Origin of the sequence: Bartonella vinsonii subsp. vinsonii (assembly GCF_902825235.1) — a bacterium.
Lineage (GTDB): Bacteria > Pseudomonadota > Alphaproteobacteria > Rhizobiales > Rhizobiaceae > Bartonella > Bartonella vinsonii.
The window spans coordinates 122,767-180,437 of sequence record NZ_CADEAJ010000001.1 but is presented as its reverse complement, the minus strand read 5'-3'; the positions used below and the strand labels follow the sequence as shown (position 1 = coordinate 180,437).

The following is a 57,671-nucleotide window of genomic DNA, read 5'->3' as shown; positions in this document are numbered from 1 at the left end:
CAGATGGCTTCTCATAATATCCACGCATCTTCATTTCCCGAAAAATGCCTTCACGCTGCATCTTTTTCTTTAGCGCACGTAGCGCTTGATCAACATTGTTATCACGAACGAGTACTTGCACGATCTATCCTGCTTTGTTTCAAGTTATCATAAATAATAGGTAAAAACCTCGCCCTCTTTAAACTATATTTGAAAGGGCACACACTATGGAGTGCATATCACATAAATAAGGTATTTGTCTATATTGCTTTTTAAAATTCTATTCTTTCATTATAAGGTGCTTTTTATCATGAATGTTTAAGTTTATGGGCTCTACATTTACGAAAGTCCCTGTATCTGATCATTTCTGTCAAGATGAATTTTTTCAGCAGCGGGATAATGTGGTAAGCCGGGCATGGTCATGATATCTCCGCAAATAACTACAATAAAGCCCGCACCCGCCAAGAGGCGAACTTCTCGTACAGGGATTTCAAAATCAACAGGGGCACCGTATTGGGTAGGGTCAGAAGAAAAAGAATAGGGTGTTTTTGCCATACAAATAGGGTATGTACCAAAACCCTCTTTTTCCCAACATTCAAGTTGCTTGAGAATAGGGACGGGGATGATGGCTCCACGCCCACCATATAAGTTTGTTATAATACAATTAATTTTCTGAATGAGTGGAAGGTCGTCTTGATACAGGACTTTAAAATGAGTATTTTTTTCTTCAATCAAAGTAACAAGTTCCTGTGCAAGTTCTAGGGCGCCTTTTCCACCCTGTTTCCAATGTGTGCAGACAACAGCTTTGTGTCCGGTTGTTGCAACGATCTTTTGTAATGTATGTATTTCAGCATCGCTATCGCTATCAAAATGATTAAGAGCAACAACACAAGGGATGCCGTAATGTTGCATATTTTTGATATGCCGCAAAAGATTATCGACTCCCTTTTGTAAAGCAGGGATATTCTCTTCTGACAGATGATTTTTCTCCACACCACCATTCATTTTTAATGCGCGAATTGTTGCGACAATCACTGTAGCATCGGGAACAATACCTGCTTGTCGACATTTAATGTTGAAGAATTTTTCTGCTCCCAGATCGGCTCCAAATCCTGCTTCGGTGACAACATAATCCGCGAGTTTTAAAGCGGTTTTTGTTGCTATAACTGAATTACAGCCATGAGCAATGTTTGCGAAAGGTCCTCCGTGAACAAGAACAGGATTATTTTCAAGGGTTTGTACGAGATTAGGCTGCATGGCATCTTTGAGAAGAACTGTCATTGCACCTTCCGCATTGAGGTCAGCAACTGTCACAGGTGTTTTGTCATAACGATAAGCAACAATAATTCTTTTGAGTCTTTGTGAAAGATCTTCCAAATTTTCAGCAAGACAAAAAACAGCCATAATTTCGGAGGCAACAGTAATATCAAAACCTGTTTGACGTGGAAAACCATTGGTTATTCCACCCAATGAAATAACAATATCTCGCAATGCACGGTCATTCATATCAAGGACTCGCTTCCAAACAATGCGGCGTGGATCAATATTCAGACTGTTTCCCCAGTAGATATGATTATCTATCATTGCGGAAAGAAGATTATGGGCAGCTGTAATGGCATGAAAATCGCCGGTAAAATGCAAATTAAGGTCATCCATCGGAACGACTTGAGCATAACCACCTCCAGCAGCGCCACCTTTTATACCAAAGCACGGACCTAAAGATGGTTCTCTCAAGGCGGCTATTGTTTTTTTTCCAATGAGATTGAGAGCATCATTGAGGCCAACCGTTGTCGTTGTTTTTCCTTCTCCAGCAGGGGTTGGATTGATAGCTGTGACGAGTATAAGTTTACCATCTGGATTTTTATTGAGCGATTTTATGTATGCAGAAGAAATTTTAGCTTTATCATGTCCATAAGGAATGAGATTTTCATGCGCAATACCAATTTTTTGTGCAATTTCAGTGATGGGCTGCTTTTGAGTAGTGCGAGCAATTTCAATATCTGTTTTAGGCATGGAAAAATTCTTTAAATTTGGCTTTTGTTGACATTGAGAGCGGATGCTACAATCGGACAAGGGAATCGATAGCATAGAGAGATTAAAATAAACATAATAAAGGTCGATGAGATAGATGATATACTGCGCAAGAGAGAAAACTAAAGGGGGACAGAAAGAATTTTTAAAAAATCGCTACGTTTTTAATTTTGATAAGTTTTTAGAAGACATGCGAGATTCAGAAATAGCCCATTAATATCAATCTCTTAAATTTTTCATAAGAACACTTTGTTGCACTTTCCGATTTTCGCAACAGTTCATATTCGTCAGAATTTTTATCTTATTAAAAAAGAATGCTACCGCTTTAAAAATTTTATGGAGAGTTTTATTAAAATGGTGAAGATTCTTTAAACAAGAACAAAACATTTTATTTTGAAGTTTAAGAGATAAAAGAGATTTTCAAAAAATTCCATTTTTGAGTAGCAAAATATGTTAGATGATGGGGGGGGTAAAGACATCTTAGCGAGAAATTTTGCTTCGCACTCAAAAGAGTAGGTGTGTGCGATCTGATAAGGCTATAAATGTCTGATGAAAGGGCATCATAAAGGGATGTTGTTTACTCATCTCAAGTATGCGCCGAAGAGGAATGAAAATCTTATATGATGGCGCACCCGAAGAGATTCGAACTCCTGACCCCCAGATTCGTAGTCTGGTGCTCTATCCAGCTGAGCTACGGGTGCATACGTTTTCAAGTTTACATCATTGAAACAAGCGTTTCCTAATCGTTTCATTGAAGAATTGCAAGTGAAACTTGGTAAAAATGAAAATTTTGTCTTTTCGTTCTTTAATACATTTTAAAAAGACGACAATATTTTCGGTTTAAGTTGGATTTTTGTGTGGTGTCTTCTTTTCTATTGTTTGAAAGCTAAATGTAATATGAACGATAGTTAACTTGACGCTTTAAGCCATGCAAGATAATCAAGTGACAAATGAGATATGTTTTTTTCGGTGGGGGGTAAGATACACTGCCTGCAGTTCGGTTTTTGTGTGAAGCTTGGAAGTTACTGTTGAAAACTGTTTCGAACAAATTTTCATATTAAATAGCGAAGCAAGGATAGATGTATGGGGTTGTTAAAAAAGATCTTTCCACTGGTGTTTTTCATTGTTGTTCTGATGGTTGCTTATTGGGAGGGGAAAAAAAGTTCAGAACGGCTTATTCCTATAACAGGTAAGACAACAACAAATGCATCGGATAAAATGTTAAAGGCGCCCTTGGGAAGCCCTCTGACGCATGTTGTTGTGGATGTTGTCAAAGTTCAAGATTTTTATGAACAGTTGAATGTGCTTGGAAGTGGACGAGCATTTGCTACAGTGGGGTTAACCCCTTGGTCATCAGGTGTTGTTGATAAGTTTTTTGTGTCAGCTGGTGCAAAAGTGCAAGAGGGTGATGCGCTTGCAAAGCTTGATTCTAAAAAGGAAGAAATAGCGGTTTCAAAAGCAAAAGTACAACGTGATAACAGTGCATTAACGCTATCGCGTATTCTGAAATTACGTGCCAGCAATACAGCAACAGAGGTTCAGGAAATTACTGCACGCTTAGAGTTGGATAACGCAAATTTGGTTTTACGTGATGCTGATTTAGCACTTGATCGGCGAACAATTCGTGCGCCTATTAACGGTGTTGTTGGTATTTTCTCCATTGATGTGGGCAATGCTGTTACGCCTAATACTATAATAGGTCGTATTGAGGATAGAGAACGTATTTTAGTCGATATATGGGTTCCTGAGCGGTACACATCGTATATTCATAAAGGAGATGAGGTAACAGCAACATTAACGGCACAGCCGGATAAAGCTTTTGTTGGTCATATTTATGCGATTGATAATGTTGTTGATCCAGAAAGTCACACACTTCATGTTCAGGTTGAAATTAAGAATGAAAAAGATACGCTTATGTCCGGTATGTCTTTTTCTATTGCGTTGCAATTTTATGGTGGCGCTTTTCCTGTCGTTAATCCTCTTGCCGTTCAATGGAACAGTAAGGGATCATTCGTTTGGCGTGTGAGAGAGGGGAAAGTAGAGCCTATTCCAGTATCGATTATGCAGCATAAAGCAGATCAAGTATTTGTGAAAGCTCCCCTCACAAATGGTGATCAAGTTGTTGTTCAAGGAGTACAGACTCTCCATCTAGGAAGCAGGGTTACTCTTGATAATCCAAAGTCCGATCAACTGCAATTATTAATGCTTCATGGGCAGAGTGTACAATGAGACAGGAATTTAGCGCGAAACAGCCCATAGCACAGGCTGAACAAGGCGGTTTGATTGCATTATTTATTCGCAGACCGGTTTTCACCTTTGTTTTGAATGCTCTGATTATCATTGCAGGGATTGCTGCATGGTTAAATGTGGATGTACGTGAACTTCCCGATGTTGATACTCCCGTGACGACGATTATGACAGCTTTTGCTGGGGCATCAGCAGAAACTATTGATCGTGAAGTTACAAGAATTATAGAAGATGCTGTTTCTCGTGTTTCAGGTGTTAAAACAATTTCTTCCAGTTCTTCTTTTGGCCGTTCCCGCGTAGAAATTAATTTTAATGTTGGTGTTGATTTAAATGTTGCAGCATCTGATATTCGCGATGCGCTCTCTCGCATTGCTTATTCTTTACCAAAAAATGCTGATACGCCTTTGATTATTAAGGCAGATTCAAATGCTGCTGCGATGATGTATTTGGTTGTAACTTCACCAACAATGAGTATTGATGATTTAACAGCAGTTGTAAATGATCAAATCGTTGATGCACTTTCTGCTGTTGATGGTGTTGGTGATGTGCAGGTTGATAGTGCACGCACGAAGATTTTTCAGATTGATGTCGATCAAGCAAAGCTTGCAAGCTATGGATTGACCGTAGCAGATATTTCACGTGTTCTTGCTGATATGACAACGGATGTACCGGTGGGGTCATTACGCAATTCTAAGCAAACTTTAATTGTACGTGCTACTGCGCGTTTAACAACACCAGAAGCTTTTGAACAAGTTATCTTAAAACCGCGTGTGCATCTTGGTGATGTTGCACATGTTACTTTGTCACCTGATGTAGAAACGGTTATTCTGCGTGTCAACGGAAAGACAGGAATTGGGTTGGGGATTGTACGTAAAGCACAATCCAATACCCTTAATATTTCTCAAGGGGTTCGAGCGGTTCTCAAGCATCTTAAAAGTGTTGTTCCTTCTTCTGTGCATATGGACGTAATTAGTGATGATGCACTTTTTATTAAAAGTGCACTTCACGAGGTTGAGGTTGCATTGGTCATCGCTGTTCTCAGCGTTATCTTGGTTATTTTTCTCTTTCTTAGAGATATTCGTGTAACGCTTATTCCCGCCTTGTCTATTCCTGTTGCTTTGATTGGTACAATTTCTGCCATTTATCTTGTAGGATTTTCCTTAAATATTCTCACATTTTTAGGACTTGTTTTGGCAACAGGGCTTGTGGTTGATGATGCAATTGTCGTTCTGGAGAATATTGTTCGGTGGCGCAATATGGGGTTTGGTCCTCGAGCAGCAGCGGTACTAGGGACACGGGAAGTATTTTTTGCTGTTTTAGCAACAACGTTGACTTTAGTCGCTGTATTTGTACCTATTTCTTTTCTTCCTGGTCAAGTAGGAGGACTTTTTAGAGAATTTGGTTTTGTGTTGGCAATTTCTATTCTGCTTTCTTCGATTGTTGCTTTAACACTTTGCCCTATGTTGGCTTCACGTCTTCTCAAGGGACAAGTTGAAAGCGAGAGGGATGAGACGCATTATCTGGCTTTTTTGTATAAATTAGGTTCTTTTTTTAGCAAAGGATATGCTTATACTCTGCATAAATGTTTGAGCAGACCTGGGACTGTTATTTTTGCTTCACTTATTTTTGCGGGTCTTTGTGTTGGAGGCTATACGAAATTACAACAGGAATTAACGCCGGCAGAAGATAGGGCTTTGATCTTTTTAGTCATTAATGGACCACAAGGTATTTCAACACAGTATCTCAATGAACAGGTAGAGAAGATTGAAACAAGTTTACAACCCTTACGTGATGCTGGAGAGATTGCTAACAGTTATTCTATCGCTGGCATTGGCGGTTCATCAAATACTGCTTTTTTAATTTTGCTGCTTTCTTCTTGGGACAAACGTTTGCGTTCTCAACAAGAGATCGTAGAAGATGTTAATGCAAAGGTTAGACAGTTTCCCGCAGTTTTTGTGTTTGCTGCACAGGGAAATTCTCTAGGTGTTAGAGGAACGGGGCAAGGGTTACAATTTGCAATTCTTGGCAATGATTATACAAAATTACAGCCAATTGCTGATAAGCTTGTGAGTGCTTTGCAAGCTAATCCACATTTTATTCGTCCAAGGCTTACTGTTGATGCAACACAAGCACAATTTTTTATTGAAATTAATCGAGAAAAAGCCTCTGAATTAGGCATTGATATCACCAATTTGGGGAATACACTACAAGCAATGCTGGATGGGAAAAAAATAGGTTCCGTTTATGTCGATGACCATTCTTATGATGTGAAACTCACTTCGCGTAAGAATCCACTTAATAATCCTCATGATTTGGAAAATATTTTTTTGAAAACCAAAGGCAATAAATATGTTCCTTTATCGGTTGTTGCGCGCTTGCATGAAAAAGCCATAGCACCTCAATTAAAACGAGAGAAACGCATGAGTGCTGTTATTTTAAGCGCAAATCTTGCACCAGGTGTTATTTTAGGGGATGCTTATCAGACAGTACAAAAAATAGCAGCTCCTTTGTTGGTAGAGGGAAATTATATTGTTCCGTTGGGGGAAGCTGCTACACTAGATGAAACATCTTCCAATTTTATGATTGTTTTTGGAATCGCCTTTGTCATTATTTTATTGGTTTTGGCTGCACAGTTTGAAAGTTTTGTTTCAGGATTTATTATTATGGCTACTGTACCATTAGGGATTGGTTGTGCTGTAATTGCCATGCTTTTAAGTGGTGTTAGTCTTAATATTTACAGTCAAATTGGTTTGATTTTGTTAGTTGGGGTTATGGCCAAAAATGGGATTCTGATTGTTGAGTTTGCAGATCAATTGCGTGATCAAGGTAAAAGCGTGCGTGAAGCTGTAGAAGAAGCGGCAAATATTCGTCTTCGTCCAGTTTGTATGACGATGATTTGTGCTATTTTAGGGGGTATTCCTTTGGTTTTAGCCAAAGGTGCTGGTGCAGAAGCACGTGTATCTTTAGGTTGGGTTATTGTTGGTGGTTTGGGTTTAGCAACTGTTTTTACGCTTTATGTTACACCGGTTGTTTATCTTTTTCTCGGACGTTTTGTAAAGCCAAAAGCAGAAGAAGCTTTACGTTTAACAAAAGAACTCAGCCAAGTTGAATGATGTACTTGGTAAGAAAGATTTGGAAGTTTCTTACTTTCGTTTTAAAAATGCCGTTTTCAGATCCTATCTTTCCGCTTTTGTATTCCTTTATTTTGTATGCGAACAGTAAAAATGCCGAACAATAAAAAAGGAAGCTCTCTGTTTTATTATTTTTGTGCGTAAATTTCATTGTCAATAACTATGCGAGATAAGTCTATGGAAGATAGCTTGTTGCTTCGAAATGAAAAAGCTTTTGAGGAAGCTTTAAAAGCTTTAAGAAAGCATGCCACAAAAGAGAGAGTCCATGATATTCGTCGGCATTTCGAAGAGGATGAAAAGCGTTTTTCCCATTTTTCTTTAAAGCTTGATGATCTTCTTTTTGATTTTTCAAAATGTGGCGTAACATTTAAAACGTTGCAACTTCTGGATGATTTGGCTCTTGCTGCAGATGTGTTGGGCAGGCGTGAGGCAATGTTTTTAGGTCAGGCTATTAATACAACTGAAAAACGCTCAGTGCTTCATATTGCATTACGTTTGCCTGCTGATGAAGTTTTTATGGTGGATGGTCATGATATTATTGGAGATATTCAGGCTGTTCTTCAGGATATGGAAAGATTTTCTGAAAGAGTGCGTGATGGTAGCTATAAGGGCAACAATGGCGAGAGGATAACCGATATTGTGAATATTGGTATTGGTGGGTCTGATCTTGGACCTGCAATGGTCACACATGCTTTAAAACCTTATCATGATGGCCCGCATTGTCATTTTGTTTCTAATGCTGACAGTGCACATATTTTTGATACTCTCTCTGTTTTGAATCCTGCAACAACGCTGTTTGTCGTTGCCTCTAAAACTTTTACGACCACAGAAACGATGATGAATGCGCAAGTTGCACGTCAATGGATTTGTTCGCATTTAGGGGAAGAGGCTATTTGTACGCATTTTGTTGCTGTTTCCAGTGCGCTTGATAAAGTAGCAGAATTTGGCATCAATTTTTCAAAAGTTTTTGGATTTTGGAGTTGGGTTGGAGGGCGTTATTCGATTTGGTCTTCTATTGGTCTTGTTGTTATGTTGGCAATCGGGGGGCAGAATTTCTGCCAGTTTCTTAAAGGTGCGCAACAGATGGACCAACATTTTAAGGCGGCACCTTTACATAAAAATATTCCTATTCGATTTGCGCTTTTAGGGTTTTGGCATCGCGTCATTTGTGGTTATTTATCACGTGCTGTTATTCCTTATGAACAGCGTTTGGTGCGTTTTCCAGCTTATCTGCAACAACTTGATATGGAGTCAAATGGTAAGCAGGTTTCTTTGGATGGAAAACCGATGACTTTTTCTAGCGGTCCAGTTGTTTGGGGAGATGCTGGGACGAATGGGCAACATGCTTTTTTCCAGCTCTTGCACCAGGGAACAGATGTTATTCCCGTGGAATTTATTTTATTTGCAAAAGGGCATGAAAATAATTTACGTCATATGCATGATATGTTGGTAGCAAATTGCTTAGCGCAATCAAAGGCCTTAATGAAGGGACGTCGTGTTGAAGATGCTTGGCACATTCTTGTAAAAAATGGAGTGGATGAGCGTGAAGCAGATTATTTAGCACTTCATAAAAGTTTTGAAGGAAACCGCCCCAGTATAATGTTAGTTCAGGATTTATTGACTCCCTTTTCACTTGGTCGCCTTATTGCACTTTATGAACATCGTGTTTTTGTTGAAGGTGTTTTGATGAATATTAATTCATTTGATCAATGGGGCGTTGAGCTTGGCAAAGAATTAGCCAATGAATTGTTACCGATACTTCGTGGAGAAAAGAAAGCGGATAACCGCGATAGTTCGACATTAGGGTTATTAGCACATATGAGAGCCAAGCGTGTAGAATAAACTGTTGTAGTTTGACATAAGGTTTTGTACTTAAGTGAGAAAAGAGAGGATTAGGAAAAAAATACGTGATAATTCATTGTTTTCACAAATAGCATTGAGTGACGAATACTCTGGCGGAGAGAGAGGGATTTGAACCCCCGATAGAGTTGCCCCTATGCCGCATTTCGAGTGCGGTGCTTTCAACCACTCAGCCATCTCTCCATATAAAAGTGTGATGGAGTTTCACACTATTTGAGTGTATGGCGGGTAGATAACCTTCAATTGCTTTTAGTACAACCCTTTTTTGCTTTTTTATGGGACTTTATTGACAAAGAATAGAAATTCCGTCATATACGCGAGATACAAGCGCAGAATAAGTCTGCGTGTATTTTTGTAGAGAAGGATTTTATCCTTCTTGGAAGATCTATTACGACTGATAAAAAGCAGCCTATTTTCCCTTATTAACAAGGCAGAAATCAAATAAGAGCTGGAATGAACGGAAGGATAAAAAATGTTCGCAGTCATTAAAACCGGTGGTAAGCAATACCGCGTTGTTGCTAACCAAGTGGTAAAAGTTGAAAAAATTATTGGCAATGCAGGTGATGTTGTTGAATTCAATGACATATTGATGGTTGAGCAAGAGGGTAATACGGTTGTTGGTGCACCTTCTGTTGCTGGTGCTTTGGTTACTGCTGAGATTGTAGAGCAAGTACGTGGGCGTAAGGTTATTGCATTTAAGAAGCGTCGTCGTCAAAATTCGAAACGTACGCGTGGACATCGTCAAGAACTAACAACACTTCGTATTTTAGAAATTTTAATGGGTGGTTCAAAACCTAAAAAAGCAGTTGCAAAACCAAGTAAAGAGGAAACCACGGCATTAAAAGAGGCAACGAAGGAAACAAAAACACCTGCTTCTGTTAAGAAGGCAGCTAAGAAGCCTGCTGAAAAGAAGACCACACCGCAAAAGAAAGCGGCTGTAGCATCAGAGAGTAAAGAAGATTAAAGGAGAACGTCCATGGCACATAAAAAAGCTGGTGGTTCCTCGCGGAACGGTCGCGATTCAGAATCGAAACGTCTTGGCGTTAAAAAATTTGGTGGTGAAGCCGTCATTCCTGGGAATATTATTGTTCGCCAACGTGGTACGCGTTGGCATCCTGGTGACAATGTTGGTATTGGAAAAGACCATACTCTTTTTGCGCTATCAAATGGAACGGTTTCTTTTCGTAAGAAAGCGAGTAACCGTTCGTATGTTTCGGTTATTCCCGTGACAGAGGCGACAAAGTAGGTTGTAATAAGCTAGAACTTCATTGGAGTTCGGTTTTAAATTTTAGTACAAAAAAAGGAAGGGTAGGATGCTATCTTTCCTTTTTTTGCTCTGTATTATAATGTAAAACGGAGGGGATGCAAAAAACTAAAAAATAGAATCTAGGAAAATGTTTTTCTTAAAGAGCTGAAAGATTGCGGTTATGTTTCGCTTGTATTGAAGGCATTAATATGAGGAGGGAGCTTACCAATAATTAGGGTATGATAATGGAGCAGAAGTTTTTTTTGCGCACGAAAAAGCACCAAATCATTTGTTTTAAAAAGGCAATTTATTTTCTTTATTTTCACGGAATTTTAAGAGAAATTTGAAGGGGTAGTGGGGCTATTCATGTTCTTTAAACAGTTATGGGAAAGCGATCCGTTAAAAAGAGCAGGAATATGTAAGAGAGATTATAAAAGTATTGATGACAGCTACTTGGCAAGTGATAAATGGTGAGAGAGTTCTGATATCGAGAGTAAAATGATTGCTGTTCAGGGGACTTATTTTGAAGAAATAAAAATGACAGATATGCAATCAGCGATATCAAGAGTACTTTTTGATCTCTCTATTTCTCTATTATTGAGGGGTACGAAAATAGATCTTGTCAGGATAAGAGCAAGGCTCATTTAAGGTAAAAACACTTTTCATTTTACAGTTTTATAAATCTTGTTTTTCGGAATAAATATTGAGAAATTAAAGTTATATATGGGGATTTGTTTGATTTTAGTGATACGAGAATAATATTATTTTTAGTTGTATATATTGAGGTGGGTAAGCGGACAGAGAATGTTTTGCGGTTGCGGTGTTTATTTGAGAAAGAAAATTCGATAATGTAGCCAAAGTTGTGTCTTGAGGGTTCTATGTTGTGAGATATTTAATTATATGGAATCTTAAGGGAAGGGCTGCATTTGGCAATTTGCGATTATGTAATGTGTTAGAGAGGGAAGGGCGGGTCGCTCAATTTTTGGGGAATTAAAAATTAGCAGCAGTTGCAGGTGATGGAGGGCTGCTTTCTTATATGAGGAGTTATGACAGGTTATGCCAAATAACTTGGGAAAATGAAAGCGTTTTTTAAAGAGCTTTTCGATTTGTTGAGGGTGCAAGGGTTGGGACATTGATCTTTGTAAAATAAAAAGTGAGAGTTCGATTTATCTATGATAACTTTTTGTAACTTGGTAGAAGATGATATCCAATCGTTTGATGGATTGCATTGGGGGAAATGTCTCAGTTCATTATATTCCATATAATAAAAAGGGAAGTCGCAATGTTATTTATACGTTGTATGTTGGGAAATGCGGCTTTGAAATAAAATTTATCAGAAATATTCATGCTTGAATGTGAGGGAGTTTAAATTCATCATGAGATGTGAAGAAGTAGAAGCAATGAATACAGAGTTTAACGAGAATGAAATCTTGTCTATAAGATCTGTACAACTTGCAGCTGCTTTTGATCATAAAAATGATGTGATTCGTGCTGCTGGTGAATTGCTTGTGCAGGTCGGTGCAGTTGATGAATGTTATCTAGCAAGCATGCTTCAACGTGAAGCAATTACGAATACTTGGCTTGGGAATGGCATAGCCATTCCCCATGGAATGTTTGAAAGCCATAATTTGATTATCAGAGATGCTGTTGCTGTTATACAAATTCCTGCAGGTGTTGAGTGGCGGGATGGAAAGAAAGCGCGTTTGGTTATTGCCATTGCGGCTTGTCCAGATCGTTATAGAGAGATTTGCAGACAATTGGCGCCTCTTTTATATGATAAGGAACTGCTTGAAGCACTTTCAACAACTACAGATAAACAACAGATTGTTACAAATTTATTTGGTCAGGATATGCAGATGGGAAAGACTTCTATTGGCGATCTTTCGGTTTGCCAAGAATGGACTTTAGATTATCCAAGTGGCCTTCATGCGCGACCAGCCTCTCTTTGGGTTGATTTTGCAAAAAAAGCTCAGAGTTCTATCAGAATTCGCCATGGTCGGTATGCTGTTGAAATGAAAAATTTGGTTGGTTTATTGCAATTAGGAGCAAAAAACGGTGATGTTCTTGTTTTTTCGACGGATGCTGTAGAAGGTGTGCAACTTCTTAAAGATGCAATTTCTGTTGCGAAGAAAGTGAGTATAAGTGAAAAGTGTATGATGAGAGAAATGGAGTCTCAAACCAAGACTTTTCATGGTTGGTATCCGTGTTCTGGGCAAAAAGGTATTTCTGGTGTTGGTGCAAGTTCAGGATTAGCTATGGGAAAGATTTTTGTGTTAAAGCAAAATAATATTTCCATAACGGATAAGCCTGTTGATTTTGCAATTGGGACAGCATGTCTTGAAAATGCTCTTACAAAAACAAAGCATAAAATGGCATCAGTTATTTCTGATATCACAGCGCGTATGGGAGCAGATTCTGCTGCGATTTTTTCTGCACAAATGGTTTTGCTTGAAGATGAAAATCTGATAGCTCAAGCTTATCGTTTTATAGCAGAAGGTCATGGTGTCGCTTGGTCTTGGGATAGAGCGATTCAGCAATTTGTAGATATGTTTTCTCAGGTAGATAATCCTTTGTTAGCGGCGCGTGCTGTTAACTTAGTTGATGTTGGTCGTCGTGTTTTAGGCGAAATAAATCCATCATATAGACCATTCTTTTTAAACGATCTCCCGCGCGGTATTATTCTTGTTACAGATGATCTATCTCCTTCTGATATAGCTCAGCTTGATTGTACAAAAGTGCAAGGGTTAGTAACGGCATGGGGAGGTCCACTGTCTCATACGGCAATTTTAGCGCGTACTCTGGGTATCCCAATGGTTGTTGCTACAGGTGATGATGTTTTGGCAGTTGAGGGTGATGTTCAAGCTATTATTGATGGTGATAATGGATTCATTTATTTTGATCCTTCTCCTGAAGATGTTGAAGATGCTGAAAGGCAGATGAGCATTTTTGCGCAAAAGCATGAGAGTGAGATACGCGTATGTAGATTACCGGTGCAAACGACGGATGGTCAAAAGATTCGTATCATGGCTAATGTCAGCTACACAAATCAGGTTTCTGTTGCGTTAGATTTGGGGGCTGAAGGTATTGGCCTTATGCGGACAGAATTTTTGTTTTTAGAAAGTCCCTATGTTCCAGATGAGGAAGCACAATTTAATGTGTACCGAGCGATGATGACAGCGGTGGGGGATAAGCCATTGATTATTCGTGCCCTCGATATTGGTGGCGATAAACAGGTTACACATTTACATTTATCTAAAGAGGACAATCCTTTTTTAGGAATTCGGGGAACGCGGCTTTTATTGCGGCGACGTGATCTTTTAGTTCCTCAGTTACGTGCTTTGTATAGAGTGGCAAAAGAGGGTGGAGATTTATGGCTTCTATTTCCGATGGTTATGTCCGTTTCAGAGGTTTTTGCTATAAAAAAGATCACAGAAGAAATACGTCATAATCTTGGTGCGCCCAAATTAAAGATTGGTATTATGATCGAAGTTCCGGCAGCAGCCATAATGGCAGATGTTTTGAGTGCCTATGTTGATTTTTTCTCCATTGGAACAAACGATTTAATGCAGTATACAATGGCAGTTGATAGACAGAATCCTTACCTTGTATCTGAAGCTGATAGTCTTGATCCAGCGGTTTTGCGTATGATACATCAGACTGTACAAGGTGCAGAAAAACATAATTGTTGGGTTAGTGTGTGTGGTGGTATGGCGGGAGATCCTTTTGCAGCGATGATTTTGACTGGACTGGGAATTAATGAACTTTCTATGATATCCAATGATATTTCTTCAGTAAAAGCATGTTTGCAGACTCATAGTTTTGAAGACATGAAAATTTTAGCAAGAAAGGCATTACAATGTGAAACTGCACGAGATGTACGCGCCCTTAGCAATGATATAAAGTGATACAGGGAAGTTAAGGGAACGGAGAATTCATTAATCTTGCAATTTGGTAAAGCAAAAGCACATGCATCAAGCATTTGTATTAGAATAAATTTTATTATTCTCACGAAGCACGTTTTCGTGTTGGTGATGATTCATGAGGACGCTTATTTTGCTGATTTCTGGGTATAGGTAGTGATAATAGGGGGAGTACTATCTATTCACAGAAAAAAGTTGCTTGTTGAAAAAGAGAAAATGTATTTATCCTTCCATAAGGCTCTCCTCTTATTTTGATAAATAAAGTTATTTTTTGAGTTTTGAGCATGAGTTTAAGCTTGCACGTTATTTCTTTCTGGGTATAGTGCAAACCTCTGGAGAGGTGGCCGAGTGGTTGAAGGCGCACGCCTGGAACGCGTGTATATGGGAAACCATATCGAGGGTTCGAATCCCTCTCTCTCCGCCATTCTCAATAAAATCAAGAGATTATACAAAGGTTCGGAAATTTTGTGTTCTTTGTTTCTTTTAACTTAGTTTTTTGTCTACCCCGAACTTTTTTGAAGTTTTTTTATCGCTTCCATTGCGAGTCGTTTTCTATCTGCCGTTTTTGTATAGAGTGAAGCCATTTTACCTGTGGTCCACCCAAAGTATAAATTGATTGAGGTTTTTGTATCTCTGGCGCATTATTGAGAGCAAAAAACTTCCCCTTTAATTGCGCAAAGTTCATGGACAGCGTCTAATAATTCTTCCGCTTACGTAAATTTTTTCCGTAATAATCCTCAATATTTCCTGTAAGGCGGATCAAGGTAAAATAAGCAGACAATAAAGATCGATGCAACGAGGTATCAGTTTGAAAGCTGAGGGAAAAACTATTCAAATGTTTCTCAAATCCGCATTTTAATATGCGTGAATTTTCCGCACCACGCTTATTTTTGTGGAATGAAAGGCAGAAGAGGCAACCATAGATATGGGATTATCTTACATACATATAGAGTTCACTTCGATATAAAATCTCTAAATTTCCTTGTACTTCATATTGTTTTATCAATGCAACCAATTGCTGCAAATATTCTTCTTTGTGGCTAGCAATAGCGCGTTGTGCTTGCGTTGAGGAGCGGCTCATACCAATAAAGGCTTCGGATGGGATCGTCATTGTCCAATTGTGCGTACGTAAAACAATCTTTTCTGGATTGACTCTAAAGCCATCGCTCATTTCCTGTAAAAAATCAAAATTACGATAATAACGGGAATAGTTAGGACTCATTTCTTCTAGTAATGTCTCATAAGCGGCTAGAAATTTACTCTGTTTAAAATTGCGATTGTTTTGAATGACTGCCATGACACCCTTGGTTCGAAGTTGGTTTGAGACAGTGCAAAGCAATTGAGAGCGATCCATCCATTGAAACGCTTGCGCCACAATGACAAGATCAAGCTTGCCGATTTTGGGCAATAGGCTTTCGGCTTGGCCTTGATACCACTGTACAGTAGGAAATTTTTTCTGCCCTTGTTTAATCATGTCTGACGATATATCGATAGCATGATATTGGTGTTTGTTCCCCAAAAGTTCGACAATTCCCTCTAATGCGATACCGGTTCCAGCTCCTACATCCACGATGGATAAATGTTTTTTGTCCTTCAAAGGCAGTAGCATGGTTTTCAATAAGGTGAGGGGATAGCGCGGACGATAGCGATCATAATCATCAGCCAATCCATCAAATTTTTCACTTTTGGGTTGAATATTTTGTGTCATAGAATGCCCCCTTACAATGGCTGACATATATAATTGAGAAGCCCTCCTTTATTCAATGTGTTAAGCATAAGTTCCTAAGGAGAGCTGAATGGGAATGGCTGTTTGTTACCTTCTTCTTTTTCCTTCTATAAGATCGGTGATTTACACTGAATATGAATATATTGTTTTAAGGGTAGTGAGCGAATGCCAAGGCTGGTATTTGTGAAGAGTGGCAAGCAATAAGACAATCTCACACCATATAAGGAGTGTGTTGCGTTATTTGTGTTCTTCAAAATCCATATGAATAACAGTCTCTTCTTCATTTTCATTGGAAAGAGGCATTCTACGACGGCGCAGGGTTTCTACAATTTCCTTTTTAAAAACCATATCTGCTTCGCTTAAGCGACAAATACTTAATTCTAATTCAAGAGATAAAGCCAAATCCACACATGATTTAAGCTGTTCTCCAATATCAAAACCGCGTTGATAATCGTCATAAAGACCAACAAGCGTATCGGATAATTCTTTATCGCGTAAAGAGGTCATGTTCATGTCTCCACATCATGGTTTTTCAGTGCAGTTTTAATATATTTAAGCGTTATTTCATCATGATCGCCAAAAGCTTTCATGCATATCACTATCATAGTTTTGTCAATTTGGCGCAAAACATCAACTTTTAAGTCACTATCTGTCAGATTTTTTTTGTTCCAAGAATTTTAGTTTCTCAATTGTGCATGCATATTGCAATATCTTTATTATAGGACTTATGGTATTTAAAATACATGACTGGCAAGCGACTTTTGATTTACGTAGAAGATGTATCATTTTGATAAAAATGTTCTGAGATTTCATCATTGTCAACGAAATTCAAACCAGAGTTATTGATATCACTAAAGTGGTATCATTGATAAATTGCTTCATCGGTTAGATTTTGAACCTCATCAATAATGAACAGTTTATCATTTCCGATCTGCTTTCATTTTTTGCAAAACACCAATTTATTCTACCCATTTCGACTTGATTTTTAGATATTGAGAAATCTTTTTCCTTATGTAATTGAAAAACTCTGTCCAAATGTTTTTGACATTGGATAACGGTATTTGGTAAGATTTTGTGAGTTTTGCCACGCTTGTGTTTTGCGGCATAACTCGAAATAATGCTATGGCGCTACCATCTTTGTGTGGTTGTCATAATTTTCGCTCCTACTTAAATGGATGCGGCAACGTCCATTTTGTGGGGTTATGTGTGTAATAACCGCTCATCTTAAGGAGCGGTAATGAGAGATGTAAATCAATATAATTATTTAGTCAACAATTATATTGATTTTGGAGTAGTTTTTTTGGCACGTCCAGAAACAGAACCTAAAACTGATTTGGCAAAACGTTTTCGTGAAGTGCGTCGCACCCTTGGCTTTAAGGAACGTAAACAATTTGCTGAACATCTTGGTATAACTGTTGGCTCCATAGGAACGTATGAAACTGGTATAAGTGAACCTACTGCTTCTGCTCTCTCTAAATATCAAGAAATTTGTGGTGTTTCATTAGATTGGCTTATTACTGGCAATGGTGAAATGTTCACAGATATGGCAAAGGCGAAAGCAGCGGGTTTTAAACCGCAAGCTATTCCCGCTGGATTGATGAAAAAACTTGGGCGTTTGGTTTATACGACTTATCATGATGCAAAGATAACAGTTTCTCCTGAAGATGTGGCGGAATTAGCGGCGGAGCTTTATGGAAAATTGCAAGAGCTTGTTCAAGACATCAATGATAAGGAAGAAGTTGAAGCAACTTTTCCGCTTTTGAAATTGCACTTAACACGTCAAATAGAAGCTGAGAAAACACAACCAGCAATCACACAAGATTAACAAATCTCTGACTGATTTTTTAGAGTTTCTACTATAAAAATCCAATTACAAAAAGATCAATATTTTGCACGTATTTTAGCTTTTGAAAACAATATCACGCATTTTATCTGCTAAAGAAGAATGAACAATACAAATTTCTATGTAGTGTTCACGCGTTTCGTGAAAATATACCGTAGGATTATCTTTATATCACACTATATTATACAATTTATAAAGGTTAATTTTTTCAAAACAATAAAAAATTATTCCCTCTACTCTTGCCATTTTGTTGATGCGCTTTATCTGAAAATGAAAGACTGTTTTATTAAGAAGCAGATTATACTGTTCATGATGGAGGTTATAGCATAGTTTGCAAGTAAATTACCTATTTTTCATTTAAGTCCCTTTATTGATGGGGGGGGCATCTAATGTTTTTTAGAAGTTTTAGGACGATGCTGAGAGAAGTCTGAGCGTTGAAAGGGTACCTTTTGTCTTTTTTAAAATTTTTCTAGTGCGCAAACGTGATTTTGCGAAGTGTTTTTTGTTGCCTGTTGTGGCGAAGCTAAACTGTGTTTTGGCTTTCGCTATGCTCTATATTGAGGGATTTATCATGAAAAAATATTCAACACCAAATTTGGTTAAAGCGGTTTCATTGGGAACTGTTATCGCAACACTCTTATCAAGTGTTTCACCTATTTTAGCTGCGAATCTTGCGATAACAGGTGGAAAAGTTGAAAGCACAAATGAAGCCAATGTATCTTATCAACATGCTAGCCATGGCAGTATTGTCTTCGCTGGCGATGATAATTACTGTGGTGTGGATAATGCTGTTGGTCGTGGTGGCAAACAACAGCAGGGAATGCAGGATGGTAGCCGAATAACTGCCGAGGAGCAATATAACAGATTTGTAAATGATCAAGAATTTGAAGGTTATCAACCTGATGGTGTGTATCCTTTTGTAACCGGTTGTGTGGATTCTGCAACAGCGAACTATTCGGCAGCATTGAGTGCAGGAGCAACCACAAAAGCTGGTACAGCACAAGCCCTTAGGGTTTCCGCACGTTCCAGTAGAGCAGCAGGTATTACTGTGGGCGAGGGATCGGTAGCATCGGGAACATCTGCGATTGCTATTGGTGAAAATGCAAAAGCCTCTGGTAAAAAGAGCATTTCTATAGGTGAGAGTTCTCAAGCTACAATGGACGATGCGATTGCGATTGGTTCAAATACAGATGGGAGTGGTATAAATAGTGTTGCCATTGGTAAGTTCGCATCTGCATCCGGTTACAATAGTGTTGCATTAGGGCTCAGAACCAATGCAAGTGCTGAGTATACAGTTGCTATAGGATCGAAAGCTCAAGCTCAAGCTCTTGGTTCTATTGCAATAGGTGGTGGGGAGCCTGCAGACAATGGACAGGAAAGAGAAGTAATAGCGAAAGGTAAAAATTCGATTGCTATAGGTTCGCATACTTATGCTGAGATGGCTCATTCAGTTGCGATTGGTATAAATGCACAGGTACGTGTTATAGACGGTGTTGCTGTGGGAGGAGGGTCTGTTTCTCGCGTTGGTCGTGATACTTTTGGTTATGATCCTGTAACAAATAATCAGACAACAAAGAGTGATCTTGCATGGAAAAGCACTGGAGGTGATTTTAGTGTTGGTAATACTAATCAGCAGTTAACGCGACAGATTACAAATGTTGCAGCTGGTACTCAAGATACCGATGCCGTCAATGTGGCACAGTTAAAAGCTCTGAGAAATGTCATTGCAGGAGGAGGAGCAGGAGGAAGCTGGAATATTTCTGTTAACGATAGCGATTCTACAGCTGTTAATGAAGGCAATACAGTAGATTTTTCAGTGAAGAATGCTAGCGAAGCTGGAAAAGACAACTTAAAGATAGAGAGGGAAGGGGAAAATAATAATAAGCATAACATCAAATTTGCTTTGAGTGATACCCTTAAGTTGACGAGTGTCACTACAGGAAACAGCTCTATGAGTAAAGATGGTTTTGTTATTACTGGTGGACCAAGTATGGCTGTGGGGGGTATTAAGGCTGGCAGTAAAAAGATTACAGAAGTAGCAGAAGGAACTGTTGACACTGATGCAGTGAATTATAAACAGCTGAAAGATTTTACAACGAAAATTAAAACAGGTTGGAAACTTGCTGTTGAAAATAACGAGGCTACAGATATTGGAGCAGGGAGTACAGTAAAGTTTGTAGCTGCTGCGGATGAGGATAGCCACAAAAATATCAACATTGAAAAAGACGAAAACAATAATGTCACATTTGGTCTAGCTGATGATATTCAGGTAATGACTGTTACAGCAGGAGAAAGCATTATGAGTGCTTCTGGCTTTAGGTTTACTGATGATGATGGGCCGAGCATAACTGTTAAGGGCATTCATGCTGGTAATAAAACGATTAAAGGAGTAGCGGCGGGGGAAGAAGATACCGATGCAGTCAATTTTGGACAGCTAAAAGCTATGAAAGATTTGGTAGCAGGAGGCTGGAAACTTTCTGTTAATGGTGCAAATCCTGCAGATGTTAAGGGAGGTAGTGTTGTAGATTTTTCAGTGAAAAATGATAACGGAGTAGGACAAGACAACTTAAAGATTGAAAAAGACAATGAAAACAAGATCAAATTTGCTTTGAGTGATACCCTTAAGTTGACGAGTGTCACTACAGGAAACAGCTCTATGAGTAGTGATGGTTTCATGATTACTGATGGACCAAGCGTAAAGAGTGAAGGTATTTCTGCTGGCGATAAAAAGATTACAGGAGTGATGGCAGGAACTAACAATACCGATGCAGTAAATTATTCACAGCTGAAAGAAATAGAGAATCAAATAGCAGGAAATAACCTTGTTGAATGGGATGAGGAGAAACAACGTATCACTATTGGTGCCAAAAAAAATGGTACAAAAATTGATATTACAAGCACTGATGGGGTACGGACTATCGCAGGTGTGAAAGCCGCAGTGAACGGTAATGAAGCTGTTAACAAAGACCAACTTGATGAAAGCATAGAAAAGATTTCTAAAGACGCTTTATTGTGGAGCGACGAAGACCAAGCGTTTGTTGCACAACATAAAGAAGGAGAGGCGTTAAAAGATAGCAAAATTATGTTTCTTTTAGATGGTGAAGTTTCTGCTGGTTCAACTGAGGCTATCAATGGTGGCCAGCTTTATTCTATGGGTAGCAACATTGCTAATTATTTTGGTGGTGGCGCTGGATATAATTCTGGGAAATGGAACGGTCCCACTTTCGAAGTTTATCAAATCGACAGCAATGGAACAGGTTCTAGTCATCGCTATCAAAATGTTGCAGATGCTTTTGAAGGTGTGAATACCACTTTCACCAAGATCCACAATCAAATTTCTAATATAGCAGGAAATAACCTTGTTGAATGGGATGAAGACCAGAAGCTTATCACTATTGGTGCTAAAAAAGATGGTACAAAAATTGATATTACAAGCACTGATGGAGCACGGACTATTGCTGGTGTGAAAGCAGCAGAAAAGGGTAATGAAGCTGTTAACAAAGATCAACTTGATGGTCAGATTGCAGAGATTACTAATACTATTAATAATATTAACAAGGGAAGTGATTTTGCAGTTCTCTATGATAAAAATGGTGATAATTCTGTCAATTATAACAGTGTGACTTTAGGGGGAGGGAAAGCCAACGGACAAGTCGCTCTGCGCAATGTTAAAGATGGTGAAATTTCTGAGCAATCTCACGATGCGGTGAATGGTAGCCAGATTGAAAAAATATCCAAAGATGTGGCGAAATTTTTCGGTGGTAATGCTTCATTCGAGAAAGGCACCTTTACAAAACCAAGATATAATTTAACCATTATTGATGAAAATAGTAAGGTAAAACAGAAGGAATATAATGATGTTGGTTCAGCTTTGAGTGGTCTTGATATGAATATCAGGCATGTTAATCAACATTTAGTCCATGCAATAAATGATGTTGCTACTTATTTCGGTGGTGGCGCGGGATATGATGAAAAAGAAGAATGGCATGCTCCTATTTTCAATGTTATCCAATTCAGGGATGATGGAACTTCCTCTAAGCAGCCCTATGATAACGTTGCTGATGCTTTTGAAGGTGTGAATAGTTCTTTCACCAACATTCACAATCAAATCTCTAATATAAAAGAAAATAATCTTGTTAAATGGGACGAAAACCAGAAGCTTATCACCATTGGTAAAGAAAAAGGTGGTGCAAAAATTGATATTAAAGGTAGTGAGGGAGACCGGACTATCGCTGGTGTCAAAGCTGGTACAATTTCTGCCAATTCAACCGAAGCGATCAATGGTAGTCAAATTAATACAATATCCGGAAATATAGCACAATACTTTGGTGGAGGTGCTAAATTTGAAAATGGAGCTTATGTAGGACCAAAATATAGTTTATCTGTTGTTTGTGAAGATGGAACGGTAGGAATAGCTAATTATCGAGATGTTGGTACAGCTTTGACAGGGCTTGATGCAAATGTCAAAAGTGTCAATACACGCATAACAAACGTAGTCAATAACTTTACTGAAGAAATTCAGGGTCTTTCTAAAGATGCTTTACTTTGGAGTGAAGAGGATAAAGCGTTTGTTGCACGTCACGAAAAAGACGGAAAGAAGACAAACAGCAAGCTTACATCCCTTTTAAATGGTGAGATTTCTGAAAATTCAACGGATGCTATCACGGGTAAACAACTCTATTTCACGACTATCCAGTTGGCTAATTATTTTGGTGGTGGCGCTGGATATGATCAAGATGGTAATTGGAACGGTCCTAATTTCATGATTTCTCAGATCAATGCTAATGGTACTGTTGGTGAAAAGAAAAGCTACAATAATGTTGCTGATGCGCTTGATGGTGTTAATAGCGGTATGGTCAACATAAACAATCGTATTGATGATGTCATCAACAAGGTGGATTCCGATGCTTTAAAGTGGAATAAGGAAAAAGGAGCTTATGACGCTAGCCATAATGGTCAGCCAAGTAAAATCATTAATGTAGCTGATGGTACAATTGCAGAAGGTTCAAAAGATGCAGTCAATGGTGGACAGCTTTGGAAGACCAATGAACGTGTCGCAGGTGTTGAAAAAGATATAAAGCATATTGAAAACAAAGTTGATAATATTGAGAATACGGTTGGTGAACTTGCAGATGGAGTTGTTCTCTATGACAAAGATAACAATGGTAAGAAAACCAATAAAATCACTCTAAAAGGTGGTGATGCCAGTGAACCTGTTTTGATTGATAATGTAGCTGATGGTAAGATTGAGAAAGGCTCGAAAGAAGCTGTAAATGGTGGGCAGCTCCGTGATTATACTGAGCAACAAATGAAAATCATTCTTGATGAATCGAAGCATTATACGGATCAACGGGTAAATAATATTGTTGTCGATGCGATTGATAATGCTGTTGAACGCGCGAACCAGTACACCAATATGAAATTTGAGGCTTTAAACTATAGCATTGAGAATGTACGTAAAGAAGCAAAGCAAGCGGCAGCTATTGGGCTAGCAGTGTCTAACTTACGGTACAACGATACACCTGGAAAATTAAGTGTCGCATTTGGTAGCGGTTTATGGCGTAGCCAATCTGCCTTTGCTTTTGGTGCTGGTTATACATCTGAAAAAGGAAATATTCGTTCTAATTTATCAGTTACGAGTTCAGGTGGGCATTGGGGTGTCGGTGCAGGACTTAACATGACACTGAATTGATGCGAAAATAGTTTTCTTAAATACATCTTTTGCCCTTGCTTTGATGAAGCAGGGGCATTTTAGTAAAAAGCGTTACATAAATCTTGTCTGAGAAAAATAACCGCTCTCCTAAAATCAAGAGACGCAAAAATTATACCAATTTCAAAGAGTTTAAAGCGAAAAGCTGAACACTCTTTTTAAGAGAAAAAGCCAACATTATTCTCGTAATAAGATATATTTTTTTTGATGTTCCTCAACTTGACTTTCACAAGCTGCCCTCTAATTGCTCTTTAAAGGTGCTGTAGCAATAACAGCTTATATCTTGTTTTATTTTCAGTGCAAAAGCACGGGGACACAAAAAAGAATAAAGAGACCTTGCAACTGATGGGGCGTCTTTTTTGTGTCTTAAATATGTTATTATAGGGAGGGGAATTATGAAAAAATATTCAACACCAAATTTGATTAAAGCTGTTTCATTGGGAACTGTTATAGCCACACTCTTGTCGAGTGTTTCTCCTGTCGTTGCTTCTAATCTTGCGATAACAGGAGATAAAAATCTGAGCTCGAGTGGTGCTGATGTGCCTTATAAACAAGGCAGTCATGGCAGTATTGTCTTTGCTGGCGATGATAATTACTGTGGGGTGGACAATGTTATTGGCCGTGGTGGCAAAGGTCAAAGTACTAATAATCAAATAACTGCAGAAGAACAATACAACAGAATTGCTATGAATAAAGATTTTTCTGGCCGTTATCCATATGGTGAAACAACTAGTCAGGTTATTTGGGCTGGTGATAGTAATACGAGTAACGGTGGTGCTTATATGGGAAGTACAACCGGTGGTCTTGCGAGTGTTATGCCTGAAGCTTTTGGTGTTTATTCTTTTGCAACTGGGTGTGGATCTTCCGCAATGGGAAATTATTCAACAGCATTTGGAGCGGGGGCAACTACAAAGGGTGGGGGGGCACAAGCTTTTGGTGTTTCTGCACTTGCGGGTGGACGAGCAAGTATTGCTATAGGAGTTGGGTCAGAAACAACAGCAAGAAGTACGATTGCTATTGGTGGGCTTGCAAAAGCAGAAAGCATTGATAGCATTGCATTAGGTACCAAAGCACATACAAGTGATCAAGATGCGATTGCTGTGGGTTATAATGCTCAAGCTCAAACAAGATTTTCAATTGCCATTGGTTCTGATGCAATAGCGTCTAAGGGGGATGGTGTTGCTTTGGGTGCAGCTTCTGTTGCTAGCGTTGACAGAAATATTGCTGGTTATGATCCTGTAAGTAATTCTGTTTCAGAAAACACCAGTGGCGTATGGAAAAGTAAAAAAAGCGCAGTCAGTGTTGGGAAAGCCGATGGGAGTATGACACGCCAGATCACTGGATTGGCGGCTGGTACTGCAGACTCTGATGCAGTAAATATTGCTCAGTTGAAAGCGTTAAGGGAAGTTGCGACAAAAGGGTGGAAGCTTTCTGTTAATGGTGCAAATGCTACCGATGTTTTGGCAGAGAACACTGTCGATTTAGTTGCAGATGGAAATAACAGCAATATTAAGATTGTAAAAAACAATAATAAAGTCACATTTGATCTAGCTGATAATATTCATGTGACGAGTGTCACTGCAGGAAGAAGCGTTTTGAGTGATGATGGTTTAGTACTTGCTGGGGGGCCAACAATAACTCCTGACGGTATAATGGCTGGTAAAAAAACGATTACAGATGTTGCAGCGGGGATTAAAGATACCGATGCAGTGAATGTTGCACAGCTAAACGCAGTGAAAGAGTCATCTAAAACAAGTTGGCAGCTTTCTGTCAATAGTGGAGATGCTACGGCCATTGGTCAAAATGGCATAGTGAATTTACAAGCAGCTGGCAATGAAAATAAACAGAATATCAAGATTGAAAAAGATAATAATCACAATGTAACATTTGATCTAGCTGATGATCTTCATGTGATGAGTGTCACAGCAGGAGAAAGTATTATGGATGCTGTTGGCTTTAGGTTTACTGATGCTGGGCCGAGCATAACCGTTACTGGCATTCATGCTGGTAATAAAACGATTAAAGGAGTGTCGGCAGGGCAAGAAGATACCGATGCAGTGAATGTTGGACAGCTGAAAAAAATAGAAAGCCAAATAGCAGAAAATAGTCTTGTTAAATGGGACGAGCAGCAGAAGCGTATCACTATTGGTGCTGAAAAAGATGGTATTGAAATTAATATTGCAAACAATAAAAATGAAACGCGAATTATCTCTGGTGTTGCGGTTGGGAAAGTTAGTGTTGATTCAACAGAAGCAGTAAATGGTGAACAGCTTTTCAATATTGATAAAAATATATCGGATTTTTTTGGTGGTGAAACAGAAGTGATTAATGGTGTAGCACCAACTTTTACTATTCAGGATAATAAATATAAGAGTGTGGCTGATGCTTTCACGGGTGTGAGTAATTCTATCACGGAGATTACTAATCAAATTACCAATGCAACAAAAAATAGCCTAGTGAAGCAGGAAGAAAATGAGGACACTATCACCATTGGGAAGGCAACAGGTGGGGATCTGATTAATATTGCCAATAAAGATGGTGAAGTTCGTAGAATTTCCGGTGTGAAAGCCGCACAGGAAGATAATGATGCTGTTAATAAAAAACAACTCGATGATACTATAGCAGATATTACTGATAGTATTAAGAATAATATCCTTGTTAAACAAGATAAAGAAGAAGGCGCTCGTATCACCGTTGGTAAGGACACAGGTGGTTCTGAAATCAATATTGCAAATAATGATGGTGACGCTCGTACAATTTCTGGTGTGAAAGCAGCAGTTAATAACGATGAAGCTGTTAATAAAGAACAACTTGAGGGTAGTATAGCAGATGTTGTTGATAGCATCAAAAGTAATAGCCTTGTTAAATGGAATGGGGAGCAAAGTCTTATTACCATTGGGAATGAAAAAGATGGTTCTAAAATCAGTATTGCTAACAAATCTGGTGAAGCTCGTACAATTTCCGGCGTGAAAGCAGCGGAGGCAGATGATGAGGCTGTTAATAAAAAACAACTCGATGGCCGTATTGCAGAGATTAATAATAATATTAAGAATGTGAATGATTTTGCAGTTCTCTATGATAAAGATGAAGATGACAGTGTTAATTATAATAGTATCACTTTAGGGGGTGATAAGACTAGAGCACCGGTTGCTCTCCATAATGTACAAGCTGGTACAATTGCTAAAAATTCGCTTGATGCGATCAATGGCAGTCAGATTAATAAAATATCTGAAGATGTAGCGTACATTTTTGGTGGAGGTGCGGAATTTAAGGATGGTATCTTGTTCGGTCCGCTCTATCATTTATCGCGCATTTCTGAAGATGGAACACCGGAAAATCGTGACTTTAATAATGTGGGAGATGCTTTGGTAGGGCTTGATAAAAATATCAACAATGTGAATGACCATCTCACAAATGTAGCAAATGACTTTACACAACAAATCAATAATATTTCACAAGTGGTAAAAGGTGATGCCTTGTTGTGGAGTGAGGATGAACAGGCATTTGTAGCACAGCATGGACAAAATGGAGAAAAAGACAACAGCAAACTTAAGTTTCTTGCGAATGGAGACATTTCTAGCGATTCAACCGATGCCATCAATGGTTCGCAGCTTTTCCAAATTTCTCAAAAGATATCGGATATTTTTGGTGGTGACGTAGATATAATTAATGGTATTGGACCATCTTATACGATTCAAGGAAAAGAACATAATACTGTTATATCTGCATTTGAGGGTGTTAATAATTCTATCACGGAGATTTCTAATCAGATTGCCAATGCGGCAAAAAATAGCCTTGTCAAGCAAGAAGGAGAGAATTCTCTTATCACCGTTGGTAAGGCAACGGGTGGTACTGAAATCAATATTGCAAATAATGATGGTGAAGCTCGTACAATTTCCGGCGTGAAAGCAGCGGAGGCAGATGATGAGGCTGTTAATAAAAAACAACTCGATGGCCGTATTGCAGAGATTAATAATAATATTAAGAATGTGAATGATTTTGCAGTTCTCTATGATAAAGATGAAGATGACAGTGTTAATTATAATAGTATCACTTTAGGGGGTGATAAGACTAGAGCACCGGTTGCTCTCCATAATGTACAAGCTGGTACAATTGCTAAAAATTCGCTTGATGCGATCAATGGCAGTCAGATTAATAAAATATCTGAAGGTGTAGCATACATTTTTGGTGGAGGTGCGGAATTTAAGGATGGTATCTTGTTCGGTCCGCTCTATCATTTATCGCGCATTTCTGAAGATGGAACACCGGAAAATCGTGACTTTAATAATGTGGGAGATGCTTTGGTAGGGCTTGATAAAAATATCAACAATGTGAATGACCATCTCACAAATGTAGCAAATGACTTTACACAACAAATCAATAATATTTCACAAGTGGTAAAAGGTGATGCCTTGTTGTGGAGTGAGGATGAACAGGCATTTGTAGCACAGCATGGACAAAATGGAGAAAAAGACAACAGCAAACTTAAGTTTCTTGCGAATGGAGACATTGCTAGAGATTCAACCGATGCCATCAATGGTTCGCAGCTCTATCAAACCAATCAAAAGCTTAATGAGTTGGGTGATAGTGTTCATGATATAAGTACAAATATATCGAACTATTTTGGTGGCAGTACAGATGTAGTGAATGGTATTAAACCAACCTTCGTTATTAAGGATCAGACATATCGTAATGTTACGGATGCTTTCACTGGCGTGAATATTTCCATTGCAAATCTTGATGGTAAGATTTCCGAAATGGGAAAGAATAATCTTGTGCAACAACAGGGAGGGGCATCAGGGATTATCACGATTGGTAAGGCAACAGCTGGGACTGAGATCAATATTGCAGGTGTTGGTGGTGTAGGACGCACTATTTCTGGTGTGAAAGAAGCAGAAAAGGGTGATGAAGCTGTTAACAAAGATCAACTTGATAAAAGCATAGAGAAGATTTCTAAAAATATTGAAACAGCAAGTGCGGCAGCAGTTCTCTATGATAAAGAAGATGGTGTTGTTGATTATAATCGTGTGACCTTGGGAGGTAAGAACAGCACTGGACCAGTAGCTCTTCTGAATGTCAAAGATGGTAGAATTGCTGCTAACTCAACCGATGCCATTACAGGTAATCAACTCTATGTCATGAGTAACCAATTGGCTGCGTATTTCGGCGGTGGTGCTGGCTATAAGGATGGAAATTGGACTGCTCCCAATTTCAAAGTTGCACAACTCAATGCTGATGGTACGACTGTTGAGAAAAGCTACAATAATGTTGCTGAAGCGCTTGATGGTGTTAATAGCGGTATGATCAACATGAACAATCGTATTGATCATGTCATCGACAAGGTAGCTTCCGATGCTTTAAAGTGGGATGATTGGAAGGGAGCTTATGATGCTAGCCATAGCGGTCAGCCAAGTAAGATTGTCAATGTAGCTGATGGTAAGATTGTAGAAGGTTCAAAAGATGCGGTCAATGGTGGACAACTTTGGCAGACCAACGAACGTGTCGCAGGTGTTGAAAAAGATATTGAGCATATCGGAAAAAGAGTTGACAATATTTCCGCTACGGTTACCAATATTGGTGAGACAGTTACCAATATTGAAAACAGAGTTGATAATATTGAAAATACGGTTAATAATCTTTCTGATGGGGCTGTTAATTATGACAAAACTGAAGACGGAAAGAAAACCAATAAGATCACTCTAAAAGGTGGAAATGAAAGTGAACCTGTTATGATTGATAATCTTGCTGATGGGCGCATTGAGAAAGGCTCGAAAGAGGCAATTAATGGTGGGCAACTGCATGATTATACTGAGCAGCAGATGAAGATTGTTCTTGATGAATCGAAGCACTACACAGATCAACGGGTGAAAAATATCGTTGTTGATGCGATTGATAATGCCGTTGACCAAGCTAAGCAATATACAGACGTAAAGTTTAATATTTTAAGTTACGACATTAAGAGTGTACGCAAAGAGGCAAGACAAGCGGCAGCCGTTGGTTTAGCAGTATCCAACCTACGTTACTTCGACGAACCAGGATCTTTGAGTGTTTCATTTGGTAGCGGTGCATGGCGTGGACAATCTGCTTTTGCTTTTGGTGCTGGTTATACATCTGAAAATGGAAAAATCCGCTCTAATCTCTCTGCAACAAGTGCTGGCGGTCATTGGGGAGTAGGTGGAGCAATAACTCTGAAAATAAAATAATACGAAAAACAGGAACTTAACAGATTTTCGCCCTTGTCTGATGAGGCAAGGGCGAAAATTTTATAAATGACAATTATACTTAAAGTCAAAATTTCCCAGAAGAAAATTCCATAATTTTACGGATAAAAAGCACACTCTAAGATTTGCTGGAGTGTGCTTTTTATGAGCAGAGCTAAGGAAGTTCATTTTCTGGCTATTTTTCTATTATTCTGTAGCTGGTATATCGCTTGATAAGACTCATTATATTGAAAGCACAAGCAAATTACCTTCCAAGAGAGCACACAATCACTTAAGATCATTTCATTCTTTTAAATGAGCAGCTAAATTAAAGCAATATTAACCATTTTTACAAAAAGATTACAATTAACTTTAAAAAATAAGAAAGCGACTAATACAGGCGTTTTTCGCTTTAAAACTTTCTAGAAAAGAAGTCCTTTTTCAAACTCAGTATCTTTTACCTTTCAAATACACAAAACGAGTCTTCTAAATTTTACAAATTATAAACCTTTTATCGGATAATAACCTTCAAATATATTTTACCAGTCTCATACTCTTTAGGTGCTGATGATATATCTAAAAGAGCATTTTTTTTGGTAGATTTAATTTATGGAGGTCAGGAGATTTTGGGGATTTATGTGCATGGATTTCATATAGCATTGAGATGATGCTAAAAAGCCAAAGGTTTTAATGAAAGTCTTGAACACCATCACTTTTGTTAAACAATATTTAAGTTACACATAAACAAGTACAACACTTAACGAGGATGGAAATTCTGAGGTTTCAGAGAAATAATATGTGATTTTGTTGAAAAAATAACACACTAGAATCCATAATGATAGAATTTATACAACAAACCCATTTTTTTCTTGCTATTTCATTTGAGACCTTGCAACTATACAAATAGTATATTAGTAAGATTCATTTTGTTTAAAATAAACACTTCTTGATGGGGTGAGCGATATCAGAAGGGGGACAAAAGTAATGAATTTAAAGAGAAAAAATAACACCAAGATTCGACGCAGCTTTAATATTCATTTTAGTAGAAAGAAATATAGCTAAAGAAATCAAATTCCACTTAGATTTCAGAGTATTTCACTTTAATATCACAAAGAAATACTCTCTTTTAACAAAAAAGTAATTCATTAACACGTAAAAATCACTTTTTATATTTGTTAAAAGCTTAATCATTCTAAAATGAAAGGCATTCAATCTTTCAACGAAACACAAACAATAAACCACACCACAAACACTCATTAGAATCTAAACGGATCATTTGCATATTTATTAAATTCAATTTTTCTACTTAGATCTTCTTAAATACACACAACACGAGACTCAAAATGACACCTCACCACAAAAACGATAATCTAAAATCTCACACTTCCTTGATAGATAACGTAGAAATGTGTCTTTTTCATGTCTTGATTTCTTTCGTTGGGGAATTTTTCATGAAAAAATTATATGCCATACAAACAGCAATGAGGAATTTAAAGAATTCTCGTTTTTCTTTCGTTAAAGTGATGCTATCGTTGGCTATAATGATTGCATTCTTATCGAATGTTTTTTCTGTAAATGCTGGAGATGTACAACCCAAGAATGTTAAGGCAAATGAGAAAGCCAAATCTTCTGAAGTTTCTTCGTCTGTACCTGTAAATGAGCAAGCAGCAACATCTGGTTCAGCAGATGCTGGTGTGATGAATGTGGATGTGACAGCAAATGCTGAAGGTCTACAGGCAAATAATGTGAGTGAGGACTCTCGATTTAGTGGGAGGGTTACCCCTGTAACTGATCTCTCACGGAGTTTTTCAACTAATGGCATGCAACGTGCTGGAAGCGCCAATAGTATTTGGGGCGATGGGATTTCTGTGGGCACTAGTAGTGGGTCTGTTTTTATTGGTGACAATGTGACTGTTGCGGGTGGGAAAGGCGTAGTCGGTGTTGTTGTTATCGGGAATGGTGCAAAAGTTGGTGACGGTTGGAATGTTGTTATCGGTGTTAAGGCAGAAGCAGCGATAGGATCGTATAATGCTGTTGCTTTAGGGCGGGGGGCAAAAACGGAAGGTGCATATAGCATTGCAATCGGTGGTATTGGAACTACTGGTAATAATGGTCAGGATGTTGATGAAAAAAATAGAGTATTGGCAGTTGGTGATTATGCAATAGCTTTTGGTTACAGCTCGAAGAGTTATGAAGAAAAGGGGATTGCTATTGGTGCTAATGCAATAGTATCAGCTAGCTCTGCTATTGCTATAGGCCCTTCTGCAAAGGCGGAAAAGAATAACGGTATTGTTATAGGTAAAAATTCTTCAGTAAGTGGGGTAGATTCGATTGCTATTGGCAATAGTGCTGAGACATTGCATCAAGATAGCATTTCTATAGGATACATGGCTCACGCTATGGGGCGAAGCAGTGTCGCAATCGGTGGTGAATATAATGATGTGAGCACGCATGGAGAGGGTGATTATACAACCGCGAAGAGTGATTATACAACAGCTGTTGGTGCTGTTTCTAAAGCTCTAGGGTATGGCGCGACTGCTCTTGGTCACCGTGCATATGCATTTGCTGAAAAAGCTATTTCTATAGGCTTCTATTCAAAAGCAAATGAGGTTGGAAGTATCGCTTTAGGTGTCGATTCTAAGGCGACGGTTAAAGATGGTATTGCACTAGGAAGGGATTCTGTAGCTAACAGGGCTGCTGGTGCTTTTGGGTATGCTTCTAGTCTGAAGGGATCTACAACAAACACCAATGCGCAATGGAAAAGTACGTATGGTGTAGTGAGTGTTGGTGATTTTGATAATAATATAACGCGCCAAATTACAGGCGTAGCAGCGGGCTCTGAGCCTTCCGATGCAGTAAATGTTGGACAATTAAAAGATTTAGAAGATGTTGTAAGAAAAAACGGTTGGAAATTATCTGTTGATAATGCAAATGGTACAACTGTGCTTATGAATAGTGGTGTAGATTTTTCCGTTGGAAGTAAAAATCTTACTATTACAAAGGGCGATAAAGACAATAAATTAAAATTCGATCTTGCCAAGAATGTTACACTGAATAGTGCAAAAATGGGGGGTGGTACCACCTTAGATGCAACAGGCTTAGTGATTGTCAATGGTCCCAAAATAACCACGACTGGTATTTCTGCTGGAAATAAAGAGATAAAAGACGTTAAGGCTGGGGACCTCTCTGCAACTTCAAATCAAGCAGTAAATGGTTCACAGCTTTTTGAAACCAATAAGAATGTTACTACTTTTAGCAATGATTTGAAAACAGTTGCTCAGCATGCGGCACAATATTTTGGTGGCGGAGCTGAATATACGAATGGCAAATGGACAGCTCCTACATTCATGGTTAAGTCCTTCACATCTGATGGTAGTGTTTCTGATTCGACCTATAATAATGTAGCCGCTGCCTTTGCTGGTGTTAGTTCTTCTTTCGAGAATATTAAGGATGAGATTACCAATCAGATTAATATTGCACAACACGATGCTTTGTTATGGAGCGATGAAAAAAAAGCCTTTGTAGCAAGACGTAGAGATATCCCTGGCGTGAAGACAGAAGAGGAGGGACTCACTCAAAGGCTTACTTCTCTTACGAATGGAGATATTTCTGCTGGTTCGACGGATGCTATTACAGGTGGTCAGCTTTTTGAAACAAATAATAAGGTTGCGACATATTTAGGCGGTGGCGCTAGCTATGAGAAAGGCTTATGGACTGCTCCTACATTCATGGTTAAGTCCTTCACATCTGATGGTAGTGTTTCTGATTCGACCTATAATAATGTAGCCGCTGCCTTTGCTGGTGTTAGTTCTTCTTTCGAGAATATTAAGAATGAGATTACCAATCAGATTAATATTGCACAACACGATGCTTTGTTATGGAGCGATGAAAAAAAAGCCTTTGTAGCGGAACGTAAAAATATCCCTGGCATGAAGCCAGAAGGGGAGGGGATCACTCAAAGGCTTACTTCTCTTACAAATGGAGGTATTTTTTCTGGTTCGACGGATGCTATTACAGGTGATCAGCTTTATTCCTTGGGTGACAAAGTTGCGCAGTCACTTGGCGGTAATGCGAGCTATGAGAAAGGCAGTTGGACAGCTCCTACATTCAAGGTTAAGTCCTTCACATCTGATGGCGGCGTTTCTGATTCAACCTATAATGATGTAGCCGCTGCCTTTGAAGGTGTTGGTACTTCTTTCGAGAAGGTTAAAGATTCTATCACAAATGTTAAGAATGAAATTACCCAAGAGATTAAAAATGAAATTACCAATGTGAAAGGTGATAGTCTTGTTAAACAGGAACCTGGAACGAACCACATCACCATTGGTGCAGATACAGATGGTGATAAAATCGATATTGCCGACAAAAATAGTAATAAGCGCACTCTTACCGGTATAAAGAGTGGAGTGCTCTCAGCAGACTCAAATGAAGCAGTGATAGGTTCGCAGCTTTTTGAGACAAATAATAAGGTTGCGACATATTTAGGCGGTGGCGCTAGCTATGCAGAAGGCAAATGGACCGATCCTACATTCAAGATTAAGACTGTCAAGGAAGATGGCAAAACAGAAGATAAAGACTATCACAATGTAGCATCTGCTTTTGAAGGTATAGGTACTTCTATCACGAATGTTAAGAATGAAATTACCAAAGAGATTAAAAATGAAATTACCAATGTGAAAGGTGATAGCCTTGTTAAGTGGGATGAAGGGCATCAAATCATCAAGATTGGTGCAGAAAAATATGGTAATACAATCACTATCGCCGACAAGGATGGTAAAGGTCGAACACTTTCTGGCCTAAAGGCGGCAGAACATAATGATGAAGCTGTTAACAAGGGACAGCTTGATGAAAGTTTAAAGAAGCTTTCTAACAGTCTTCAGTCTGATGAATCAGCTGTTGTTCATTATGATAAAGCAGGTGATGAAAATGGCACAATTAATTATGCGAGTGTGACCTTTGGTGGTAAAGAGAAGCCTTCTGTAGGTCTTCATAATGTTGCAGATGGTAAGGTTGCTGAGGGATCACACGATGCAATCACAGGTGGTCAGCTTTATTCGCTGAGCAGCGAGGTTGCTAAGTATTTTGGTGGTGGCGCTAGCTATGCAGAAGGTAAATGGACCGCTCCTAGTTTCAAGGTTAAGACTGTCAATGAGGATGGTACTAAAGTTGAAGAGAAGGTTTATACTGACGTTGCTAGTGCATTGTCTGGAGTTGGTAGTTCTATCACGAATGTTCAGAATAAGGTGACTGAACAAGTTAATAATGTGATTAAAAAAGTGGAGAGTGAAAGCTTTGTTCAGCAAGATAAAACAACATATCGTCTCACTATTGGTGCTGCAGTAGAAGGCACAGAAATTAATATAGCTAACAAGGATAAAGAAGATAGGATCCTTTCTGGCCTAAAGGCTGCGACAAAGGATAATGAAGCTGTTAACAAAGGACAGCTTGATAAGAGTTTACAAGATCTTTCCAACAATCTTCAGTCTGATGAATCGGCTGTTGTTCATTACGATAAGACAGATGATAAAAATGGCTCCATTAATTACACAAGTGTGACTTTTGGAAAAGGTAAAAGTTCTACGCCTGTAGGTCTTCATAATGTTGCAGATGGTAAGATTGTCAAAGGTTCACATGATGCAATCACAGGTAGTCAGGTTAACAAAATTGGTGAGGATATTGCTCAGTTCTTAGGTGGTAATGCAACATTTAATAATGGAGCTCTTACACAGCCAACGTATAAATTATCGTACGTTGATAAAGATGGCGTTGTAACAGAAACTTCTTTCCAAGGTGTTGGGACGGCTTTTTCAGGTCTTGATATAAATATTCAGAATGTGAATCAACGTATTAAAGAAGTATCTCAAGGTGTAGCGCAAGATTCTTTATCGTGGGATAAAGAGACGTTAGCCTTCGTTGCAAAACATGGAGAGGAAAAAACCAATAGCAAGATTACGTCTCTTCAGAATGGAACTATTAGTGAAAACTCGACTGATGCAGTGAATGGTTCCCAGCTTTATTCAATGGGTGATACCGTTGCAAAGTATTTTGGTGGTAATACGACATTTAAAGATGGTGTTTTTACAGCTCCGACTTATAAAATCTCTAATGTTAGTGAAGATGGTAAGGTAACGGCTCATTCATATAGCGATGTTGGTTCAGCCTTTGAAGAACTTGATACGAATGTCAAGAATGTGAACAATCATCTAACGAATGAGGTTAAAAAGTTTGAAGAAAAAATTACGAATATTACGCAAGAAGTTCAAGGCGATGCCTTGTTGTGGGATAAAACTAAAGGCGCGTTTGTAGCGACGCATGGAAAAGACAAAACCAACAGCAAAATTACATCCCTTCAGAATGGAACTATTAGTGAAAACTCGACTGATGCAGTGAATGGTTCCCAGCTTTATTCAATGGGTGATACCATTGCGAAGTATTTTGGTGGTGGTGCCAGCTATGCAGAAGGTCAATGGATAGCACCTACATTCACGATTAAGACTGTCAAGGAAGATGGTAAAACAGAAGATAAGAACTATAATGATGTAGCATCTGCTTTTGCTGGAGTTGGTAGTTCTATCACGAATGTTAAGAATGAGATTACGAAACAAATTAACAATGAAATTGCCAATGTGAAGGGCGATAGTCTTGTTAAGAAGGATTCCGAAACAAATCTTATCACTATTGGTAAAGAAGTAGAAGGCACAGAAATTAATATAGTCAATAAGGACCAAGGGGATAGAACACTTTCTGGCCTAAAGGCTGCGACAAAGGATAATGAAGCTGTTAACAAGGGACAGCTTGATGAAAGTTTAAAGAAGCTTTCTACCAGTCTTCAGTCTGATGAATCAGCTGTTGTTCATTACGATAAGACAGATGATAAAAATGGCTCCATTAATTACACAAGTGTGACTTTTGGAAAAGGTAAAAGTTCTACGCCTGTAGGTCTTCATAATGTTGCAGATGGTAAGATTTCTGATAAATCCTATGATGTTATCAATGGTAGCCAGATTAACAAGATTTCTCAGGATGTAGCCAAGTTTTTAGGTGGAGATGCAAAGTTTAGCGATGGAGCATTTACAGAACCAACTTATAAATTATCTAAAGTTTCTACAGAGGGTAAGGTAGAAGAAGCTGAATTTAAAAATGTTGGTAGTGCATTTTCAGGACTTGATGAGAATATCAAGAATGTGAACCAGCGTATTAAGGATGTTTCTGAAAGTGTAGCTCAGGATTCATTGAATTGGAGCAAGGATGCAGGAGCTTTTGTAGCGACGCATGGCGAAAAGGATAGCAAAACCAATAGCAAGCTTACGTCTCTTTTAGATGGAGCGATTAATGATAGTTCTACGGATGCCGTTACGGGTAAACAGCTTTATACCTTGGGTAGCAATGTTGCGAAGTCTCTTGGTGGTGGCGCTAGCTATGCAGAAGGTAAATGGACCGCTCCAAGTTTTACAGTTAAAACTGTCAAGGATGATGGTGTTACACTTGAAGAGAAGAAGTATAATACTGTTGCTGAAGCTTTGGCTGATGTTGGTGCATCTTTCACGAATATTAAAAACGATATTACTAATGTGGTAAGTGATAGTCTTGTTAAGCAAGAGAAAAAGGGCGATCCTATTACCATTGGTAAGGAAACAGACGGCACTATAATTAATCTTCAAAATAAGAATAATGAGGGACGAAGCATATCCGGTGTGATAGGTGGAACAATCTCTAAAGATTCAAATGAGGCGGTAAATGGTTCACAACTGTTTACTACCAATCAAAATATGACAACTGTAGCCACGAATATAGCCAAGACTTTTGGCGGTGGCGCTAGCTATGCCGAAGGCAAATGGATTGCTCCCAAGTTTACGGTTAAGACTGTCAAGGAAGATGGGAGTGATGTTGAAGAGCATAGCTATGAGAGTGTAGCAGAAGCCTTTGCTGGAGTTGGTACCTCTTTCACGAATATTCAGACTGAATTTAAGAATGAGATTAACAAAGTTGTAGGTGATAGCCTTGTTAAACAAGATGAAAAGACACAGGTTATTAAGATTGGTGGAGAGAAAGCAGGTAGTGAAATTACCATTGTAAACAGTGATGGGGTGGCACGTAGTTTGTCAGGTGTTAAGGCGGCAAGTCTTTCTGAAACATCGACAGAAGCGGTCAATGGTTCACAGCTTTATAGTTTGAATACGACGCTAGCGAAGTATTTTGGCGGTAGCGCTGAATATAAGGATGGTCAATGGACAGCTCCTAGCTTCAAGCTTACGACATATGATGATGATGGCACGTCTCATGAGGAGAGCTATGAGAGTGTGGCAGCAGCGTTTGCTGGTGTAAGCAGTTCCTTCACGAAGCTTCATAATGAAATCTCTAACAATCTCGAGCAGAATGCTTTGTTGTGGAGTAATGAAGAGAAAGCTTTTGTGGCGCTTCATGGAGAAGGCTCTAAAAAGGAGAAAAGCAAACTTAAGTCTCTTTTAGATGGAGATATTGCTGAAGGTTCGAGTGAAGCAGTAACGGGTAACCAGCTCTACTCACTGAATCAGACATTAGCGCAGTATTTTGGCGGAGGAGCAGGCTATAAAGAAGGCCAATGGACCTCTCCGGAATTCAAGGTTGCGCAGTTCAAGAGCGACGGTAGTTCAGATGAGAAGAAGATTTACCATGATGTTGCGAGCGCATTTGATGGCGTTAGTGATGGCATGACGAAAATAAATGATCGCATTCAAGATGTTGAGAAGAATGTTGCGTCGAATGGTTTAAATTGGAATGAAGACAAAGGTGCTTATGATGCGAAGCATAATGGAAATTCGAGTAAGATCATCAATGTAGCAGGCGGTAAGATTGAAAAAGGATCACAAGAAGTTGTGAATGGAGGACAGCTTTGGGAGACGAATAAAAAAGTCAAAGCTGTTGAAGACAAGGTAGATACGATAGATCAGCAAGTGAAGGATATTGCACACACCGTGACGGATGGAGTTGTTAGTTATGATAAAGATGCGTCTGGCAAGAAAACGAATAAAGTTACATTAGTAGGTGGCACAGAAAGTGATCCCGTTTTGATTGATAATGTAGCGGATGGCACCATTGAAAAAGGCTCTCATCAAGCAGTGAACGGTGGTCAGTTGCATGATTATACTGAAAAGCAGATGAAGCTCGTTCTTGATGATGCAAAGAAGTACACGGATGAACAGGTTGGTAGTGTTGTTAATAATGCTATTAACGAGGCGAAATCTTACACAGATATGAAGTTTGAGACGTTGAGTTATGCAGTTGAGGATGTTCGAAAAGAGGCAAGACAAGCAGCGGCTATTGGCTTGGCTGTATCTAGCTTACGCTACTATGATATAGCTGGATCTTTAAGTGTTTCATTTGGTAGCGGCACATGGCGTAGTCAATCTGCAATTGCTTTTGGTGCTGGTTACACCTCTGAAGATGGAAATATCCGTTCTAATATATCTGTCACGAGTGCTGGTGGTCATTGGGGAGTAGGCGCTGGAGTTACTTTGAGGCTGAGATAATAATGAAAAAGATTGATATCATCATAAAAAAGCAAAATATTTTTGTAAGCATTCTGTTTGTCCTTGCCTTAATAGGCAAGGGCGAAAGTTTTGCTGATGAGAAAGATAATGTTTATACGGTGCATCCACCACAGTTATCTATTCCTAAAGGAGAGCCTGGCGAAACACGTCGAATTATTATGCAATTTGATTATTGGACTTTGATTTGTGATGAAAAACAAAAACTTAAGAAAGGTATATGTAATGTAACGCAGACGGTTCATGATCAGGAAGATAATACTATTTTTAGTTGGTCTCTTGTTTCTACTAAAAATGGTCAAGCAGTGATGCTTTTTCGGACATTACCAAATACTGATATAAATGTTCCTATTCGGATGTTTGTGGAGGGTGTTAAAAAGCCTATCCTCATCAATTATACGCAATGTAATGAAACTGTCTGCTTGGCACAATCACCTGTAGGACCAATTTTTAGCAAACAAATAGAACAAAACAAAAAAGTACGTATTTCCTATAAAATTAAAGAAGGAAAAACATTTTCTTTTACTGTGCCATTTAAAGGGTTGAGTGCAGCACTTTATTCGTTACAACGATAAATTGTATAGAGTGTTTTTAGAAGAGATTATTTTCTCGTAACTCATTGTTATATTTTCAAATTTCAATGACACGGTGCAATGTGGTGAAAGTTTTCATACAAAATAGAGATATCTTATTCAAACATACAATACATTTTACAAACGTAAAATCACAAGAAATCATTTCTATGTAAGAGAAAAACAAGTTAGAATTTTTTGCAAGGCTTATGGAACGCATTACATGAGTCATTACTAGTAAAGACCGCTCAAAATAGCGAGTTTAAAAGAGAGCACAACAAATAAAAATACGATTCCTTGGAACAAGGGATGGATTGGTTTTATTTTTATAAAAACTTCATATAGATTTTTAGAGTAGTCTTATTGACATCAATAACTCCTGATTGAAGTGCTGGAGTGATTTTGATGTTGATGGCATAAGAGCGTAGCCATTCTGCAAAATATAATTACAGTGCTATTATTTCGTGGATACACAGGAGAATTCTAATTCAAAAAACTCTTGAGGAGTATAAATTCATCTTTTTACAAGTGAGGCACGTTCTATGTCTATGTGAATTCTGTAGAGAAAGTCTAAGCAAGTTAAAAAATGGATGCGAACGTAAACGATTATAGTTTTGATTTATGGTTTTATGAGAATAACCAAAGGATTATGCAGATATCTGAAAATTTTGATGATAGAAAAAGAGATAATGTTTTCTTGATATTTGTAATTGAATGCTGCATTGTTACTTTAGTTTTAGTAATGAAAAGAGCTCTCGCGTTTGTTTATTGGGGAAAAATGCTCAAGGAATAAGAAAAGATGATCCCATTAGATTATGGTTCAAAAGAATCAAAGCAAGGAAGAGCATATGATACCAGAGCAGAAAAATTGTATGATCACTCTGATGACAATCGAAATAATCGTTCTGCATTATTACAGACAGGTAGGCGCTCTATTTCTGTTGATATAAAGCAATATCCGCGAAAAAGACATTGTAAACAGAAATTGATTCAAACGGATACAGCTTTTGAATTGCATGGTCGGGCAATTATAGGTGCCAACAAAACAAAACAAAACAAAACGCCTTTTTTTTCAAGGATCTCTCAATTAAAGTCTCCGCCTCTTTATGCGGCACTTGATTTGGGAACAAATAATTGTCGTCTTCTTATTGCGTCTCCCAGTAAACTTGGACATTTTCGTGTTGTTGATGCTTTTTCTCGTATCGTGCGATTGGGAGAAGGTTTGGTCAAGAATGGTGTTCTGAATACACAAGCAATGGATCGCACGATTGAAGCATTAAAGATTTGTCATTTAAAACTAAAACAAAGGCGTATTAAGCGCTATCGCTTGGTTGCAACGGAAGCTTGCCGTTCAGCGCAGAATGGTAGATATTTTATTCAACGCGTTTTGGATGAAACTGGCCTTGAATTGGAAATTGTTGATCGGAAAACAGAAGCGCGTTTTGCTGTTTCCGGTTGTGGTACACTTGTTGAACCTAATATTGATGCAATTGTGCTTTTTGATATTGGAGGAGGGTCATCGGAAATAGTGCTCCTTGATGTTTCCAAAAAGCGTTCTTTACGTTTAACTGAACAGATTACGGCGTGGACTTCACTTCCTGTTGGTGTTGTTACGCTTGCTGAGCGTTTTGGAGGAAATGAGGTTAGTTTAGACGGTTTTGAAAAGATGAAAGGTTATGTACGAAGTTTGTTAAATAATTTTTCAGGCCGTCATAAATTAGGGGCTCTAGCTCAAGGCTCAAAGTTTCATCTTTTGGGAACTTCTGGAACGATTACGACTTTAGCAGGAATGCACCTTAATTTAGAGCGTTATGACCGGAGGCAAGTTGATGGCATTTGGATGAATGATGCAGACATTACTCTTATGATGAAGCGTTTATTGACATGGGATATAAAAAAACGCGTAACTAATCCTTGTATTGGGCAAGAGAGAGCAGATTTAATCTTAGCTGGTTGTGCAATTCTAGACGTTATTCGAGAAGCTTGGCCCAGTCAACGATTACGAGTGGCTGATCGTGGATTGAGAGAAGGAATTTTGATAGAGTTAATGTTACGTGATGGTGTATGGTGTCGACATAGGAAGGAAAAAAACTTCAAGCGCTAGCCAGTTATTAGAATACGGAGCAATGAATAATAATGAAAAAGACGATAAAAACACCGGCTGGTGGATATGGTGGTTCTGGATCGCATGAATTATATCAGCGTGTAAAGAAGAAAGCAGGAACCATTAAAGCATCGTCACGGCGGTGGTTAGAGAGGCATCTGAATGATCCTTATGTCCATCAGTCGAAAGTGGATGGTTATCGTTCGCGTGCGGCCTATAAGTTAATCGAAATTAATGAGCGTTATAAATTTCTCAAGAAAGGCCAAAAGATTATTGATTTAGGAGCGGCGCCAGGGGGGTGGTGTCAGGTTGCTGTGCGTGTAGTAGGATCAAATGATCAAAAACCTAGTGTAGTTGGTATTGATTATTTGCATGTTAATCCACTGCCTGGAGTTGTGATGTTAAAAATGGATTTTTTACATGCAGATGCACCGCAGAAATTAATTGATGCTTTAGGGGAAAAGCCGGATGTGGTTCTTTCTGATATGGCTGCACCAACAACAGGGCACCGTCAGACGGATCATTTAAGAACAGTTTATTTATGTGAAGTGGCTGCGGATTTTGCTCTTTCAGTTCTCAAACCTGGAGGGCATTTTTTAGCAAAAGCCTTTCAAGGTGGAGCAGAGAACACTCTTCTCACGACATTAAAACAGAATTTTAAAACAGTTCATCATGTAAAACCACCTGCAAGTCGATCAGAATCCGTAGAACTTTATCTTCTAGCACTCGGATTTAAGGGAAAAGCAGAAATATAATAATAGTTTCTTCTTTTCAAAAAGCAGTAAGTTTATTTGCATGGGTTTTAATGTTAAGGGTATTTTTAAACGACTATTGGCGATAGTGTTAAGAGTTTTTTTATTGTCAATAATGAAAAACTGGTAAAACTGATGCATTGCCTATAGGGGTAGAGGGATTGATTCCTCAGTGAGTGTTTCCAATGAAATTTCTTGATCAAGCTAAAGTTTATATTCGTTCTGGTGATGGAGGGGCAGGGGCCGTATCTTTTCGTCGTGAAAAATTCATTGAATTTGGCGGACCTGACGGGGGGAATGGGGGACGTGGTGGTGATGTTTGGGCTGTTGTTGTGGATGGGCTCAACACGTTAATTGATTATCGTTATCAGCAGCATTTTAGAGCAAAAACAGGGGAACATGGTAAGGGGCGTAACATGTCAGGTGCAAAGGGTGATGATATCATCCTTAAAGTACCGATTGGCACGCAAATTTTTGAAGAAGATAATGAAACGTTAATCTGTGATTTAACAGAAGTAGGACAACGTTATCTTCTTGCAAAAGGAGGAAATGGTGGTTTTGGGAATCTTCATTTTACAACATCTACGAATCGAGCACCGCGTCGTGCGAATCCAGGACTTTCTGGAGAAGAGCGCTCACTTTGGCTTCGTTTGAAGTTAATTGCTGATGGGGGGCTTGTTGGTTTACCGAATGCTGGAAAGTCAACCTTTTTAGCGTCAGTAACGGCTGCAAAACCAAAAGTTGCAGATTATCCTTTTACCACTCTTCATCCTCATCTTGGTGTTGCACGTATTGATGCCCGTGAATTTGTTTTGGCTGATATTCCTGGTCTAATTGAAGGGGCACATGAGGGTGTTGGGATTGGGGACCGTTTTTTAGGTCATGTGGAACGTTGTCGTGTTTTACTTCATTTGATTTCTGCTCAAGAAGAAGATGTTGCAAAAGCATACAAAATTGTGCGTAAGGAATTAGAGGCATATGGGAACAAACTGAGTGATAAGCCTGAAATTATCGCTTTAAGCCAGATAGATACTCTCACTCTTGAGGAACGTAAAGCAAAACAAGAGGTCTTGCAAAGAGTAACGGGTAAACCTGTTATGATGTTTTCTGCAGTTAGTCGTGAGGGCTTAGAAAATGTGCTCCGTTCTGTTGCGCATGTTATCGAAATGGCACGTAAAGAGGATAATGGGAGCGAAGAGTAGGATTGATGAAGATGGCCGTTGGATTGCAAAAACTTGAGCACTATAAACGCATTGTGATCAAAGTTGGATCTGCTCTTTTGGTTGACCCTCAGACAGGTTTACGTGCCGAATGGCTTAACAGTTTGATAAGTGATATTGCTCAGTTGCATCAAAAAGGCGTTGAGATTTTATTGGTGTCTTCAGGTGCTATTGCTTTAGGAAGGACATTGCTACAGCTTCCTAAGGGAGCTTTGAAATTAGAAGAGAGTCAGGCATGTGCTGCGTTGGGACAAATTGAATTAGCTAAAACATATGGGGATGTGCTTGCTCAATACGGATTAAAAACGGGTCAAATTCTACTTACTCTCTTCGACACCGAAGAACGACGACGTTATCTTAATGCACGTGCTACAATTAATGTACTTTTGCGTTTTGGAGCTGTCCCCGTTATTAATGAAAATGATACTGTTGCAACAAGTGAAATTCGCTATGGGGATAATGATCGTTTAGCAGCACGAGTAGCAACAATGATGGGGTCCGATCTTTTAATACTTTTATCAGATATTGATGGGCTTTATACAAAATCTCCCCATCGTGATCCAACAGCTGAATTTATTCCTTTTATTTCCTCAATCACGAGTGATATCGAAAAAATGGCAGATGTGGCTGCTTCAGAGCTTTCTCGTGGAGGAATGAAGACCAAGCTAGATGCCGGAAAAATAGCGAATTCCGCTGGAACGGCGATGGTTATTACTTCAGGCAAGCGTATGAATCCTCTTGCGGCGCTTGATAGAGGAGAGCGCAGAAGTTTTTTTGCTGCTGGTGAAAAGCCTGTTAATGCTTGGAAAACGTGGATTTCTGGTCATTTAGATCCATCTGGTATTTTGACGATTGATCAAGGAGCGGTTAAAGCTCTTGAATCTGGAAAATCCTTATTAGCTGCAGGAGTTGTTGCTGTTGAGGGAAGGTTTAATCGTGGAGATACAGTTGCCATTGTTGATACAAATGGGGTTGAGGTTGCTCGTGGACTTGTGAGTTATGGAAAAGATGAAGTGATACGTATTATGGGTTGTAAAAGCGAAGAGATTGAAGCTATACTTGGATATGAAGCACGTTCTGCTATGGTCCATCGTAATGATATGGTTTTACGCTGTATGACCGATTCTGCTTAAAAAATTATTTTTATTTTTTATTATTTTAGCAGACTGGATGGGTAATAGTATGGTGTTAAAAGAACAAATGAAGGATATGGGGCGAAAAGCACGTCATGCCGCGACGGTATTAGCTGTTATGTCTTCTGAACAAAAGACCAAAGCATTAGAAATGATAGCTTTAAGTTTAGAAGCGCATTCAGTTGAAATCTTACGAGCTAATTGTCAAGATTTAGAGAATGCTGTTAATAATAATTTAAAGGCAGCGATGGTTGATCGGCTCAAATTAGATGAATTGCGTTTGTGTGCAATCATAGAGAGTGTACGCCAAATTGCTGGTTTTCCTGATCCTATTGGACAAGTGATGAGTGAATGGACCCGTCCAAATGGGCTTCATATTAGCCGTGTCCGTACACCTCTTGGTGTTATTGGCATCATTTATGAAAGTCGACCAAATGTTACAATTGATGCAAGTGCTTTATGTTTGAAGTCCGGAAATGCTGCAATTTTACGGGGTGGTTCAGATAGTTTTCATTCTGCTCACGCTCTTCATTCAGCGTTAGTGAAGGGATTGGAGGAAGCTGGTTTTCCTAAAGATGCTGTTCAAATGGTTGGAACGACAGATCGTGGTGCTGTTGGAGAAATGCTCAAGGGTTTGGATGGTACGATTGATGTTATTATCCCCCGTGGTGGGAAAAGCCTCGTTGCACGTGTTCAGTCTGATGCACGTGTTCCAACTTTTGCGCATTTAGAGGGGCTCTGTCATATTTATATTGATCAATCAGCAGATTTAGATATGGCGCGTAATATTGTTTTAAATGCAAAGTTGCGTCGAACAGGTATATGCGGTGCTGTTGAGACAGTTCTTATTGACCGCAAAGCATTAAAAAAGTTTCTTCCTGTTCTGACTGCATTACAGGAAAAGGGGTGTGAAATTCGTGCAACAGAGGATATTGTTTTTTTTATGCCAGATGCTAAATTGGCTACGGAAGAAGATTGGTCGCACGAATATCTTGATGCCATTCTTTCTGTAAAAACAGTTGAAGGTATTGAGGGGGCTATTGCGCATATTCAACGTTATTCATCGGGGCATACGGAGTCAATTATAGCTGAAGATATGAAGGTGGTGAAAATGTTTTTTAACCGTTTGGATTCAGCTATTTTGCTTCATAATGCATCTACACAATTTGCTGATGGAGGTGAATTTGGTTTTGGGGCGGAAATTGGTATCGCAACAGGAAAAATGCATGCGCGTGGCCCGATAGGTGTTGAACAACTAACATCATTTCAGTACCACATCAAAGGAAATGGACAGGTTAGACCTTGAAAAATCCATTTTTTCCTTGGAAAAATCGCATGCCCTATGTTGAAAGGTCCAATATTGTGGGTCTTTTTGGTGGATCTTTTAATCCACCGCATGATGGGCATCTTCTTGTTGCGAAGATCGCAATTCGGCGTTTATGTCTTGATCAATTATGGTGGATGGTTACTCTAGGAAACCCTTTAAAAGACCATACACATTTACCGTCTTTAGATGAAAGGATGCGTTTAAGTATTGAACGCATTAATCATCCGAAGATTCGCATAACGGGTTTTGAACAGGCGATAGGCAGTAAAGTCTCAGTAGATACAATTTCTTATATTCTTGCACATCACCGTGGAGTACGTTTTGTATGGGTTATGGGTGCAGATAGTCTTGCAACGTTTCATCATTGGTATCGATGGCATGATATCATATCTATGCTTCCTGTTGCGATTATTGATCGTCCTTTTGTGCATATGCCAGCACTTTCTTCTCCCATGGCACACATTTACCGTTCTTTTCGTTTAGATGAGAGAGAAAGTATACGATTACCTTTTATGAAACCACCAGCTTGGACTTATTTACATGGACCTTTGTCTTTTCAGTCTTCAACGAGTCTTCGTTTAAAGGAGAATGATTTTTCTTGAACATTTTATAAGATTCTGCTTCTCTTTTTTCTATATTTCAAATGATAAGAAAGGATATTAGTCTGGAAAACGTCGCACAAAAACACACTTACGGTATTGCCTCTGCAACAGAAAAAAAAATCTTTTCTGCCAGTGATGGTCTTGAAATTATTCTCAAGAGTTTAGAGGATATGAAGGCAGAAGATATCCTCTCTATTGATATTCAAGGTAAGTCATCTTTGGCTGATTACATGGTAATAGCTTCAGTACACTCACAACGTCATGTAACTGCTGTTGCTGACCATTTATTACGCACTTGGAAAGACAGTGGGTACGGTCTTGCAAAGGTAGAAGGGCTTGTGGGAGGTGATTGGGTATTGATTGATACAGGTGATGTTATCGTCCATCTTTTTCGTCCAGAAATTCGTCTCTTTTACAATTTAGAAAAAATGTGGCTTGTTCCAGATTTAAACAATACAAAGTCGGTTCTCTTTGGAGATCATTAATATGCAAATTTCTATTTTTGCTGTTGGTCGCATGAAGAAGGGAGCAGAACACAAATTGGTTCACCATTATTTGGATCGTTTTTCTAAAAGTTCTGGAAGTGTAGGATTTCATTTAAAAAAAATACAGGAGATATCAGAAAGTCGTGCTCAGACAGCATGTCAGCGTATGGAAGAAGAGGGAAAAAAGCTTATTGACTTTTTGCCTGAGAAGTGTCAATTAATCGTATTGGATGAACGTGGAAAGTCGATTTCATCATCTGCTTTTGCTGAAAAATTGGGTTTTTATCGTGATGAAGGTGTCCGTGATCTTATCATTGCTTTAGGAGGTCCTGATGGGCATAATGATCAGATAAGGAAACGTGCTGATTTTCTTTTGTCTTTTGGTTTGATGACGTGGCCGCATCAAATTGCGCGCATACTTCTTACAGAACAGCTTTATCGTGCTGTAACAATTGCAAGCAATCATCCGTATCATCGTTATTAATATTTTTGTGCAATTTTTAGCACCTATTGATATATTTATTAATATTGTTTTAGCGGACATCATTTAAAGCATCGTTAGTTTATGCGATGATGCTGAATGATTGGACAAATGAAGAAGCTTCTTCATAGAAAGATGCGACATTTATATGAGGAATGCGTGGTATTTGTTGTGCTATTTTTGAGCATTATGGGGGGATGCTTTTCTGTATCGCATGCTGAAGATACAATAAATAATGTAGAAGCAGCACATAAAGCATTGATAGAAACTCACCAAAATATTTCACTCTCGCGTGAGCGTGTTCTTTTTCTTACGCGTCAAGTTGAGCGTTTAAAGAAAGATCAGCATGCATTAAGCGATGCACTCATAAAAGCTGCTAAAGCAGAACGTGCAGCAGCAAATGATATTGCTGAAAGGGAAGAAAAGCTAAAAAAAATGATAGAACAGCGGGTACAAGTTCATAAAAATTTGAAAAATAGGCGTGCTGAATTTGCCGAAGCTCTTGCTATTTTAGAACGTATGGGATTAAATCCACCTCCTGCTCTTCTGCTGCGGCCCGAGGATGTGTCAGCTTCTATACGAAGTTCTGTTTTATTAGGGGGTGTTGTATCTCAAATGCAAGAAAAAACACAGGCTTTAACAGAAACTCTGAAGGCGTTGACCAATTTGACCAATTCAATTGCTACAGAATACACAGCGTTAAAAACGAATATGCAAAATCAAGCAGAACAGCGAAAGCGTTTAGAGCTTTTATTAGATAAAAAAGCACAGTTACAAAAAAAATCAGAAAAAGAACTTACAGAGCAGAAACAACAAAACATTATTCTTGCTAAAAAAGCGAAATCTTTGGAGGAATTGATTTTAGAGCTTGATCGTCAATCAAAACTTAATTCTGATACATCAATACAGGTAAAGAAAAATTTACAATTATTGGAGCAGTCCAATTTTGAAAGCCGAAAAGGCTCTTTGCTTTTACCTGTTTTGGGAAAAAGAGTGCAACATGTTCATAATAATTCGCAGTTGACACGCTTTGGTGAAATGATTGAAACAGAAGCATCCGCTATTGTTATATCACCTGCTGATGCTTTTGTTGCTTTTGCTGGAGCATTTCGTTCTTATGGACAATTAATTATTCTCAATGTTGGAAATGGTTATCATATCGTTCTTATTGGAATGTCGAGAATCAATGTTACTCAAGGGCAGTTTGTTCTTGCAGGTGAACCTCTTGGAACAATGGGAATGCAATTTATTGCGAACAGTGTTGCATTGGATATAGGCAAAACTGCTCCAATGCTTTACATTGAGTTTAGAAAACAGGGGAAGCCTGTAAATCCAACTCCTTGGTGGCGTACTGAAAAAACAAGAAGGAACCAAAATGATTCGTAAAGTTATTCTTTTGGTCGCTGGGGTATTTCTCGGCGCCTGTTCAATGATTATGGTGCAGTCTGTTGCTGCCAATAATGAAGGTGATGTGTACAAAGATCTAGCCATATTTGGCGATATCTTTGAACGCGTACGTATGCAATATGTGACGGTTCCAGATGATAAAAAACTTATTGAAAATGCTATCAATGGGATGCTGACATCACTTGATCCCCATTCTTCTTATATGAATGCGCAAGAAGCCAAGGAGATGCGCGATTCTACAAAGGGAGAATTCGGAGGTCTTGGTATTGAAGTAACCATGGAAAAGAACTTAATTAAAGTTGTTTCTCCAATGGACGATACACCTGCTTCAAAAGCAGGTATTTTGGCAGGGGATCTCATTTCAAAAATTGATGGCGTACAGACGAATGGTCTAACATTGAATGAAGCTGTTAGTAAGATGCGGGGTGCTCCTGGAACACCAATTATGTTGACAATCATTCGTTCTGGTGTTGATAAGACACTCGAAATTAAGGTTGTTCGTGATATCATCAAAGTAAAGGCGGTGAAATATCGCGTTGAGGATGATATTGGCTATGTAAGAATTATTCAGTTTTCTGAGCAGACTTTTGGCAATCTGCAGGCTGCGATTAAAGATGTTCAGTCGAAAATTCCTCAAGATAAGTTGAAGGGATATGTTCTGGATTTACGGCTTAATCCTGGTGGTCTTTTAGACCAAGCTGTAAGTGTTTCGAGTGCCTTTCTTGATAAAGGTGAGATTGTATCGACCCGTGGGCGTAAGAAGAGTGATGTAACGAGATTTGATGCTAAGCCAGGGGATATCATCAATGGAAAACCTCTTATTGTGCTCATTAATGGTGGTTCGGCAAGTGCTTCTGAAATTGTTGCAGGTGCTTTACAAGATCATCGCCGTGCTACAATTTTAGGGACGCAATCTTTTGGTAAGGGATCTGTTCAAACGATTATCCCCTTAGGTGAAAATGGTGCTTTACGTTTAACAACAGCACTTTATTACACGCCGTCTGGCACTTCAATTCAAGGAACTGGGATCACACCTGATATTATTGTAGAGCAACCACTCCCTGAAAAATATAAAGGCTATGATGTAAAGATTGGTGAATCTACATTAAAAGGACATATTAAAGGGAAGCGGGAAAACAATAAAGGTTCCGGATCAGCCGCTTTTGTTCCGCAGGACCCTAAGGATGATGTGCAATTGCATGAGGCTTATAAGTTGTTACGGGGTGAGATGGCACATGCAGCATTTCCACCAGATCCTCATAAAGATATTTTAAAGTAAGAAAAAATATGTGCAGCTTATGCTGGGGATAATTGAATGAATGATACAGAGATTAATTTAAAAACCCTTCCTTATCGGAAAGGCGTTGGAATTGTTGTCTTTAATCATGCAAGTAAAGTTTGGGTAGGGCGTCGTTTAATAACGTGCGCTCATGCCGATACTGAGATGTCTCACCGTTGGCAACTTCCTCAAGGAGGGATAGATGGGGATGAAGAGCCATTAAATGCTGCACGTCGTGAACTTTACGAAGAAACAGGTATCCTCTCGGTAGAGTTGATTAAGGAAGCAAAGGATTGGTTTCATTATGATTTTCCACAAGAACTTGTTGGGTGCACATTAAACAATAAATATCGTGGACAAATGCAAAAATGGTTCGCTTTTCAATTTACAGGGGATCTCTCTGAAATCGCAACTAATCCCCCACCAGATGGTAATAAAGCGGAATTTGACCAGTGGAAATGGGTTGATTTGGAAACCCTTCCTTCGATTGTTATTTCGTTTAAAAAGCATGTTTATAGGAAAGTCGTCAACGAATTTCGAGGTAGCCTTAAACGATTATAAAGGCTATATAATTATGGAAAGCTCTTTTTTATTAAGAATGCTTTATGTTATGTGTATTATTTAAAGATAATAAGCGTGTTTCTCTTTTATGTAAAGAACTGGAATATAAAATGAAAAAGTTATTTAATTTACTTATAGCCTTTACTCTTTTGAGTATTTCTTCTGTAGCATTTGCATCAGGTCCAAAAGCTGCTGAAACAAAAAATGCAGCGGCTACATTGCCAAATGGTGCTTCTTCTTTGGCTGAAACCTATGGCTTGTGGACTATTAATTGTGGTATACAAGAGGGAAAGAAAGTTTGTTTCATGCACCGTCAAGAGGTAAATGATCAGGGGCGTGTTGTTGTAGCTATGAATGTTATTCTCAATGCTGATGGTGTGGTATCTGGTAATTTAACGGTTCCTTTTGGCATTTTGGTTTCTAAGCCTGTTCGTTTACAAGTTGATGAAGGAAAAGCTGCTATCGAAACCGGTATTCGGACTTGTGTACCAGCAGGTTGCGTTGTTCCTATAGTGTTTGATAAAAATCACGTGGCGGCTTTACGTTCTGGAAAGCATTTGAAGTTAGCTATGACAATTGCTGCTCCAGGTGAGCCACCTTTGAATGATTTGTTCGTTCAGCTCAATGGTTTTAGCAATGCCCTTAACCGTTTGACTACTTTGCAGAAATAATTTTGAAAATACAATAAAGGCGGCCTTTAAAGGCCGTTTTTAGTTTAAACGTTTTTTATAACATGCTTACGGTTAAAGACGTAATTATTGTGTAAAGAATGTTGAGGGTCTTTTTTGAAAGTTTTCAGATTATTCGCTGTTGCTTTTATTTTGATAAGCTATTCCTTGTTTTTCATATTTGTTTATAAGGTTCATCATCATTATAATATAGAGATGATGAATAGGGATGTTTGGTTTTCTATTCATAGAAAAAAGAACGCTGGGGTATAAAACTATTATTTGATAAACAGATTTATTTTAATGATAGCTCTTACGCTTTTCTGTTTCTTTGATTGAAAGAGGAATAATAAAGCATGGTTTATGCATTGCTTCGAGTGATTGATCTCATTTTCAATATTTATATAGATGTTTTAATTGCAAGTGTCATTTTTTCTTGGCTTTATGTATTTAATATCATAAATGCACGCAATCGTTTTGTTGTTTTGATAGGGAAATTTCTGCATCAGCTTACGGAGCCAGTTTTAAGTCGTATCCGGCAGTTTTTGCCAAATCTTGGAACAATTGATATTTCACCTATTGTAGTGTTTATAATTATTTATTTTCTTCGTACTTTCATGTGGCACGCTTATGCAGGCATGTATCTATAGAAAGACGAGATGAGATGAATGAAGATGTTTTATCAAGATGACACGCGTGGCTTGATTTTATTTGTCCATCTCACTCCAAAGGCTTGTGTTGATCGAATAATGGGGGTTGAGTGCAGAGATGATGGAAAGCAGTATTTGGCTATACGCCTTCGTGCTATACCTGAAGATGGAAAGGCAAATAGGACTCTCATTAAATTTTTAGCAAAGCAATGGAAAATTCCATCTTCTTGTATTTCTCTGAAATGTGGCGCCGCATCCCGTTACAAGCAGCTTTATTTTTCAACACACTTGGAAGAATTAAAGCAGATATGGCAATCTTTAGAAGATAAGACTTCAAAATAAAAGCCTATCTAAAAAAATAGGCTTTATTCTTTGGAAAAGTTATATTTCTTTATTACGCTCAATAGCTTGCTTAATCAATTCACATGCGAAATCTTTATCACGCCAACCTTCAATTTTAGCCCATTTCCCAGGTTCAAGATCTTTATAATGCTCAAAGAAATGTTCAATTTGCTTTAGTGTGATTTCGGGAAGATCTGTATAGTTATGAATATTGATATAACGTTTTGTTAATTTTGGAGTAGGGATAGCAATAATTTTTTCATCTTTACCACCGTCATCTTCCATAATCAGAGCACCGATGGGGCAAACATTAATAACACAACCTGGAATAAGTGGACGGGTGTTACAGATAAGAACATCAATAGGATCACCATCATCTGAAAGTGTATGGGGGACAAAGCCATAATTTCCTGGATACACCATTGATGTATGAAGAAAACGATCAACAAATAACGCTTCTGATTTTTTGTCCATCTCATATTTTATTGGTTGTCCGCCAAGAGAGACTTCTACAATGACATTGATATCTTCTGGTGGATTTTTGCCAACGCGGATTTCCTTAATATTCATGTAAATATCCTTTCCGGAATATGATTAAGCGAATATAATGACATATTTAACTGAGGCAGTCACAAAATTAGTTTGAGATGGTGGCGCGTGTTTTTTCAAAACGTTTGCGTTCATTGGGATCCAGATACAATTTGCGTAAACGAATATTTTTAGGGGTGACTTCTACCAGCTCATCATCTTGTATCCACGCTAGAGCCCGTTCTAATGTCATTTTAAGGGGAGGGGTTAATTTTACGGCTTCATCTTTTCCAGAAGCGCGCATGTTGGTTAACTTCTTTCCTTTTAAAACATTGACTTCTAAGTCGTTATCACGTGAGTGGATGCCAATAATCATACCTTGATAGACTTTAACACCGGCATCAATTATCATAGGTCCACGGTCTTCAAGATTAAAAAGAGCATAAGCAACAGATTCCCCGTTATCATTTGAAATCATCACGCCATTGACACGGCCATTAATGTCCCCTTTATAAGGTTCATAAGCATGAAAAAGACGATTCATAATGGCTGTACCACGTGTATCAGTTAAAAGCTCGGATTGGTAGCCAATGAGTCCTCGTGTTGGCGCATAAAAAACAAGACGGACACGATTTCCTCCAGAAGGGCGCAATTCAATCATTTCACCTTTACGTTCAGACATTTTTTGCACAACGGTTCCAGAATATTCTTCGTCTACATCGATAACAACCTCTTCGATTGGCTCAAGAGTTGTGCCGTTTTCGTCTTTTTGCATAACAACCCGTGGACGTGAAACACTCAGTTCAAATCCTTCACGGCGCATATTTTCAATGAGGACTGCAAGTTGCAATTCTCCTCGTCCTGAAACATAGAAAGAATCCTTATCAGCCGATTCCTCAATTTTAAGAGCTACATTGCCTTCTGCTTCTTTGAACAAACGATCACGGATGACACGGCTTGTTACTTTATCACCTTCCGTTCCTGCAAGGGGGCTATCATTGACAAGAAAGCTCATAGTAACAGTGGGAGGATCAATTGGTTGAGCGGTGAGAGGTTCATTGACCGTGGGATCACAGAAAGTATCAGCAACGGTGCCTTTTTGTAGACCTGCGATTGCTACAATATCACCAGCAACACTTTCTTCAATAGGTTGCCGCTCCAACCCACGAAATGCCAAAATTTTCGAAATACGCCCAGTTTCTAAAAGCTTTCCATCCTGTCCAAGAACCTTGATAGTTTGATTGGATTTTATAGAACCCGAATGAATACGCCCTGTAATAATCCGCCCAAGAAATGGATCTGCTTCAAGAATCGTTCCGATCATACGAAATGGTCCCTCTGCTACACTAGGAGAAGGGACATGGCGGGTTACAAGATCGAACAAAGGGCTCAGTCCTTGATCTTTTGGCCCTTCAGGGGTTTCAGCCATCCATCCGTCACGTCCTGATCCATAAAGAATAGGAAAATCAAGTTGTTCATCGGTTGCATCAAGAGCAGCAAAAAGGTCAAAAACCTCATTGATAACTTCATCAGCGCGTGCATCAGTACGGTCAATTTTATTAATAGCAACAATGGGACGTAAACCCACTTTCAATGCTTTTCCAACAACAAATTTTGTTTGCGGCATTGGGCCTTCAGCGGCATCAACAAGCACAATTGCTCCGTCAACCATGTTCAAAATACGTTCAACTTCTCCACCAAAGTCAGCGTGACCCGGTGTATCAACAATGTTAATTCGGGTATCTTTCCAAACCACGGACGTTACTTTTGCTAGAATTGTAATTCCGCGTTCTTTTTCAATGTCGTTTGAATCCATCATACGCTCACTGGTACGTTGGTTATCGCGAAAGTTCCCTGATTGTTTGAGAAGCTCGTCGACGAGTGTTGTTTTGCCATGGTCAACGTGGGCAATGATGGCGATATTGCGCAATTGCATAAATTTTCTTCTTTTCGTTTAATGAAATTTCATTTGAAGCAACGCTTTTGCGTTCCTTACCTTAACTATTACAAAACCTTTTACATGTTTTTTTATAATTTTGGAAGGGGGGAGAAAATAATTAAATCGATTACTGTTTCTTAGAAATAAAGGATTTCACGATTATTGTGTCCGTTACATTTTTTGAAGCATTATTCTTGATTTTGGCGACCTTTTCTATGATCTGCGTTTTTGTATAAAAGGTTTTTGATATTCTGTTGGCTTGAGAAAAATTCCCATTTTTTTGAATGTGGGAGTATTTCATATGAGGTCTGTACTAGAAAAAACAAAGAATGTAATTTGCTTGTTTATAACAAAATTTCTCTCCTAACGATTGCCTGTAAATTAACATCAAAATTTAATGAATCAAGTGTTTCAAGGTATTGATTTATAATCATAAAGTTATCATTTTCACTATTGAAGTTAGAGTTCTAAATACAGAGAATAGTTCCCCATTGATACCCCTTTTGTTATGAAGCAAAAGAAATCACTTCTTTGCAGGTTATAAGAGAGATTGGTGCGTGAATAAAATTCGTTTGAGAAAAGACGGATATACTTCATCAAGAACCACTCTGAATGCATGAGCAATTGTAATACTGGAATCTGGTAAATAGAGTGATGGTGTTTGTTGATATTTATTTCTTTTTTGACTTGTCATTGAACAGCCTTTATTTATTCATAATTAAGAGCTTCTAAAAGAATGCACTATGACAATATCACAGGACTTTCTTTAAAGTGTGTGATGCTGCTTTATGTTTTTAGGAAATTAATGTGCTGTTCAACAGTTGTTTACATAAAAAAGATTTTAGATGCATGAGATGTGTTTTTTTCTTCCCATGTTAAAGTAGAGTACCAGACAAGATAAGGGAAGCTACAGAAAAGTAGATAACAATTCCCATGACATCCACTAAAGTTGCGACAAGGGGAGCTGAAGCACTTGCTGGATCAAATCCCAGACGTTTCAGAATAAAAGGAAGCATGGAACCAGACAATGAACCAAATGTAACAATTCCAACTAAAGCTGTGCCTACTGTTATGGCAATGAAAATCCAATGTTCACCATAATTGTAAATACCGAGTTCTTGCCAAATAGCAATACGCATCATTCCAATAACCCCGAGTAAAAGGCCAAGAGATATCCCTGCTGGGATTTCACGGAGGATAATTTTCCACCAGTCCTTGAGTGTGAGTTCACGTAATGCCAGTGCACGAATAATGAGGGATGTTGCTTGTGAGCCGGAGTTTCCTCCCGAGCTCATGATAAGAGGAATAAAGAGTGTGAGAGTGATGACTTTTTCAAGCTCTGTTTCGAAATATTGCATAGCGCTTGCTGTCAACATTTCGCCAAGGAAAAGTAAAGCAAGCCAACCACCACGTTTTTTCATCATCCCTAGAAAGTTGATTTGCATATAGGGTTTATCGAGAGCTTCCATGCCTCCAAATTTATAGGCATCTTCACTCATTTCATCAACCATTGTATCAAGTACGTCGTCAACCGTCACAATACCAATAACATGGTTACAGTCATCGATAACTGGTACAGAGAGAAGATCATGACGCTGAAAAAGACGTGCAATGTCTTCGTGATGCGTAAAGGGAGATATTGTAATGGGTGTGTCATGTGTAGAGACGTTTAGAATTTGATCATCAGGAGAGGCAAGGATAAGGTTACGCAGTGAAACAGCTTTAAGAAGAGTGCCTGTTTGGGGGTCAATAACATAGCTTGTATAAACTGTTTCCCGTGTTCGCTCAACTTCACGAATGTGATTCAAAGTTTTTTTTACGGTCCAGTTTGCAGGGACAGCTATAAACTCTGTTGTCATGAGTGCACCCGCTGTATGATCAGGGTAACTCGTAAGTTTTTTCAGTTCAGCCCGTGTTAAAGGCTTGAGCAATGCATAAAGCTGTTTGCGGGTTTTTTCATCTATTTCCTGAAAAACATCAGCGGCAGCGTCAGCAGACATGCCATCAAGAATTTCAACGGAACGATTCACAGGGAGAAGTTCAAGAATAGCGGCTGGTTGTTCAAGTTCTGGTTTATCAAACAGTTCAATGGCATAATCAAGAGGTAACAGACTAAGAACCGCTACACGTTCCATGATATCGAGATCATTGATGATATCAATCGAGTCAGCAAAATGGTGATTTTTTAATTCTTCGGCGAG

General features: G+C 38.7%; 32 protein-coding genes, 3 tRNA genes and 1 pseudogene (2 of these 36 only partly in view). 26 read left to right on the top strand and 10 right to left on the bottom strand.

Annotated features, from left to right (window positions below; genetic code table 11):
• The 3 genes from rpsU to J7R12_RS00705 form a co-directional block, all read right to left on the bottom strand.
• Positions 1-121, bottom strand: partial view of a 30S ribosomal protein S21 gene (gene rpsU / locus J7R12_RS00715; protein WP_126602352.1) — the 5' portion only. Its footprint begins 113 nt before the window's first position; the window shows 121 of its 234 coding nt (coding positions 1-121); it begins with the start codon at positions 119-121; the stop codon falls past the left edge of the window.
• A gap of 197 nt (positions 122-318) precedes the next feature.
• The gene (locus J7R12_RS00710) at positions 319-1,992 is read right to left on the bottom strand and encodes a formate--tetrahydrofolate ligase (RefSeq protein WP_126602354.1); all 1,674 of its coding nucleotides are present in this window, start codon (positions 1,990-1,992) and stop codon (positions 319-321) included.
• Between the two features lie 642 nt (positions 1,993-2,634).
• Positions 2,635-2,711, bottom strand: a tRNA-Arg gene (locus J7R12_RS00705).
• Between the two features lie 382 nt (positions 2,712-3,093).
• Here J7R12_RS00705 and J7R12_RS00700 point away from each other — a divergent pair.
• The 3 genes from J7R12_RS00700 (at position 3,094) to pgi (ending at position 9,230) form a co-directional block, all read left to right on the top strand.
• Positions 3,094-4,239, top strand: a complete 1,146-nt coding sequence (locus J7R12_RS00700) for an efflux RND transporter periplasmic adaptor subunit (protein ID WP_126602355.1) — start codon at positions 3,094-3,096, stop codon at positions 4,237-4,239.
• Positions 4,236-7,370 (top strand): efflux RND transporter permease subunit, encoded by a 3,135-nt coding sequence (locus J7R12_RS00695; RefSeq protein ID WP_126602357.1) that lies wholly within the window; start codon positions 4,236-4,238, stop codon positions 7,368-7,370. The genes J7R12_RS00700 and J7R12_RS00695 overlap by 4 nt, the downstream gene beginning before the upstream one ends.
• 195 nt (positions 7,371-7,565) lie before the next feature.
• Positions 7,566-9,230 (top strand): glucose-6-phosphate isomerase, encoded by a 1,665-nt coding sequence (gene pgi, locus J7R12_RS00690; RefSeq protein ID WP_126602359.1) that lies wholly within the window; start codon positions 7,566-7,568, stop codon positions 9,228-9,230.
• Positions 9,231-9,341: 111 nt separating this feature from the next.
• Here the strand turns inward: pgi and J7R12_RS00685 are convergent.
• Positions 9,342-9,431: transfer RNA gene (locus tag J7R12_RS00685), tRNA-Ser, on the bottom strand.
• Positions 9,432-9,720: 289 nt separating this feature from the next.
• Here J7R12_RS00685 and rplU point away from each other — a divergent pair.
• The 4 genes from rplU (at position 9,721) to J7R12_RS00665 (ending at position 14,838) form a co-directional block, all read left to right on the top strand.
• A complete protein-coding gene (rplU, locus tag J7R12_RS00680) occupies positions 9,721-10,212 on the top strand; it encodes a 50S ribosomal protein L21 (protein ID WP_126602361.1) in 492 nt (163 codons plus the stop codon).
• Between the two features lie 12 nt (positions 10,213-10,224).
• Positions 10,225-10,494 (top strand): 50S ribosomal protein L27, encoded by a 270-nt coding sequence (gene rpmA / locus J7R12_RS00675; RefSeq protein WP_004862208.1) that lies wholly within the window; start codon positions 10,225-10,227, stop codon positions 10,492-10,494.
• 1,400 nt (positions 10,495-11,894) lie between these two features.
• Positions 11,895-14,399, top strand: coding sequence for a phosphoenolpyruvate--protein phosphotransferase (gene ptsP, locus J7R12_RS00670; protein WP_197721527.1), 2,505 nt, complete (start codon positions 11,895-11,897; stop codon positions 14,397-14,399).
• Between the two features lie 349 nt (positions 14,400-14,748).
• Positions 14,749-14,838 (top strand) — tRNA-Ser (locus J7R12_RS00665).
• A gap of 76 nt (positions 14,839-14,914) precedes the next feature.
• Here J7R12_RS00665 and J7R12_RS09215 read toward each other — a convergent pair.
• The 3 genes and pseudogenes from J7R12_RS09215 to J7R12_RS00655 all read right to left on the bottom strand — a co-directional run.
• A pseudogene (locus J7R12_RS09215) lies at positions 14,915-15,022 on the bottom strand (tyrosine-type recombinase/integrase); the annotation flags it as partial.
• Positions 15,023-15,345: 323 nt separating this feature from the next.
• The gene (locus tag J7R12_RS00660) at positions 15,346-16,122 is read right to left on the bottom strand and encodes a class I SAM-dependent methyltransferase (protein WP_126602363.1); all 777 of its coding nucleotides are present in this window, start codon (positions 16,120-16,122) and stop codon (positions 15,346-15,348) included.
• A 255-nt stretch (positions 16,123-16,377) separates the two neighbouring features.
• On the bottom strand, positions 16,378-16,647 hold the full coding sequence (locus J7R12_RS00655; protein ID WP_126602367.1) for a hypothetical protein: 270 nt from the start codon (positions 16,645-16,647) through the stop codon (positions 16,378-16,380).
• Between the two features lie 793 nt (positions 16,648-17,440).
• Between J7R12_RS00655 and J7R12_RS00650 the strand changes: the two genes are divergently transcribed.
• From J7R12_RS00650 to J7R12_RS00560, 19 genes are all read left to right on the top strand, one after another.
• Positions 17,441-17,965, top strand: coding sequence for a helix-turn-helix domain-containing protein (locus J7R12_RS00650; RefSeq protein ID WP_126604005.1), 525 nt, complete (start codon positions 17,441-17,443; stop codon positions 17,963-17,965).
• A gap of 589 nt (positions 17,966-18,554) precedes the next feature.
• On the top strand, positions 18,555-23,675 hold the full coding sequence (locus J7R12_RS00645) for a Vomp family autotransporter (RefSeq protein WP_126602368.1): 5,121 nt from the start codon (positions 18,555-18,557) through the stop codon (positions 23,673-23,675).
• Positions 23,676-24,088: 413 nt separating this feature from the next.
• Positions 24,089-29,896, top strand: a complete 5,808-nt coding sequence (locus J7R12_RS00640) for a Vomp family autotransporter (RefSeq protein ID WP_164713718.1) — start codon at positions 24,089-24,091, stop codon at positions 29,894-29,896.
• Between the two features lie 1,448 nt (positions 29,897-31,344).
• Positions 31,345-39,402, top strand: coding sequence for a Vomp family autotransporter (locus J7R12_RS00635; protein WP_208439025.1), 8,058 nt, complete (start codon positions 31,345-31,347; stop codon positions 39,400-39,402).
• Between the two features lie 2 nt (positions 39,403-39,404).
• A complete protein-coding gene (locus tag J7R12_RS00630) occupies positions 39,405-39,995 on the top strand; it encodes an invasion associated locus B family protein (protein WP_126602371.1) in 591 nt (196 codons plus the stop codon).
• A gap of 796 nt (positions 39,996-40,791) precedes the next feature.
• The gene (locus J7R12_RS00625; RefSeq protein ID WP_126602373.1) at positions 40,792-42,096 is read left to right on the top strand and encodes a Ppx/GppA phosphatase family protein; all 1,305 of its coding nucleotides are present in this window, start codon (positions 40,792-40,794) and stop codon (positions 42,094-42,096) included.
• Positions 42,097-42,128: 32 nt separating this feature from the next.
• Positions 42,129-42,851, top strand: a complete 723-nt coding sequence (locus J7R12_RS00620; protein ID WP_126602375.1) for an RlmE family RNA methyltransferase — start codon at positions 42,129-42,131, stop codon at positions 42,849-42,851.
• Positions 42,852-43,033: 182 nt separating this feature from the next.
• Positions 43,034-44,050 carry a GTPase ObgE gene (gene obgE / locus J7R12_RS00615; RefSeq protein ID WP_126602377.1) on the top strand — a complete coding sequence of 339 codons (1,017 nt, stop codon included), beginning with the start codon at positions 43,034-43,036 and terminating at the stop codon, positions 44,048-44,050.
• An 11-nt stretch (positions 44,051-44,061) separates the two neighbouring features.
• Positions 44,062-45,201, top strand: a complete 1,140-nt coding sequence (gene proB, locus J7R12_RS00610; RefSeq protein WP_126604007.1) for a glutamate 5-kinase — start codon at positions 44,062-44,064, stop codon at positions 45,199-45,201.
• A gap of 49 nt (positions 45,202-45,250) precedes the next feature.
• The gene (locus tag J7R12_RS00605) at positions 45,251-46,507 is read left to right on the top strand and encodes a glutamate-5-semialdehyde dehydrogenase (RefSeq protein WP_126602379.1); all 1,257 of its coding nucleotides are present in this window, start codon (positions 45,251-45,253) and stop codon (positions 46,505-46,507) included.
• A gap of 29 nt (positions 46,508-46,536) precedes the next feature.
• Positions 46,537-47,130: a nicotinate-nucleotide adenylyltransferase gene (locus J7R12_RS00600; RefSeq protein ID WP_126602381.1), complete on the top strand. Its 594-nt coding sequence runs from the start codon at positions 46,537-46,539 to the stop codon at positions 47,128-47,130.
• 41 nt (positions 47,131-47,171) lie between these two features.
• Positions 47,172-47,615 carry a ribosome silencing factor gene (gene rsfS, locus J7R12_RS00595; protein WP_126602383.1) on the top strand — a complete coding sequence of 148 codons (444 nt, stop codon included), beginning with the start codon at positions 47,172-47,174 and terminating at the stop codon, positions 47,613-47,615.
• A 1-nt stretch (position 47,616) separates the two neighbouring features.
• Positions 47,617-48,099 carry a 23S rRNA (pseudouridine(1915)-N(3))-methyltransferase RlmH gene (gene rlmH, locus J7R12_RS00590; RefSeq protein ID WP_126602385.1) on the top strand — a complete coding sequence of 161 codons (483 nt, stop codon included), beginning with the start codon at positions 47,617-47,619 and terminating at the stop codon, positions 48,097-48,099.
• Between the two features lie 96 nt (positions 48,100-48,195).
• Positions 48,196-49,482, top strand: a complete 1,287-nt coding sequence (locus J7R12_RS00585; RefSeq protein ID WP_126602387.1) for a murein hydrolase activator EnvC family protein — start codon at positions 48,196-48,198, stop codon at positions 49,480-49,482.
• The gene (locus tag J7R12_RS00580; protein ID WP_126602389.1) at positions 49,472-50,782 is read left to right on the top strand and encodes a S41 family peptidase; all 1,311 of its coding nucleotides are present in this window, start codon (positions 49,472-49,474) and stop codon (positions 50,780-50,782) included. The genes J7R12_RS00585 and J7R12_RS00580 overlap by 11 nt, the downstream gene beginning before the upstream one ends.
• 36 nt (positions 50,783-50,818) lie before the next feature.
• Positions 50,819-51,343, top strand: coding sequence for an RNA pyrophosphohydrolase (locus J7R12_RS00575; RefSeq protein ID WP_126602391.1), 525 nt, complete (start codon positions 50,819-50,821; stop codon positions 51,341-51,343).
• A gap of 110 nt (positions 51,344-51,453) precedes the next feature.
• Positions 51,454-52,014 carry an invasion associated locus B family protein gene (locus J7R12_RS00570; protein ID WP_126602392.1) on the top strand — a complete coding sequence of 187 codons (561 nt, stop codon included), beginning with the start codon at positions 51,454-51,456 and terminating at the stop codon, positions 52,012-52,014.
• Positions 52,015-52,367: 353 nt separating this feature from the next.
• A complete protein-coding gene (locus J7R12_RS00565; RefSeq protein WP_126602394.1) occupies positions 52,368-52,661 on the top strand; it encodes a YggT family protein in 294 nt (97 codons plus the stop codon).
• Between the two features lie 24 nt (positions 52,662-52,685).
• Complete coding sequence (locus tag J7R12_RS00560) at positions 52,686-53,003, top strand: DUF167 domain-containing protein (RefSeq protein ID WP_126604008.1); 318 nt, start codon at positions 52,686-52,688, stop codon at positions 53,001-53,003.
• Between the two features lie 39 nt (positions 53,004-53,042).
• Here the strand turns inward: J7R12_RS00560 and ppa are convergent, their stop codons facing one another.
• From ppa to mgtE, 3 genes are all read right to left on the bottom strand, one after another.
• The gene (gene ppa, locus J7R12_RS00555) at positions 53,043-53,573 is read right to left on the bottom strand and encodes an inorganic diphosphatase (RefSeq protein ID WP_126602396.1); all 531 of its coding nucleotides are present in this window, start codon (positions 53,571-53,573) and stop codon (positions 53,043-53,045) included.
• Between the two features lie 67 nt (positions 53,574-53,640).
• Entirely contained in the window at positions 53,641-55,467 is a 1,827-nt protein-coding gene (typA, locus tag J7R12_RS00550) for a translational GTPase TypA (RefSeq protein WP_126602398.1), read from the bottom strand.
• Positions 55,468-56,345: 878 nt separating this feature from the next.
• Positions 56,346-57,671, bottom strand: partial view of a magnesium transporter gene (gene mgtE / locus J7R12_RS00545; protein WP_126602400.1) — the 3' portion only. Its footprint extends 51 nt past the window's final position; the window shows 1,326 of its 1,377 coding nt (coding positions 52-1,377); its start codon lies off the right edge, out of view; its stop codon occupies positions 56,346-56,348.

Coding starts and splice junctions, on each gene's coding strand:
- J7R12_RS00710 (WP_126602354.1), bottom strand. CDS start 1,992: ATGCCTAAAACAGATATTGAAATTGCTCGCACTACTCAAAAGCAGCCC.
- J7R12_RS00700 (WP_126602355.1), top strand. CDS start 3,094: ATGGGGTTGTTAAAAAAGATCTTTCCACTGGTGTTTTTCATTGTTGTT.
- J7R12_RS00695 (WP_126602357.1), top strand. CDS start 4,236: ATGAGACAGGAATTTAGCGCGAAACAGCCCATAGCACAGGCTGAACAA.
- pgi (WP_126602359.1), top strand. CDS start 7,566: ATGGAAGATAGCTTGTTGCTTCGAAATGAAAAAGCTTTTGAGGAAGCT.
- rplU (WP_126602361.1), top strand. CDS start 9,721: ATGTTCGCAGTCATTAAAACCGGTGGTAAGCAATACCGCGTTGTTGCT.
- rpmA (WP_004862208.1), top strand. CDS start 10,225: ATGGCACATAAAAAAGCTGGTGGTTCCTCGCGGAACGGTCGCGATTCA.
- ptsP (WP_197721527.1), top strand. CDS start 11,895: ATGAATACAGAGTTTAACGAGAATGAAATCTTGTCTATAAGATCTGTA.
- J7R12_RS00660 (WP_126602363.1), bottom strand. CDS start 16,122: ATGACACAAAATATTCAACCCAAAAGTGAAAAATTTGATGGATTGGCT.
- J7R12_RS00655 (WP_126602367.1), bottom strand. CDS start 16,647: ATGACCTCTTTACGCGATAAAGAATTATCCGATACGCTTGTTGGTCTT.
- J7R12_RS00645 (WP_126602368.1), top strand. CDS start 18,555: ATGAAAAAATATTCAACACCAAATTTGGTTAAAGCGGTTTCATTGGGA.
- J7R12_RS00640 (WP_164713718.1), top strand. CDS start 24,089: ATGAAAAAATATTCAACACCAAATTTGATTAAAGCTGTTTCATTGGGA.
- J7R12_RS00635 (WP_208439025.1), top strand. CDS start 31,345: ATGAAAAAATTATATGCCATACAAACAGCAATGAGGAATTTAAAGAAT.
- J7R12_RS00630 (WP_126602371.1), top strand. CDS start 39,405: ATGAAAAAGATTGATATCATCATAAAAAAGCAAAATATTTTTGTAAGC.
- J7R12_RS00625 (WP_126602373.1), top strand. CDS start 40,792: ATGATCCCATTAGATTATGGTTCAAAAGAATCAAAGCAAGGAAGAGCA.
- J7R12_RS00620 (WP_126602375.1), top strand. CDS start 42,129: ATGAAAAAGACGATAAAAACACCGGCTGGTGGATATGGTGGTTCTGGA.
- obgE (WP_126602377.1), top strand. CDS start 43,034: ATGAAATTTCTTGATCAAGCTAAAGTTTATATTCGTTCTGGTGATGGA.
- proB (WP_126604007.1), top strand. CDS start 44,062: ATGGCCGTTGGATTGCAAAAACTTGAGCACTATAAACGCATTGTGATC.
- J7R12_RS00605 (WP_126602379.1), top strand. CDS start 45,251: ATGGTGTTAAAAGAACAAATGAAGGATATGGGGCGAAAAGCACGTCAT.
- J7R12_RS00600 (WP_126602381.1), top strand. CDS start 46,537: ATGCCCTATGTTGAAAGGTCCAATATTGTGGGTCTTTTTGGTGGATCT.
- rsfS (WP_126602383.1), top strand. CDS start 47,172: ATGATAAGAAAGGATATTAGTCTGGAAAACGTCGCACAAAAACACACT.
- rlmH (WP_126602385.1), top strand. CDS start 47,617: ATGCAAATTTCTATTTTTGCTGTTGGTCGCATGAAGAAGGGAGCAGAA.
- J7R12_RS00585 (WP_126602387.1), top strand. CDS start 48,196: ATGATTGGACAAATGAAGAAGCTTCTTCATAGAAAGATGCGACATTTA.
- J7R12_RS00580 (WP_126602389.1), top strand. CDS start 49,472: ATGATTCGTAAAGTTATTCTTTTGGTCGCTGGGGTATTTCTCGGCGCC.
- J7R12_RS00575 (WP_126602391.1), top strand. CDS start 50,819: ATGAATGATACAGAGATTAATTTAAAAACCCTTCCTTATCGGAAAGGC.
- J7R12_RS00570 (WP_126602392.1), top strand. CDS start 51,454: ATGAAAAAGTTATTTAATTTACTTATAGCCTTTACTCTTTTGAGTATT.
- J7R12_RS00565 (WP_126602394.1), top strand. CDS start 52,368: ATGGTTTATGCATTGCTTCGAGTGATTGATCTCATTTTCAATATTTAT.
- J7R12_RS00560 (WP_126604008.1), top strand. CDS start 52,686: ATGTTTTATCAAGATGACACGCGTGGCTTGATTTTATTTGTCCATCTC.
- ppa (WP_126602396.1), bottom strand. CDS start 53,573: ATGAATATTAAGGAAATCCGCGTTGGCAAAAATCCACCAGAAGATATC.
- typA (WP_126602398.1), bottom strand. CDS start 55,467: ATGCAATTGCGCAATATCGCCATCATTGCCCACGTTGACCATGGCAAA.